Origin of the sequence: Bradyrhizobium sp. UFLA01-814, assembly GCF_046718885.1 — a bacterium.
In the GTDB taxonomy this organism is placed as follows: domain Bacteria; phylum Pseudomonadota; class Alphaproteobacteria; order Rhizobiales; family Xanthobacteraceae; genus Bradyrhizobium; species Bradyrhizobium elkanii.
The window spans coordinates 1-44,321 of record NZ_JAQOSR010000064.1; the positions used below are offsets into that span (position 1 = coordinate 1).

The following is a 44,321-nucleotide window of genomic DNA, read 5'->3' on the forward strand; positions in this document are numbered from 1 at the left end:
CCATGGTCGTCGGCAGCGTCAGATGTGTATAAGAGACAGGTCCAGATGCTGGACCAGACCGCGCTGGTCTCGCACTGGAAGGCCAAGGGCCTCGATTTCTCCAAGCTGTTCGTGCGGCAGAAGGAGGAGAAGGGCCAGACGATCTATCACTCGGAAAGCCAGAACCACCATCTGGAAGCCGTGCTCGACCGCCGGCTGATCGGGAAGGCGCAGGCCGCGCTCGATCGCGGCGCCCCGGTCAAGATCGAGGAAGAGATCAACAACACCGACCGTTCCGCCGGCGCGATGCTGTCGGGCGCGGTGGCCAAGATCTACGGCCATGCCGGCCTGCCGCTCGACACCATCCATGTCGGCCTGAAGGGCACGGCGGGACAGGCGTTCGGCGCCTGGCTCGCCAAGGGCGTCACCTTCGACCTCGAGGGTGAAGGCAACGACTATGTCGGCAAGGGCCTCTCGGGCGGCTGCATCATCGTCAAGCCGCCGAAGATCTCCGGCATCGTGCCGGAGGAGTCGATCATCGTCGGCAACACCGTGATGTACGGCGCGATCGCGGGCGAGTGCTACTTCCGCGGCATCGCCGGCGAGCGCTTCGCGGTGCGCAACTCCGGCGCAGTCGCGGTCGTCGAAGGCGCCGGCGATCATTGCTGCGAATACATGACCGGCGGCATCGTCGTGGTGCTCGGCAAGACCGGGCGCAACTTCGCGGCCGGCATGTCCGGCGGCATCGCCTATGTGCTGGACGAGACCGGCGACTTCGACAAGCTCTGCAATCTTTCGATGGTCGAGCTCGAGCCGGTGCTGTCGGAGGAGATGATCAACGCCGACACCTACCACCACTCCGGCGATCTCGAGGCGCATGGTCGGGTCGACGTGTTCCAGAACCTGCTCGAGTCCGACGTGGAGCGGCTGCACGTCCTGATCACGCGTCACGCCAAGCTGACGGGTTCGAAGAAGGCGGCGGAGATCCTCGCGGACTGGAAGAGCTGGCTGCTGAAATTCCGCAAGGTGATGCCGGTCGAGTACCGCCGCGCGCTGAAGGAAATGAAGGCGAACGCCGACGCCGAGCCGAAGATCGCGATCGGCGCGTAAGCCTGAAAGACCCTCATGGTGAGGAGGCGCGCAGCGCCGTCTCGAACCATGAGGCCGCCACACGGGCCTCCATCCTTCGAGACGCGGCGCACGCGCCGCTCCTCAGGATGAGGGTCAAACAGAACAGACGAACACATGATGCAGGGGCATCGGGTTTCAATGGGCAAGATCACAGGTTTTCTCGAGATCGAGCGGCATGACCGCAAGTACGAGCCGGTCGCCGATCGACTCAAGAACTTCAGGGAATTCGTCATTCCGCTGAGCGAGAAGGACACGCGCGACCAGGCTGCGCGCTGCATGAATTGCGGCATCCCCTATTGCCACGGCACCGGCTCGACCGCGCCGGGCACGCCGGGCTGCCCGGTCAACAACCAGATCCCCGATTTCAACGACCTCGTCTATCAGGGCAACTGGGAAGAGGCCTCGCGCAACCTGCACTCGACCAACAATTTCCCCGAATTCACCGGCCGCATCTGCCCGGCGCCGTGCGAGGCGTCCTGCACGCTCAACATCGACGACAACCCGGTCACCATCAAGACCATCGAATGCGCGATCGTCGACCGCGCCTGGGACAATGGCTGGCTGAAGCCGGAGATCGCAGCCGTTAAGACCGGCAAGAAGGTCGCCGTGATCGGCTCGGGTCCCGCCGGCATGGCCGCCGCGCAGCAGCTCGCGCGCGCCGGCCACGAGGTGCATGTCTACGAGAAGTTCGCCAAGGCCGGCGGCCTGCTGCGCTATGGCATTCCCGACTTCAAGATGGAGAAGGGCATCATCGACCGCCGCGTGGCACAGATGGAAGCCGAGGGCGTGACCTTCCACTACGGCAAGGCCGTCGGCGGCTCGACGCCAGGTGCGATCGACCCGCAGGAGCTCGCCAAGCAGTATGACGCCGTGGCGCTGACCGGCGGCGCGGAAGCCCCGCGCGACCTGCCGATCCCCGGCCGCGAGCTTTCCGGCATCCACTTCGCGATGGACTTCCTGCCGCAGCAGAACCGCCGCGTCTCCGGCGAGCCGCTGAACGGCGCCGCCGACATCCTTGCCGGCGGCAAGCATGTCGTCGTGATCGGCGGTGGCGACACCGGCTCGGACTGCATCGGCACCTCGTTCCGGCAAGGCGCAAAGTCGGTGACCCAGCTCGAGATCATGCCGGCGCCGCCCGAGCACGAGAACAAGGGCGTGACCTGGCCGAACTGGCCGCTGAAGATGCGCACGTCCTCGAGCCAGGCCGAAGGCGCGGTGCGCGAATTCGCCGTGCTGACGACGAAGTTCGAAGGCGTCGACGGCAAGGTGACGAAACTGCATTGCGTCAAGGTCGACGACAAGTTCAAGCCGCTGCCCGGCACCGAGTTCACGCTCGACGCCGAGCTCGTGCTGCTGGCGATGGGCTTCGTCCATCCGGTGCACGAGGGCCTGCTCAAGACGCTGGGCGTCGAGCTCGACCAGCGCGGCAACGTCCGCGCCTCCCTGCACGACTACCAGACCTCGCGCGCGAAGATCTTCTCCGCCGGCGACATGCGCCGCGGCCAGTCGCTCGTGGTCTGGGCAATCCGCGAAGGCCGCCAGTGCGCGCGCTCGATCGACACCTTCCTGATGGGGAAGACGGATCTGCCGGGGTAATCGCCCCGGCCGTTTCGCCGAACTGCATCTAACAAAGTCAGCTGTCATCGCCCGCGAAAGCGGGCGATCCAGTATTCCAGAGACGCCAGAGATCGAACGGAGAAGCCGCAGCGTACTGGATGCCCGCATGCGCGGGCATGACGAGCTATCGCAGCGGAACGTGAATGCCTCGTCGGCTCAGTTCTGCACCCGCACGCCCAGCATCACGACCGTGGACGCCGAGCTCTGCCCGGCCAAATTCGAATCCAGCCAGTCGCGGCGCACGGTGCCCTTGATCCAGAGGCTGCGGGTCATCTTGTAGATCAGGTCGGCGGACACCGAGTAGATCGTGTCGTTGCGGTTGTCGCCCTGGTAATCGAGCGTGCCGTAGGTGAACTTGCCGATGCCGGTCAGCCAGCGGCGGAAGTCGTGGTCGACCTCGACGGTGTAGGTGCGCGACAGCACGCCCGAGGTGCCGGGCAGCGTGGTCTCGCCGATCTGGGTGTCGGAATAGAATTTTGCGGTGGTCAGCGGCGTCGCGGTCCAGGTCAGCGAGGCGGTGGTGAGCAGGCCTTCGAGACGGTTGAGCCGCGTGTCGGCGTAATCGCGCATCGCGTAGCCGATCGAGACCTCGCCGAACAGCAGCCGCGTGAACTCGAACGAGGTGCCTGCCTTGACGTAGCCGCCCGAGGAGTTGCGCGCGTAACCATTGCGGTCGAGATAGAGATCGTGGAAGCGGCTGTCGCCCTGCACTTCGACGAACGGCTTCACCGCCGGATTGAGCTCGTAGCTCACCCGGCCGACGCCACCATATTGCGTGAAGTTGCGATCGTCGTTCGACGACGAGGTGCCGTCGGTGAGCTTCGACCATTGGTAATCGGTGCGGTCGACGGTGGCGCCGAGCGAGACCTGCATGCGGTTGAAATTCTGGTCGATACCGAAGGTGCCGCCGACGGTGGTGTAGATCGGATATCTGGCGAGGCCGGCCTGCACGTTCGGGCTGCCGGGATTGTCGGTCGAGACCAGCAGGCGGGCCTGCCCCAGGAGATGCGTGTCTCTTGAGACGTCGAGCCGGCCGTCGATATGACCAATGAAGTTCGGACGGTCGATGTCGAGCGGCGCCGACAGCGGCGTGCCGTCGGCATTCGGCGTCAGCCCGGAGCCATAGCCGGTGAAGGAGCCGCGCAAATCCGCGACGACGGCGTGACGCTCCCAGTCGGAGACCGCGAGGAATTCCGGCGCGACCATGTAAAACGCCTTGCCCTGCGGCGAGTAGAGCCGGCCCGGATTGGTGTCGTAGCCCGCCATCACCTCGACCGCGGTCTTGACCATGAACGAGCCGGCGTAGTCGCCGACCGCGCCGAACGGATCGTCGTCGATCTTGAGCCGCTTGCGCGGCGGCTGGCCGACGATGGTGCCGGCCATCGACGGCGGCAGCGGCGTCTTGTTGGCGGTCTCCGAGGGCGGGATCGACAGCCGCAGCTGCCCCGTGGCGTTCAACGGCGCCGGCGTCGGCTGCGGCGAGCCGGGTCCGGCCGGCGGCTTCGGCTTGGCCTGGCCCGGGTAGTATTTCGGCTTCTGGCGTTTGCGGTTGAGCGAGTCATAGCCCGACGTCGAGGCGCCGTTCGCTGCGGGGAGCCCGTAGGTCGGGACCTGCCCGATCCGCGTCGTCGTTGTCGATGTCGATGTCGATGAAGACGAGGAGGAACGGCGATCGCGATCGGCGTCGGGCAGCTTCAGGCCGTTCAGCGGATCCATGGCGTCGGCCGTGGTCCGGCGCAGCGGCGAATCCTGGGTGATCACCTGGCTCTGGCGATTAGGGCTAAAGAGATCGGGCGTCACGGTCTGAGCCTCGGCGAGCCCGGCGGTCACGGTCAACGCCAGAACAGTCACGGCAGGACATGGCAAAACCGCGCGGACAACGCATCCACGCCGGTCTGGGCCGCTTGCTGGCCGCCGCAACACGATGGAAATACTCCAACGAATTCATATACTTGTCGGACGCACTCCACCGGGCGGCGGAAAACGTCGTTAATGGAGTTAAAACAATTATGGTTAATGAGCCGTTGAGGATCGGCCGCCGCGCGTCGCATCGCGGAATCGAACGTGCTAAGGGAGACGCCCGGGTGCAAAACCCTCCCCCTGGAATCCGAAATGGCCAAACCGAAACCGCTGATGACCAAATCATCCGGCCCCGATGACGGCGCCGTTCAATCGGCGCTCCGCACCCTCGATGCCGAAGCAAGCGGCGTCGCAGCCCTTTCCGCAGCACTGAAGTCCGACCTCGGCGCGCCGTTCGCGGCCGCGGCGGAGCTGATCGGCAACGCCAAAGGACGGCTGATCGTCACCGGGCTCGGCAAGTCCGGCCATATCGGGCGCAAGATCGCCGCGACTTTTGCCTCGACCGGCACGCCGGCGTTCTTCGTGCACGCCGCCGAAGCGAGCCATGGCGACCTCGGCATGATCACGATCGATGACGTGATCCTGGCGCTGTCATGGTCCGGCGAGCAGCCGGAGATGCGCAACCTGATCGCCTATGCCGCGCGCTTCGGCATTCCGCTGATCGCGATGACGGCCGACAAGGATTCGACGCTGAGCAAGGCCGCCGACGTGCAGCTGACGCTGCCGAAGGCCCGCGAGGCCTGCCCGCACAATCTGGCGCCGACCACGTCCTCGCTGATGATGCTGGCGCTCGGCGATGCGCTGGCGATCGCGCTGCTCGAGGGCCGCGGCTTCACCTCGACCGATTTCAGCGTGCTGCATCCGGGCGGCAAGCTCGGCGCGCTCCTGAAATATGCCCGCGACCTCATGCATGGCGGCGACGCGGTGCCGCTCAAGCCGCTCGGCACCAAGATGTCCGATGCGCTGGTCGAGATGACCTCGAAGGGCTTTGGCTGCGTCGGCATCGTCGACCGCCACGGCCATCTCGTCGGCATCGTCACCGACGGCGATCTGCGCCGGCAGCTGCGCCGCCCCGACCTTTTGATGGTGTCGGTCGAGGAGGTCATGACCAAAACGCCGAAGACGATCAGCCGCGACACGCTGGCCGGCGAAGCGCTGGAGCTGCTCAACGCCTCGAAGATCACGACCCTGATCGTGACCGACGCAAAGAAGCCGGTCGGCATCATCCATCTGCACGACCTGCTGCGGGCGGGCGTGGCTTAATTTCGCTCTGTCATTCCGGGGCGCGCCTCTTGGCGCGAGCCCGGAATGACAGCGGTTACTTCGGAAATCTTGCCGCGGTCGCCTCCAGCGGCAGGGCCAGCGCGTTGGCGAGGTAGGAGACCGTGCGGTAGAAGCCGCACAGCAGGATGATCTCCAGGATCTGGTCCTCATCGTAATGCGCCGACAGCGCCGCGAATTCCTCGTCGCTCAATGTCGCCCGCGCATGCAGCGCGTCGACCGCCGCGATCATCGCCTGTTCGGCCGGCGACCAGCAGTCGGCATCGGCCGCACCGCGCACGGTGGCGTGGACCTGCTGCTCCGTCAGTTCGGCGGCCGCGCCGAACGCCGCGACATGGACGCCCCATTCATATTCGCATTCATTGAGCGCGCAGGTGCGGTCGATCACGATCTCCCGCTCCCGCAAGGAGAGCGGTCCGCGATCCAGCAGGCCGCCGCCGCGAAACTTCTCCCAGGCGCGCGGATGGCCGGCCATCACGCGGAACAGCACCAGCGGCGGCTTGCCGCGCATGATGCGGTCGAAATGCTGTTGAACGTCCGCCGGATAGGGCGGATCGAGCGGCGCGAGGCGTGACATGGCCAGATCCCGTTGCTACATTTAATGTAGCAATACGCTACAATATCTGTAGCGACCCGCAAGAGGGATTCGAAAGGAATTCGCGACATGTCGAAGCAGGGCCCAGTGACAAGATCCGCCGTCCGCGGCTCGCGGACCGGCCGCCCGATCATGGCGCTGCTCGATCTCTTGGGACGGCGCTGGACCTTGCGCATCATCTGGGAGCTGCGGGAGGGCGCGCTGACCTCGCGCGCGCTGCGCACCGCGTGCGACGAGGCCTCGCCGACCATCCTGCAGACGCGATTGACCGAGCTGCGCGAGGCCGGCTTCGTCGAGCTGACGGAGGATGGTTACGGCCTCACCGCGCTCGGGCGGGAGCTGTTCCAGACCTTCACGCCGCTCCATCGTTTCGCCGAGCGCTGGAGCAAGCGGGGCGGCAGCAAGACCTCGGCGACCGTTAGTGTGTAGCCCGCATGAGCGGAGCGATATGCGGGACCGGTCTCCCCGGGTATCGCGGAGCCTGTCATCGGGCGCGCATTCGCGCGACCCGTTGGCTCACCCGGGCTACGGATTACTCGTCCGAAGCAGCATTCGACGCTCGGGCCAAGTCGTCGTCGATGGCTCAGGTCAAACTAAGCGATCGCCACCGTCAAGCTCGCGCCGTCGGCGCGGACCACCTTCACCCGGCTGCCGGCCGGCGCATCGGGGCCGGCGACGCGCCACACCGTGTCATCGATCCGCACCGTGCCAGATCCGTCGATGATCGGCTTCTCCAGCGTGAATTCGCGGCCGACCAGGGCTTCGTTGCGGCGGTTGAGGAACGGGTTGGTCTTGCTCGCCGCCGTCGCGCCCTTGGCAAAATGCCGCCATGCCGGCACCGCCAACGCGGCGAACACCGCGAACATCAGGAGCTGCATCTGCCAGGACGGCGTGAAAACGAACGACAGCAGGCCCACAAGGAGCGCCGCGAGCCCGAGCCAGAACAGGAACACCCCGGGCGCCGCGAGCTCCAGCGCCATCAGGATGAAGCCGAAGATCAGCCAGTTCCAGGTACCCAATGTCGAAAACATCTCGGCCATGACAGGTCCTCTACCATTGCGGGCGCGACGCCGTCACGCCCTCACCGCTGCGGCGGCACCGGCGGTGGCACCGGTGGGCCGGCCGGCGGGACCGAGCCGCCGCGCCGTGCTGCGGCCGTAGCGGACGCCGCACTCTCGCCGAAGGTAGCCCGGGCGATCTCGCCGATGCCGGCCAGCGAGCCCAGCACGCTCGAGGTCTCGATCGGCAGCATCAGGACCTTCTGGTTCGGCGATTCCGCGAGCTGGCCGAACGCCTTGATGTACTTGTCGGCGATGAAATAGTTCAGCGCGGCAACGTCGCCCTTGGCGATCGATTCCGACACCATCTGGGTCGCCTTGGCCTCGGCCTCGGCGAGCCGCTCGCGCGCCTCGGCGTCGCGGAAGGCGGCCTCGCGGCGGCCCTCGGCCTGCAGGATCTGACCCTGCTTGGCGCCCTCGGCGCGCAGGATCTCGGATTGCCGCTGGCCCTCGGCCTGCAAGATGTCGGCGCGCTTGACGCGCTCGGCCTTCATCTGCCGGCCCATCGCCTCGACGAGGTCGGCCGGCGGCACGATGTCCTTGATCTCGATGCGGTTGACCTTGACGCCCCAGGGCGACACCGCGGCGTCGACCACGCGCAGCAGCCGCTCGTTGATCTCGTCGCGATGCGACAGCACCTGGTCGAGATCCATCGAGCCCATCACCGAGCGGATGTTGGTCATGGTCAGGACGGTGATCGCCTGGTTGAGATTGGCGACCTCGTAGCTCGCCTTCGCGGCATCGAACACCTGGTAGAACGCGACGCCGTCCACCGTCACGGTGGCGTTGTCCTTGGTGATCACCTCCTGCTCGGGAATGTCGATCACCTGCTCCATCATATTGATCTTGCGACCGATGCGATCGAAGTAGGGCACGATCAGATTGAGGCCGGGCGATAGCGTGCGGGTGTATTTGCCGAACCGCTCGATGGTCCAGTCATAACCCTGCGGAACGGTCTTGATCCCGGCGAACAGCGTAACGATGACGAGAAGAACAAACGCGATCGCGAAAACGTCGAAGCCAGTCATAAATTCCTCCAGGGCCGGCGAGACCGTCGCCAGTCACGGTCGTGCATTGGTCGGCAGGACCGCTCCGCCGGTTCAGCCGGCTGTTGTTCTCCCTAGCACATAGGAAGCTGCTGTCGGATGACCAGATGTCAACGAATGCCCGTGCCCGATGTCACGGATCGTTAACAATCAGATCCAGCCTCGCTTGATCCAGCCTTATTAGATCCAGCCCTGAAGCTCGCGCAGCACGAGCTGGCGGATCACGTCCATGCCGCCGTCGCTGTCGTTGAGGCAGGGGATCGCCGCGAACTGCTCGCCGCCATTGTGCCGGAAGATCTCGGCATTCTCCTGCGCGATCTCCTCCAGCGTCTCCAGGCAATCAGCGGAGAAGCCGGGCGTCACCACGGCAATGCGCCGCACACCGTCCTTGGCCAGCTTCTCGACCGTCTTGTCGGTATAGGGCTGCAGCCACTCGGCATTGCCGAAGCGCGACTGGAAGGTGAGGATCAGCCCGTTGGCATCGAGCCCGAGCCGCTTGCGCAGCGCATCGGTCGTGGCGATGCATTGCGCCTGATACGGATCGCCCTTGTCGACATATTCCTTCGGCATGCCGTGGAACGAGGCGAGGATGATCTCGGGCTGGAACGGCAAGGTCGCAAGATGCGCATTGATCGAGACCGCGAGCGCCTCGATGTAGTCGGGATCGTCGTAGTAAGGCGGCGTCACCCGCAGGATCGGCTGCGCGCGCATGCCGGCCAGCACGCGAAACGCCTCGTCGCAGACGGTCGCCGACGTCGCGGCGGAATATTGCGGATAGAGCGGCACCACCAGGAGCCGGCCGCAGCCCTGCGCCGCCAGCGCCTCGATGCGCTCCTTGATCGAAGGGTTGCCGTAGCGCATCGCCCAGTCGACCACGACGTGGTCGTGATCGGCGATCGCCTCCGCCAGCTTGTCGGCCTGCGAGCGCGTGATGGTCTTCAGCGGCGACTCGTTCTTCTCGGTGTTCCAGATCTTCAGATAGTCGCGCGCCTTGCGGGCCGGACGGACGCGCAGGATGATGCCGTTGAGGATCAGCTTCCAGAGCAGGCCCTGATCCTCGATCACCCGCGGATCGGACAGGAATTCCTTGAGATAGACCCGCACGCCGGCGGCATCCGCCGTATCGGGCGTGCCGAGATTGACCAGGAGCACGCCGACGCGTTCCGGCTTCGGCGCGCCGGCAGGCTTCGCGCTCTCGAAGGGGATCACCGTGCTCATGATGGCCTTGCGCTAGATATCCTTCGCTTGGGAGCTTTGGGCTTCGCGCGTTGCTCCAACCTTGTCAAGCCGAGTGCGGGTTGGCTACGTTCCCGTGCGGAATAAGGGGGAACCATGACGATCGCCGAATGGTGCGTCTTCGGGACGCTGATGCTCTCGCTGCTGACGATCGTATCGGTGAAGTGGACCGGCTTCCGCAGCTTCGACAATGCCAGGCCGCGCGATCCCGACTTCTACGACGACCCGATCCGCTCGCGGGCGCTCGGCGCCCACCAGAACGGCATCGAGGCCTTCCCGTTCTTCGCCTTCGCCGTACTGCTCGCCGAATTCCGCGTCGGCCCGCTGCGGCTGATCGACGAGCTCGCCGTGCTGTTCCTGATCGTGCGGATCGCCTACGTCTTCACCTATATCGGCAACCGCCCGACGCTGCGCTCGATCCTCTGGAGCATTGGCTTCGCGATCAACATCGCGATCTTCCTGCTGCCGGCGATCAGGGGCTATCTGACGAGTTGAGCCGCGAATCCGCTCACCTCCCCGTCATCCCCGCGCAAAGGCTTCGCCTTTGTCGCCGGAGGAGCGCGCCCTTGCGCGCGTCTCGAAGGATGCACGGCCCGGCTGGTGGCCGTCGATCCTTCGAGACGCCTGCTGCGCAGGCTCCTCAGGATGACGGATTACCTGGAGTGGGGCTCTACAAACACGTCGCCCGCTCGGCCGCGACGTAGCCGAACAGCAGGCCGAGCCCGAACAGCAGCACGAGGCCCGCGGCGGCGAACTCCAGGCCGCGCATGATGACCATGCCGCCGCCGTCGCGCGCCCCGCTCAGCCGCTCCGCCACGCCGCGCGCCGACACCGCGACCAGCGCGATCGCCGCCACCGTGATGGCGGTGCCGAGCCCCATCACGACGGTCGCGGCAATGCCGGCCCAGAACAGGCCCTGCGCCAGCGCGAACACCAGCACCAGGATCGCGCCCGAGCAGGGCCGGATCCCGACGGTCAAGATCGCGCCGAGCCCCCGCCGCCAGCCGCCAGGACCGGCGAGCTCGGCCGGCGTCGGGCCGTGCGAATGGCCGCAATGCTCGTCATGGACGTGTTGCGCGTCATGACCGTGATCGTGGCCGTGATGATGATGGCCATGATCGTCATGCGCGTGACGATGATGGTGATCATGGCCATGGTCGTGGTGATCGTGGTCATGATGGTCGTGATCGTGCTGATGCGCGCCGGCGATCGCCAGCGCCGGGCGCGGCATCTGCAGCGCGCGGAAGAAGCCGCCGCCCTTGACCCAGACCAGCCGGGCGCCGAACGCCGCGATCAGCGCGTAGCTTGCGATCTCGATCGCCTTCTCCGCCCCACACATGGTCTTCGCGGTCGCGTTGAGCAGCCACACGCAGATGCCCACGATGAGAACGGCGACCACCGACTGCATCAGCGCCGAGGCGAACGACAACACGATGCCGCGCCGCGCGGTCTCGCGATTGGCGACCATGTAGGAGGAAATCACCGCCTTCCCGTGGCCGGGGCCGGCGGCATGGAAAATCCCGTAGGCAAAGGAGATCGCGAGCAGCGTCCAGACCGCCGAGCCGTCGGATTTCGCGGCGCGGATGGTCTGCGATATCTCGCGGTAAAACTCCGACTGCTTCGCCAGCAGCCAGCCGACCAGGCCGCCCTGCGGCTCCGCCGCACGCGGTGCGCCGAACGGATTTTGCGCCAGCAGCGCATGAACAGCGCCATCGAGCAGCGCAAATGCCGCCAGCACGGCAGCGGACACGGCGAGGCCGCGCGTCATGCGCGAGACGATCGGCGTCATGGGCACTCCACCAAGACCTTGTTGGCGAACATCATGCCGAAATTGCCGTTGCCACCGTCGAGAAAGGTCTGCTCGCCGAGTTTCTGCGCGGCGGCGGTGCCGTCACTGTTCGGCCGTTCGAACTGCATCTTGCAGTCCGCCGCGGCGCCGACCAGCTTGACCGGCTCCTTCTCGGCATACTGGAAGTCGATGAAATAGGTCGGGTCGAACACTTCGAGCGAGAGCTGCCTGGCCTTGAACGGCGTCTTCATCGGCAAGGTGAAGTGCAGCGTCAGCGCCGAATCCTTGTATTCGAGGAAGTAGTCGACCGGTTCGGTGAACTTCTGCTTCTTGCCGTCGGCCTTGGCGAAGGTGAAGTAGGCGTATTCCTTCAGCGACTCGACATTGGTTTGCGCCAGCGGCGCCAGCTCCTCGCGGCTGTAGGCGCCCTTCACCTTGGTCTCGATACCCTGCAGCGCATAGGTCGAGAACATGTCGTCAAAGGTCCAGGCGTGGCGGACCCCCGTGATGGTGCCGTCGGGCGCGTAGATCAGCTCGCTCTTGGCGACGATCCAGACATGCGGATGGGCCTCGGCGGCCGCCGTGCCGAGCACGACGGACACCGCAAGCACGAGCCCAGCGATCAGGCGCTTCAACGACGGCCGCACCTTCAGGCCGCCTCAGGCGTCTCGAGCAGGCCGCGACGGCGCAAAAGCGCGTCCGGCTCGGGCTCGCGGCCGCGGAAGGCGACATAGGCCTCCTCGGGATCGCGCGAGCCGCCCGACGAATAGATGTCGTCATGCAGCCGCTTGGCGGTCGCGGGATCGAAGATGTCGCCGGCCTCCTCGAAGGCGCCGAAGGCGTCGGCGTCCATCACCTCCGACCACATGTAGCTGTAATAGCCGGAGGCATAGTGGTCGCCGGAGAAGATATGGCCGAACTGGGTCGGCCGGTGCCGCAGCGAGATTTCGGCGAGCATGCCGATCTTCTCCAGCTCCTTCTGTTCGAAGGCGCGGACGTCCCAGCTCGCCGCCGCCGGCTGGGTGTGGAATTCGAGGTCGACCAGCGCGGAGGAGACGAACTCCACGGTGGCAAAGCCCTGGTTGAACTTGCGCGCGGCGAGGAAGCGCTTGAGCAGGTCGTCCGGCAGCGCCTCCCCGGTCTGGTAGTGGCGGGCGAAGCGCTGCAGCACCTCGGGCCGCTCCTGCCAGTGCTCGTAGAGCTGCGAGGGCAGCTCGACGAAGTCGGTGAACACGCTGGTTCCGGACAGCGATGGATAGGTCACGTTGGACAGCATGCCGTGCAGGCCATGGCCGAACTCGTGGAACAGGGTCCGCGCATCGTCGGGCGACAGCAGCGACGGCGCGCCGTCGGCGCCCTTGGCGAAGTTGCAGACATTGATCACCAGCGGCGCGACGGCGCCGTCGAGCTTCTGCTGGTCGCGCAGCGAGGTCATCCAGGCGCCGGAACGTTTTGACGGCCGCGCGAAGTAGTCGCCGTAGAACAGCGCCTTGTGCTGGCCGTCGCGGCCCTTGACCTCCCAGACCCGGACATCTGGATGCCAGACCGGGACGTCCTTGCGTTCCTCGAAGGTGACTCCGAACAGGCGGGTGGCGCAGTCGAACGCGGCCTCGATCATGTGGTCGAGCACCAGATAGGGCTTGATCGCGGAATCGTCGAAATTGGCGCGGCGCTGGCGCAGCTTCTCGGCGTAGTAGCGCCAGTCCCAGGACGCCAAGGTGAAATTGCCGCCCTCCTCCGCGATCAGCGCCTGCAGCGCGTCGCGGTCGGCGAGCGCCCGCGCCCGCGCCGGCTTCCAGACCCGCTCCAAGAGGCCGCGCACGGCCTCCGGCGTCTTCGCCATGGAATCCTCGAGGCGGTAGGCGGCGTAGGTCGGGAAGCCCAGGATCTTGGCGGTCTCCTCGCGGAGTCTCAGGATCTCCACGATGGTCGCGTTGTTGTCGTTGGCGTTGCCATTGTCGCCGCGCGCCGTGAAGGCCTTGTAGACCTTCTCGCGCAGATCACGCCGCGACGAGCTTTGCAGGAACGGCTCGACCGAGGAGCGCGACAGCGTCACGATCGCCTTGCCTGGCATGCCGCGCTCTTCCGCCGCAGCCTTGGCAGCCGCCACAAATGTGTCGGAGAGACCGGCGCGGTCGTCCTCGCCGAGCTCCATGGACCACTCCTGCTCGTCGCCGAGCAGATGGTGGCTGAACGAGGTGCCGAGATGGGCGAGGCGCTCGTTGATCTCGGCCATGCGGGCCTTTGCCGCATCGTCGAGGCCGGCGCCGGAGCGGCGGAAGCGGGTGTAGGTGCGTTCCAGCAGCCGCATCTGCTCGCCGGTCAGGCCGAGCGAGGCGCGCTTCTCGTGCAGCATGGCGATGCGGCCAAACAGCACAGCGTTCATCATGATCGGATTCCAGTGCCGCGCCATTCGGGGCGACACTTCCTTGTCGATCTCCAAGATCGCCGGGCTCGAATGCGCCGAGACCAGATCGTAGAACACCGCCGAGACCTTCGACAGCAGCTTGCCGGAGCGCTCCAGCGCCGTGATGGTGTTGTCGAAGTCGGGCAGCGCCGGATCGTGGGTGATCGCAGTCACTTCCGCCGAATGATCGGCGAAGGCCTGCTCGAAAGCGGGCAGGAAATGCTCCGGCTTGATCTCGGCGAAGGGCGGCGTCTCGAGCGGCGTCTGCCATGCCTTCAGGAGGGGGTTGGCCAAAGTCTCGACCTTGGCGTCTGCGCTGGTTCCTGACATCGAATGTCCCGTTTTTCGCCTTGAAAATGCTGCCCAATCTATATCACGCGATACGGCATTTTTGGGCCTTTTGCGCTTGATAGATGGGCACTTTTCGGAGAGATTGCGCCCCCTGAACAGGACCTATTCCATGACCATGCAGCCCTCCACCTCAGGCAACCGCACCATCGTCTGGCCGAGCGTCATCACCGTGATCTCGGCGGCGATCCTGATCGGCGCGGAAGTGTTCGGCGCGGCGTTCGCCGGCGGCTGGGCGCTCGCGATCCTGCTCGGACTCGACGATGTCGCCGCGCACATCCTGCAGGCGGTGCTGTTCGGCATCGGCGTCTTGATCATGATCGCCTTCATCCGCGCCGCGCAGCGCGTCGAGCCGTTCACGCGTCGCGCGTGAGCTTGAGCGATTCAAGAAAGCGCTGCGGCACAGGGCTAAAACGCACACACGCTTCGTTAGTCATTCTTAACAGCCGTTCATCTTCAGCGCCTCCGACGCGTGCTGCGCGCGACATCGCAAGCACGCGTTAGGGAAATTTGCCGCTATCGCAAAAAAATTCTTGCGCCGCGAAGTCAAAAGACTTATTTCCTGCCTTGCCCAATTTCGCACGTGCCTGTGGTCGTGTGTCAGTCGGTAGGTATCCGGACAAGAGGCCGGACAGCCGCCAAGGGGTGGAAGAACCGAGGGTCGCTTACGTCCATCAGGACACGAGGCGGCCAGCATCTCTCTCCAGGGATGCCGTTGAAGGTCTCACCACTCTTTGCAACCGTGACTGGCAGCCGGAGGCGAACCGGCGCACCCCGCTCTCAACGGGGGACGCGACTTAAAGCAACGACGGATCGGGCTTTTTTGGTCTCTACCGGCGGTCCAACGCCGGCCCGGGCTACTGAAAAGGCTTGTCCTTCATTGCCAGGTGAGCGGGCGGGAAACTCTCCCAACCAATCCACGGCAGCACAGTCTGGTTTGAGTCTCTTGGCCTCAACGCGCCTCCATCGCGCGATGTGGCCGAAGCGCTCTTACCCGACGTCACGTTGATGCGGATCCCGTCGCTGGGGCCGTTGGAGAGTGCCATGACTGAACGTATCCAGGAATTCCTGCGCAACCGCCGCCAGGATGGTCTCGACACCGAGCCGTGCCTCGTCGTCGACCTCGAAGTCGTGCGCGACAACTACCAGACCTTCGCGAAGGCGCTGCCGGACAGCCGCGTGTTCTACGCGGTGAAGGCTAATCCTGCGCCCGAAGTGCTCTCGCTGCTGGCCTCGCTCGGCTCCTGCTTCGACACCGCGACCGTCGCGGAGATCGAGATGGCGCTGGCCGCCGGTGCGACGCCGGACCGCATCTCCTATGGCAACACGATCAAGAAGGAGCGCGACATCGCGCGTGCCTTCGCGCTCGGCATTCGCCTGTTCGCGGTCGACTGCGCCGCCGAGGTCGAGAAGGTCGCCCGCGCCGCCCCCGGCGCCAAGGTGTTCTGCCGCATCCTCTATGACTGCGCCGGCGCCGAGTGGCCGCTGTCGCGCAAGTTCGGCTGCGACCCGGAGATGGCGGTCGAAGTGCTCGACCTCGCCAAGCGCCTGGGTCTGGAGCCGTGCGGCATCTCGTTCCATGTCGGCTCGCAGCAGCGCAAGGTGAAGGCGTGGGATCGCGCGCTCGCGATGGCGTCGACCGTGTTCCGTGACTGCGCCGAGCGCGGGATCAACCTCACCATGGTCAATATGGGTGGAGGCTTCCCGACCAAGTACCTCAAGGACGTTCCGCCGGTCCTGCAATATGGCCGGTCGATCTTCCGCGCGCTGCGCAAGCATTTCGGCAACCAGATCCCGGAGACGATCATCGAGCCGGGCCGCGGCATGGTCGGCAATGCCGGAATCATCGAGACCGAAGTCGTTCTGATCTCGAAGAAGAGCGACGAGGACGAGGTGCGCTGGGTCTATCTCGACATCGGCAAGTTCGGCGGTCTCGCCGAGACGATGGACGAATCGATCCGCTACGCCATCCGCACCCCGCATGACGGGGCGGACATGACGCCGTGCGTGCTCGCGGGCCCGACCTGCGACAGCGCCGACGTGCTGTACGAGAAGCTGCCGTATCCGCTTCCGGTGACGCTCGAGATCGGCGACAAGCTGCTGATCGAAGGCACCGGCGCCTATACGTCGACCTACTCGTCGGTGGCGTTCAACGGCATTCCGCCGCTGAAGACCTACCACATCTGACCCGCCTCCTTTTCGAGGCTCGATAAACCGGGAGCCGGCCCCGCCGGCTCCTCCCCGATCATTTTTGACTTTCCTGAACGACGCTTGCCGCGGCGTACGACATGCCGTTGCAAGCGGGGACTGACGTGCCATGACTGCAAAACGGAACACCCCCGTTGCCCTCATCCGAGATGCCGCCCCGTTCGCGATCCGTGCGGAGCGTGGCTCGGACGTCGTCGCGCGCGAAGCGCTGCTGGATGCCTGCTTTGGCTGCAATCGCCATACGCGCACCTGCCAGCGCCTGCGCGACGGACGCGCGCCCGCCGAAGGCCTGAGCCTTGCGGCCGTGCGCCAGGACGGCCGGCTGGTTGGAACCGTGCGGTTGTGGCACGTCAGCGCGGGGGGCCGCAGCGCGCTGATGCTGGGGCCGCTGGCAGTCGACGACGACTGCCGCAGCCTCGGCGTCGGCGCCGCGCTGATGCAGCGCGCGCTGGCGGTCGCGAAGGCGCGCGACCACGGCGCCGTGATCCTGCTTGGCGATGCGCCCTACTACGCCCGCTTCGGCTTCACCGCGGCCAAGACCGGCGAGCTGTCGCTGCCTGGCACGTTCGAGCGCGAGCGGCTGCTCGGCCTCGAGCTTGTCGCGGGCGCGCTGGACGGCGCCTGGGGCATGATCACGCCGACCGGCGCGCCGCTGCCCGAGGCCAAGACATCGCGGACGCGATCCCGGACCCGGAAGGCACCGCTCGCCGTGCCGCACGCGGCGTAAGGTGGGCCGTCATGTCGGAGCACCTTCCCATCACCGATGGCGCGCGCCCGCGTTGGCGCGGCCTCGTCACCACGGTCATGCTGATCCTGATCTCGGTGATGATCGTCAGGGATATCCTGGTCCGGCGCTGGACCGGCTCGCCGCCATCGCCGCCCGACACCACGCTGCAGTCCCACTAACGCCGGCCGCGCCAGGCCTGAACCAAGGGGTTGCGCGGGCGGCAAAAATGCCCGTAAACCCCGCGCAAAGCCATTTTTCGTCGAGGTCCAGATGTCCCGCCGCCTGATTTCCACCGGCTCGCCCTTTGAGAAGACCGCCGGCTACAGCCGCGCCGTGATCGACGGCGACTTCGCTTTCGTCGCGGGAACCACCGGCTATGACTACGCCACGATGACCATGCCATCGGATGTCACGAGCCAGTCACGGAACTGCTTCAAGACCATCGAGGCCGCCCTCAAGGAGGGAGGCTTTGCGATGGCCGACATCGTTCGCGCGACCTACTACCTCACCGATGCCCGTGACGTGGATGCCCATTTCGCGGTCTGCGGCGAGGTCCTCGGCGACATCCGCCCGGCCGCAACGATGCTGATCGTCGCGGGGCTCTACAAGCCCGAGATGAAGGTCGAGATCGAAGTCACCGCGAAGCGTCGCAACCCCTGATCCACTCTATCCGCCGCTAGGCACTCTCCTGGAGAAAATGATGAGCCCCGCCTCGCAGATCTACGCGAAGATCACAGGTCCCATTGTCATGATCGGCTTCGGCTCGATCGGCAAAGGCACGCTGCCTTTGATCGAGCGGCATCTCGATTACGACAAGTCGCGCGTCACCGTGATCGACCCCAAGGACGAGGGCCGCAAGGCGCATTGCGAGAAGCACAACGTCAAATTCATCCAGAAGGCCGTGACCAAGGACAATTATCGCGACCTGCTGAGCCCGCTGCTCACTGAAGGCGGCGGCCAGGGCTTTTGCGTCAATCTGTCGGTCGATACCGGCTCGACCGACATCATGGAGCTCTGCAACGAACTCGGCGCTCTCTACATCGACACCGTCAACGAGCCTTGGCTCGGCTTTTATTTCGATTCGTCGAAGGGCCCGGAAGCGCGCTCCAACTACGCGCTTCGCGAAGTGACGCTGGCCGCCAAGAAGGCGCGCCCCGCGGGCTCGACGACGGCCGTCTCCTGCTGTGGCGCCAATCCCGGCATGGTCTCGTTCTTCGTCAAGCAGGCGCTGCTCAATGTCGCTGCCGATCTGAAGCTCAATGCCCCGAAGCCGAAGACCAAGGCCGAATGGGCGGACTTGATGCGGCAGGCCGGCGTGAAGGGCATCCACATCGCCGAACGCGACACCCAGCGCTCCAAGTCGCCGAAAGAGCCTGACGTCTTCGTCAACACCTGGTCGGTGGAAGGTTTCCTGTCGGAAGGCGTGCAGCCGTCCGAACTCGGTTGGGGCACCCATGAGAAATGGATGCCCGAGAATGCCCATACCCACGAAGCCGGCTGCGGCGCGGCCATCTATCTGATGCAGCCCGGCGCCAACACGCGCGTGCGCACCTGGTGCCCGACCCGCGGCGCGCAGTATGGCTTCCTCGTCACCCACAACGAGTCGATCTCGATCGCCGATTACTTCACGGTGCGTGACGCAGCGGGCACGGCGATCTATCGGCCGACCTGCCACTATGCCTATCATCCGGCCGACGACGCCGTGCTGTCGCTGCATGAAATGTTCGGCCGCGCAGCGAAGATGCAGGAAAAGCACCACATCCTCGACGAGAACGAAATCGTCGATGGCATCGACGAGCTCGGCGTCCTGCTGTTCGGCCATGACAACAATGCTTACTGGTACGGCTCGCAGCTCTCCATCGAGGAGACCCGCAAGCTCGCGCCCTATCAGAACGCCACTGGCCTGCAGGTGACGTCCGCCGTGCTCGGCGGCATGGTGTGGGCGCTGGAAAACCCGAACGAAGGCATCGTCGAGGCCGACGAGATGGACTTCGATCGTCTCTTGGAAATCCAGCTGCCGTATCTCGGCCCGGTGAAGGGTTTCTACACCGACTGGACCCCGCTGACGGATCGTCCGGGACTGTTCCCGGAAGATATCGACACCAGCGATCCCTGGCAGTTCAAGAATATTCTGGTGCGCTGACCCGAAAGGTCATCCCGGGATGCGCGCTCAGGCGCGCAGACCCGGGATCTCGAGATAGCTGCGCGAGATTCTCCGGTGCGCGAGTGCGCACCGCTGTTCATCGCTGGCGCGATGCCCCGGAATGACTTCGTCATCTCGCCATGTAGTCGAACGCGACCGAGCCGAGGCCGAGCGTCAGGTCCGCCTTGAAATGCAGCGCCGAGATCACCTCGCGCACCGGCAGGCGGGCGACGTCGCACAGCGCGTGCGGAAACAGCCCGAGAGCGGCGGGACCGGTCCAGGCCTCCTTCAGCGTGATGTCTTCCAGATGAAACCGCACCAGCTCGCAGATCCGCGGGCTGCCGTCGACATGCGGGATGATTTTCAGAATGAAGTTCGGCGCTGTCATCGATTTCAGCACGGTGTCGAGGTCGACCTTGCGGTGCTTGTAGCCCATGGTGGCGGAGGCGCAGAGCACCGAGCCGTAATGCAGCGAGCCGACCAGCACGTCGCTCTCGACCTCGATCCTGGGCTTGGCCAGCTTCTTCGGAAATCCCCACAGCTCGCGGCCGCCGGCGATCGGACCTTCATCGTCGAGATACATCGCGTGGGTATAGGCACCCTCCTCGCCCCTGAATCGAACCGGGATCACCTGCCCGGTCTCGGTGTAGTCGCCGAAACCGGTCGAGTCCGGCATGCGGATGAACTCGTACTTCACCACCGGCTCGGCGACCTCGAGCGGCTCCGGCACCACGGCGGCGAGCGCTTCCGGGTCGGTCTTGTAGGTGATGATGAAATATTCGCGGTCAAAGAACCGGTAGGGGCCCGGCGGAAACGACGGGTTGGTGAGCGGCATCGAATAGGCGGTGCGCCGGACGTCCTCGATCTTCATGGCAGGCCCCATCTGTCGTTGGCAAGACGACAGATTATGGAGGGCGCCAGCGGCGGAGGCGAGACCGTATAATCGGCAGAGTCCGTCAAATCCGCGTCACAATGCGGGCCGCGGCGCGCTTACTTTTTCTCGATCGGCGGCGCGGTCTTCTCCGCGGGCGCGGGCGGCAGCATTGGCTTGGCGCCGGACTTCTGTGCCTCATCGTCGGGACGCGCGGGCTGCGGCGCCGGCGTGGTCGGCCGCTCGCCGCCCGGCTTCGACTCGGCCGGCGGCGCCGTCTGCTGCGGCTCGGGCGTCGGCGTCGGTTGCAGCGGCTGGGTCGCCTGCGCGATCTCTTGCGGCGGGGCGGCATTGATCGCGTGCAGCGAAAGCACCGCGATCGCAACGCCCGCCGCCACCAGCGTCGAGGCGATCAGCATGTCGATTCGCAACCTGCTCCGATCCACGGCCATCTCGTTCACCTGCGCCTTGTCCGCGGGGTCAACGATCCCGCCACGGCATGGTTCCGAAGCGGTGCCTGCGGGAACCTCGGCTCAATCCGTGGTGCTGACCTCCCAGGTCGCGTGCCGCACGCCGGGCTGATGCTGCAGGTCGACCACCACGGCATTCAGCTCGTTGGGTTCGACCGCGGTCGAGACCAGTGTCGCCACGATCTCGAGGAAGTCGTCGCCGGCCTCGACCACGTCGACATCGGCGACCGGGTAGTTCGCGGCCTCCAGCTTCTCGACCAGGCGATCGCGCATGTCGGGCAATGCCTCGGGGGTGACCGCGAGCTTGAAATAGTAGGTCGCCTCCGAGGCCTTCTCGTTCAGCGGGATGCGGTTGATGGCGTTGACCAGCGGACGCAGCAGCGTGTTGCCGGCGATCACGAACACGGTCAGCGCCGCCGCCTGCGCCACGAGGTCAGCACCGGCGCAGGAGCCGACCGCGGCCGAGGCCCACAGCGTCGCCGCGGTGTTGAGGCCGCGCACGTCCATGCCCTGCTTCATGATGACGCCGGCGCCGAGGAAGCCGATCCCCGACACGACATAGGCGATCACCCGCACCGCGCCGTCGGCGCCGGCCAGATGCATCGCGAGGTCGACGAAGGCGGCAGCGCCGACCGCGACCAGCACATTGGTGCGCAGACCCGCGGTGCGCTGCCGGTACTGCCGTTCGGCGCCGATCAGGGTGCCGAGCACAAAGGCCGTGGTCAGGCTGACCAGCGTGTCGATGAAGTCGGCGAGCTGGAATGTGGTGAGAAACCGCATGGCGCTGCCCCGGCGCGAGCTTCGTCTTTTGACGCGTTTTCTTCGCTCGAAAACGCTTCGTCTGCCGCGATCTCTTACATTTCCACGATGCCCGCGTCACCATCTTCCGTGCCGAAGGCGAGCAGCGTGCCCTTGGCATTCCATCCCAGCGCCGACACCGCCGTGCCGGCGTTCCGGCGCACCAGGATCTCGGCGCCGTCCTCGAGGCGGACCATCAGCACGGTGCCGTCGGCATAGCCGACCGCCATGATGTCGTTCTTCGGATGGCAGGCGACCACGGCGACCCGCGCCGGCATCGGCGCCAGCATCGCCGGCTCCTTGCCCATCGGCCCGTCCTTGCTGGTGAACGGCCAGACGATCACGGTATCGGCGCCCGAGGTCGCGAGCCCCTTGCCGCCGGCGCTCCATGACATCGAGCGGACGCGGCCGGGATAGCCGCTCATCCGCATGTGCCGGTTGTCGGCGAGCCGCCAGCCATGCATTGCAGGTTCGTGCATCGCGGTGACGAGGAATTTGTTGTCCGGGCTGAACATGACGGCGAGATGCGAGCCGGCCCATTCCAGAAACTCCGGATTGGCCGCCATGTTGGGAAACCACAAGGTCACGCCGTTGTAATGTGCGATCGCGAGCCGCAGGCCCTTCGGCGCAAAGGCAAGCCCGCCGACGGTCGACGGCACCTCGAAGGTTTTCTCTTCGCCCTTGGGATTGCGCACGAAGGCGGTCTTGCCCGCCGACCATGCCAGCGTGCCGTCGCCATGCAGCGCGACATTGTCGATCCAGCGCCGCTTGGCGTCGGTCGCAATGACAGAGGTCCCGCCCTTGGCATCGATCGCGATCAGCTTGCCGTCGTCACCGCCGGTGACCAGCCGCTTGCCGTCGGAGGCGGCGCACAGAATGGCGCCGAAATGCGTCTCCGTCCGTGTGATTTCGCCGTCGGCGGTCGCGATCGCAACACCCTCCTCGGCGCCGACGAAGAACGCGCGGTCGCCGAGGAAATAGACCGATCCGACAGCCGCGCCGAGCGGCAGCGGCTTGACGCGGTCGGTGATCGAAACGATGGAAGAAGGGGCCTCGCCCGGATCGAACTCTTTCATCACGTGGTGATGCACTGCTCGAAGCCGTCGCGGATCGCCTGCTCGGGCAGTTCGCGACCGATGAACACGACGCGGCTCTCGCGCTTCTCGCCGTCCTTCCATTTCCGCTGATGGTCGCCCTCCAGCATCATGTGGACGCCCTGGAACACGTAGCGGTCGTCATCGCCGGTGAAGGCGAGAATGCCCTTCGAGCGCAGGATCTTCTGACCCTCGGTGGCGACGAGCTGCTGCAACCAGGGCATGAACTTGGTCGGGTCGAGCGGCTTCTCCGAGCGCAGCGACAGCGACTGCATGTCCTCGTCGTGATAATGCTTCAACCCGCCATGGCCATAGTCGTGATCGTGGTGGTGGTGATGATCATGGTCATGGTGATGATGATCGTGATCGTCGCCGGCCTCGAGGAAATCGGGCTCGATCTCCAGGATGCGGTCGAGATCGAACGCGCCGCGCTCCAGCACATCGGTCAGCCCGACCTGGCAACGCTCGGTGCGGTGCAGCTTGGCATAGGGATTGATGCCGCGGATGCGGGCTTCGACCTCGGCGAGCTCGGGCTTGGAGACCAGGTCGGTCTTGTTCAGCACGATGACGTCGGCGAACGCGATCTGGTTCTTGGCCTCCGGCGCGTCCTTGAGCCGGTCGCTCAGCCATTTGGCGTCGGCGACGGTCACGACCGCGTCGAGCCGGGCGTTCTTCTGCACGTCCTCGTCGACGAAGAAGGTCTGCGCGACCGGCGCCGGATCGGCAAGGCCGGTGGTCTCGACGATGATGGCGTCGAACTTGCCCTTGCGCTTCATCAGGCCGTCCATGATGCGGACGAGGTCGCCGCGCACCGTGCAGCACACGCAGCCATTGTTCATCTCGAACACTTCCTCATCGGCGCCAATGATGAGGTCGTTGTCGATGCCGATCTCGCCGAATTCATTGACGATGACGGCGTATTTCTTGCCGTGGTTTTCCGACAGGATGCGGTTCAACAACGTGGTCTTGCCGGCGCCGAGATAGCCCGTCAGCACGGTCACAGGAATTTTTTGCGAAGCTTCAGCCATAATAACTCCGAAGGAACTTGGATCTCGGCACTCAACCCCGGCAAGGAGGCCCCTGCCCTACTCGGCGAGCGCGCTGGTCAGGGCCTTTATATTGTGCCTGACCATATCAATGTAAGTGGGTGCATCGCCCTTTTCGGCCGTCAAACCGTCCGAATACAGGGTGCCGCCGACCCGGGCACCGGTCTCGGCCGCGATCCGCTCGATCAGGCGGGGATCGCTGATATTTTCGAGAAAAACTGCCGGAATTTTCGCAAGCTTGATCTGGGCGATGATCGCGGCGATATCGCGCGCGCTGGGCTCGGAATCGGTGGACACGCTGAGCGGCGAGAAGAACGTGACCCCGTAGGCATCGGCGAAATAACCGAAGGCGCCATGGGTCGAGATCACCTTGCGCCGCGCCTCCGGCACTTTCGCCACCGCCTCATGCACCTCGCGGTCGAGCGCCTCCAGCTTGGCCAGATAGGCGTCGGCATTGGCTTTGAACACGGCAGCTTGGTCGGGCGCCACCGCGATCAGCCCGTCGCGAATATTGACGACGTAGATCTTCGCATTGGCCACGGATTGCCAGGCATGCGGATCGTCATGGCCACCCATTTTCCGTGGCATGATCCCCTTGGTCGCCACCGCGATCGGCGCCTTGCTGCCCGAGGCCTGCAGCAGCCGCGGCATCCAGCCTTCGAAGCCGAGGCCGTTGATGACCACGAGCTTGGCGTCGGCGACCTTCTTGGCGTCTGCCGGCGTCGGCGCGTAGACATGGGCATCGCCGTCGGGCCCGACCAGCGCCGTCACGTCGACATTATTACCGCCGACATTGCGCACCATATCGGCGAGGATCGAGAAGCTCGCGACGACATTGATGCGCTCCGCGGCGCGCGCCGGTCCGCTCGCCAGCAGCAGCGCCAGACCAATCAAACCGAACAATCGCCGCATCGTACTCACGCCTCGAGATGGCGGCCGGGAAACAGCTGCCGCACCAGGCCGCTGACATTGCCGAACAGCAGCGACACAATATAGAGCCCCGCCGCGACCAGGATGATCGCGGGACCGGAAGGAATCCGGGTCTGGTACGACAGCACCAGCCCGGCATAACCCGACACAATCGCGCTCGCGACCGCGATGCAGATCATGGTGGTGATGTCGCGCGACCAGAACCGCGCGATGCCCGCGGGCAGGATCATCAGTCCGACGCCGAGCAGCGTGCCGAGCGCGTGGAAGCCGTTGACGAGGTTGACCACGACGAGTGCGAGGAAGGCGAGATGCGCCGGCGCGCCGGCCCGGCTCACGGTGCGCAAAAATACCGGATCGACGCATTCGATCACCAGCGGGCGATAGATCACTGCGAGCACCAGCAGCGTGAGGGTGGCGTTGAACGCGATCACCAGCAGGGTCTGGTCGTCCATCGCCAGGATGTTGCCGAACAGCACATGCAGCAGGTCGATATTGGTGCCCTTGATCGAAACAATCGTGACGCCGAGCGCGAGCGAGACCAGATAGAAGGTCGCGAGCGAGGCGTCCTCCTTCAATTCGGTGGTGCGGGCGACGAGGCCCGCGAGCAGCGCCACGGCAAAGCCGGCGATCAGGCCGCCGGTCGTCATCGCGAACAGGTTGAGCCCGGACAGCAGGAAGCCGATCGCAGCCCCCGGCAGGATCGCATGCGCCATGGCGTCGCCGACCAGACTCATCCGCCGCAGCATCAGGAACACGCCGATCGGCGCACCGCCGAGCGACAGTGCGATCACCGCCGCCAGCGCGCGGCGCATGAACTCGAATTCGGTGAAGGGCGTGACCAGCGCGTCTGAAAGCATCGGCGTCAAGCGGCCCGCGAGCGTGGATCGGCGGCGCAGGCCGCGGCGCTGTCGTCGAACGCCTCGCACATCCGCATCGCGACCATCAGATTGTCCGCCGTCAGCGCCTCGGCGGTCGGTCCCCATTCCACCGGGCCGCGCGCCAGCAGCAGCGTCTCCGGGAAATTGTTACGCACCATGTCGAGGTCGTGCAGCGCCGCCAGCACGGTGCGCCCCTCGCCGTTCCAGCGCTTCACCAGCGCCAACAAATCGGCTGATGTCTTGGCATCGATGGCGTTGAAGGGTTCGTCGAGCACAATCAGGCGGGCGTCCTGCAACAGCACGCGCGCGAACAGCATGCGCTGGGTCTGGCCGCCCGACAGCGTGCCGATCGGGCGGTTCTCGAAACCGTTGAGGCCGACCGCGGCGAGCGCCGCCAAAATCTTCTCGCGCGCGGCCTTGCCGATGCCGCCGAAGAAGCCGGTCGAACGCCACAGCCCGGTGCCGACGAAGTCGAACACCGAGATCGGGAAGCTGCGGTCGATGTCGGCAGACTGCGGCAGATAGGCGATGTCGCGATGATCCAGCCCGTCGAGATCGATCACGCCCGACAGCGGCTTGAGCACGCCGGCGATGCCGCGCAGCAGGGTCGACTTGCCGGCGCCGTTCGGGCCGATCACGGCGAGCAGCGCACCCGCCTCGACGGCACCATTGAGATGATGCACCGCCGGGTGGCGGTCGTAGCCGAGCGTGACGTCGCGGAAGGTAACAAGAGCAGCCACCGGTCTCACCTCATCGCCAGCCAGACGACCGCCCACAGGCCGGCGCTGACCGCGAGCGCCGCGAGCAGCCGGGCCGGCACGGGCATGCGCAGGATCGACCAGTGCGCGGCCTGCGCCGGATGCGCGTGCGGGCCGTGGCTGTGCCCGTTGGGGGCGTGGCCGTGATGGTGGTGGTCGTGGGTGTGCGTATGCGCCATGCAACGACTGTTATATTATAACATAACGCGAGTCTACAAACGAGGAACTCATGGCCGACCCGCAAAACCGGGGAGATTTGAGCCGCGGCTGGGGGGCAAGTCGTTTGTCTACCAGCTTGTCCATGAGAGCCAGACCCAAAGCTGCCAATTCCGTCACCCTGAGGTGCGAGCAGAGCGAGCCTCGAAGGGCGACGGCCCGGCTGGTGGCCGTGCATCCTTCGAGGCTCGCAAGAGCTCGCACCTCAGGATGACGGGATGTACTGGATCGCTTGGTCGAGCCGGGCGATGACAGCTTTAATGGTGACGCAGCTTCGCATTCTGGCGGCATGTTATCGATTGGCGCGTGCGGAAAATACCGGCGGAAGGCCTTCGGCGACGGAGAGTCAGCCCTTATGCGACCAGCACATAGACCAGCATGGCGGCGGTGATCGCCATCCAGACGAGCGAGAGGCGGAAATACAGCAGATCCCAATTCATGGGCGCGAGCGTACACGCCCGCGCTGACGCCAACCTTTCACCAGGTTAAGGCATCGCGGATTGATTCACTAAGCACGCCAGCGGAATGGATTGGTGGTTGGCACGCCGGAAGACACAGCTCCGGCCCTCAATTCAAGAACATGGCAATCGCCATGAGGATAACCGGGCTTAGCCCCATCAGCACGACAAACACGCTGTAAAGTAGGTTGCCCATAACGCCGCCCTACGTTGGAAGGGGAAGCTATGCCGGGAGGAACTCGGCAAGCCAGTGCAGTTTGTGCCAGCGGTGTTCGAGCTTTAGGAATTACCGAGTTATCTCCGTGGCTTAGCTTAATACCCCCGTAACATTACGGGGGCGACGCAGCTCAGGCAGAGAAAAGGGCGACGAGCGCCACCACCGCCAAAGCGGTAGCGACGCACCCTGCGATCATGACCCAGTCCTGACGCTTCGCCATGCCGGGCACGCTCACCCTGGCCGGCGCAGGTCGTGTTGACCTAGGTCAACCGGCCAAAATCATTCATCGGCCGTCGAGGCATCACGCAACGAAGCGCCCTCACGCCTCGCGCGCGTAACTCTTCAACCGTGCCTGGAGCACCGCGATCACCTGGTCGCGGACCGGATCGCGGGAGCCTTTGAGCCAGGCGGCGGCGAGCGGCAACCGGCCGGCGCTGCTGCCGCGCTTCAGGCGGAGCGGCACAAAGCGGACGCCGGGGATCGCCATCCGCGCGGTCCAGCGCGGCACGATGGCGACGCCGAGCCGCGCTGCGACCATGTTGACGATGGTCTGCTTCTCGTCGGCAATCTCCTGGATGCGCGGCGTCAGCCCGGCCTCGTCGAACAGTTTTGTCGTCAGATCGTGGCTGTGCGGCCGCGAGCGGCGCTCCGGCACGATCAAGGGCTGATCCGCGATGTCGGGCAGCACGATCTGCTTGCGCCGCGCCAGTGCGTGCTTGTGCGACAGCGCCACCACGGCGGTCTCCTGCAGCAGCGGGACAAACTCGATGCGCCGGTCGGGCCGCTCCGGCGGGCGCACGAACGCAAGGTCGAGCGCGCCCGACAAGAGCTTCGGCAGCAGGCGGATGGTCTTCTCCTCGAGCAGTTGCACCGCGACGTCCGGATAGGCGGCGCGAACGTCGCGCAGCAACGGCGGCAAGAGGCCGGCCGCGGCGCTGTCGATCGCGCCGATCCGGAAGCGCCGCGCCTGTGGCTTGCGCAGGCGGCGGCGAAAGCCGTTCTCGATCGCCTCGGCGCGGCCGAGCAGCGCGCGGCCCTCACGCAGCAGCACAGCCCCGTCCTCGGTCAACGACACCGCGCGCGTGGTGCGCGCGAACAGCCGCACCCCGAGATCCTCTTCCAAGAGCTTGATGTGGCGGCCCAGCGCCGACGGCATCATCTGCAGGCGCTGCGCCGCGCGGCCGAAATGCAGTTCCTCGGCAGCCGCGACGAAGCAGCGAAGCTGGTGCAGTTCCAAGACGTCGCTTCCTTATGCCCTGCGTTCGTCATGGCCGGGCTTGTCCCGGCCATCCACGTCTTTCTTTGCCGCCAAGACGTGGATGCCCGGCACAAGGCCGGGCATGACGCCAAGTGAGACCGGGCCCGATTATATCATTTTTTTGTATAAACCGGCGCGGGTTGAAGCGAAAGGGCGCGAGCTTCTAGGCTTTCCATTGGTGATGAATTCAGGTTGAGCTTCGGCCGCGAAGAAACTGCGCCCCCTCTCCCGCTTGCGGGGGAGGTGGAACGGAGACTACAGGCGCCACCTCAACCCCACATTCATCACGACGAAAAAGAACACGAACCCGGGGAAGAAGCCCATGGAAAGCGAGCTTGGCACGCGCGTATTGCGCAAGATCTCACTGCGCATCGTGCCGTTCATCATGCTGCTGTACTTCGTGGCCTTCATCGACCGCGTCAATATCGGCTTCGCCTCGCTGACCATGAACAAGGACATCGGCCTGTCGCCGACCGTCTATGGCTTCGGCGCCGGTATCTTCTTCTGGGGCTACTTCCTGTTCGAGGTGCCCTCCAACATCATCCTGCACAAGATCGGCGCGCGGATCTGGATCGCGCGGGTGATGATCACCTGGGGCCTGGTCTCGGCGGCGATGGCGCTGGTGCAGGGCGCGACCAGCTTCTACGTGCTGCGCTTCCTGCTCGGCGCCGCCGAGGCCGGCTTCTTCCCCGGCATCATCCTCTATCTGTCCTACTGGTTCCCGGCGCGGCAGCGCGCCGCCGTCACCGCGCTGTTCATGGCAGCGGCACCGCTCTCGACCGTGCTCGGTTCGCCGCTCTCAGGTGGGCTGCTGGAGATGGACGGAATGCTCGGCTTCAAGGGCTGGCAATGGCTGTTCGTGCTGGAGGCGGTGCCCGCCGTGCTGCTCGGCGTCGTCGTGCTGGGCTTCCTGACCGACCGCCCGGAGCAGGCCAGATGGCTTGCCGACGACGAGCGCGCCTGGCTGGTCAAGACCATGAAGGCCGAGACCGACGGCAAGGTCTCAACCGCGAGCCACAGCATCTGGCGCGGCCTCGCCGACCCGCGCGTGCTGGCGCTGGCGCTGGTCTATTTCGGCACCTCGGCCGGGCTCTACACACTTGGGGTGTGGGCGCCGCAGATCATCAAGGCGTTCGGCCTGTCGTCGATCCAGGTCGGCTTCCTCAACGCGGTACCGGCGACGGTTGCCGTGATCGCGATGGTGTTGTGGGCGCGGCATTCCGACCGTACCGGCGAGCGCACCTGGCACGTGGTGCTGGCCTGCCTGATAGCCGCGGCGGGACTTGCGCTTGCCGGGCTGTGGACCGGCCTTGCCGCCGTGATCGCGGCGCTGACGCTGGTCAATATCGGCATCTCCTCATCGAAGCCGCCGCTATGGAGCATGCCGACCATGTTCCTGTCGGGCTCGGCCGCCGCGGCCGGAATCGCCACCATCAACTCGATCGGCAATCTCGGCGGCTTCGTCGGGCCGGCGATGATCGGCTGGATCAAGGAACGCACCGGCAGTTTCGAGGGCGGCCTCTATTTCGTCGCCGGCCTCCTGGTGCTCTCGGCCGTGCTCACGCTGCTGCTGTCGCGCGCGCAGAGCGCGCCGGCACAATCCGAACCGCAACCCAATCCCGTGCGAACCCGCTAACCACTCATCCGGAGACAACCCATGCGTACCCATTCCATCGCCGCCATCCCCGCCGACGGCATCGGCCCCGAAGTGATCTCCGCGGGCGTCCGCGTGCTGGAGGCGCTGGCGAAGCGCAGCGGCGACATCAGCTTCAACGTCAAAACCTTCGACTGGGGCTCGGACTATTACAAGAAGCACGGCGTGATGATGCCGGCCGACGGCCTCGCGGAGCTGAAGAACTTCGACGCGATCTATTTCGGCGCGGTCGGCGCGCCCGATGTGCCCGACCACATCACGCTGTGGGGCCTTCGCCTGCCGATCTGCCAGGGCTTTGACCAATACGCCAATGTGCGGCCGACAAAGATCCTGCCCGGCGTCGCCTCGCCGCTGCGCAATGTCGGCGTCGGCGATCTCGACTGGGTGATCGTGCGCGAGAATTCCGAAGGCGAATATGCCGGCATGGGCGGCCGCGCGCACAAGGGCCTGCCGGAGGAGGTCGGCACCGAAGTCGCCGTCTTCACCCGCGTCGGCGTGACGCGGATCATGCGCTATGCGTTCCAGCTGACGCAGTCGCGGCCGCGCAAATTCCTCACCGTGGTGACCAAGTCGAACGCGCAGCGCCACGGCATGGTGATGTGGGACGAGATCGCCGCCGAGGTGGCGAAGGACTTCCCCGACGTCACCTGGGACAAGATGCTGGTCGACGCCATGACGGTGCGGATGACGCTCAATCCGAGGAGCCTCGACACCATCGTCGCGACCAACCTGCACGCCGATATTCTCTCCGACCTCGCCGGCGCGCTCGCCGGCAGCCTCGGCGTCGCGCCGACCGGCAACATCGACCCGCAGCGCCGTTACCCGTCGATGTTCGAGCCGATCCACGGCTCGGCCTTCGACATCACCGGCAAGGGCATCGCCAACCCGGTCGCGACCTTCTGGACCGGTGCGCAGATGCTGGAGCATCTCGGCGAGAAGGACGCCGCGGCGCGCCTGATGACGGCGGTGGAGAAGGTGTGCGCCGCCGGCGTGCTGACGCCCGACGTCGGCGGCAAGGCGACGACCAAGGAAGTCACCGACGCGGTGATCGACGCGATCCATGGGTCGAATGTGTGAGGGGGCGGTCGCTTCGCATCATGCAGTGAGGCGAGCACGCTAGTAGGGCTCCCTCCCCCCTTGCGGGGGAGGGTTGGGGAGAGGGGTACCGCTTGCACCGCACTCAGTTAGAGCGGCGACACCTGCTGCGCGCTGATGCAACAGCATCATCCACTCTGACACCACGCCCGGGGCCACCCCTCTCCCCACCCTCTCCCGCAAGGGGAGAGGGAGCCTGAGAGTGTGCTCACCTCACTAAGCGCCGGCCGAGAGTGCTCACCTCACGAAAACGTCCCCGCCTCCGCGCAATTCGTTAGCCGCGCCGGCACGCCGACGGCGGTGCAGCCGGCGGGCACATCCGTCGTGACAAGCGCGCCGGCGCCGATCCTGGCGAAATCGCCGATCGAGAGATGTCCGATCACCGTGGCGCCAGCGCTGAGCAGCACGCCGTGGCCGATTGTCGGCGCGCGGCGCGGATCATCCTGATGCCGCGCGATGGTGACGTTCTGCAAAATCGTGACCTCGTCGCCGACCGAGGCCAGCGCGCCGATGATGATGCCGGTGCCGTGATCGAGGAACACAGCGGTTCCGATCCGGGCCGACGGGTGAATGCTGATCTGCAACTGGTCCGCCGTCGCGCTTTGCATCATGAGCGCAAGGTCGGGGCGGTCCTCGCGCCACAGCCAGTTCGATACCCGCCAGGCTTGCAGCGCGACGAAGCCCTTGAAGTTGAGCAGCGGCGGCAGGAAGCCCGTGATCGCCGGATCACGGCGCACGATGGCTGTGAGATCGGTGGCCGCGGCGTCGACCAGCGCGGGCTCGGCCGCATAGGCTTCGCGGGCCGCGCGCATAAACTGCGCACGATCCTCTTCCGCGCGGCCGATATGCCGGCCGATCAAAAAGGCGAGCGCACCGCCGAGATCGCCCTGATCGAGGATGAAGGCGGCCGACGCCTCGAGGAAGGGATCAGCCGCGATCGCGACTGCCGCTTCGCGCCGGATCGCAAGCCAGAGGTCGCCAGCCGTCACAGTCACCGATCCCGCCATGGTCTTCACCTCATCGTCCGGATCCCAAACGATAGAGTGGGCGTGACCTCGCCAAAATGCAAACCGCCCGCTTGCTCATCGCAAACGGGCGGCTCAGGGCCATCAGGTTCTATGGGGGCACATCGCCTGAGGGCTCAGTGCTTGCCTCGCACGATCAGCCCTGCGGCGGCTGGTCGGTCGGCGGGGTCGGACGGGTCTTGTGCTGGGCCATGAAGGCGTCGAACTCTTCCTTGTCCTTGGCGTGACGCAGGCGATCGAGGAAGTTCTTGAACTCGACCTGCTCCTCCTCGAGACGGCGCAGCGTATCCTGGCGGTACTCGTCGAAGGCGCGGTTGCCGCTGGAGGGCGGACCGAAGCCGCCGAACGGGAAGCCGCGGCGCTCCATGCGGCTCTTCATCCGCTCCATCTTGTTCTGCCAGCGATCCATGTCGTTGTGACTCCAACAGGCCATCTTTCTGCTCCCGAGTGTGAAAAAGAGAAGGGCGAGGCCGATCGGCCACCAGATCATGAAGCCGAGGATGATCCCGGCGATCTTCAGGGGATGCCACGGCGTCGCGTAGAAGTAGGGACGGTAGGGCTCTTCGACGGGGCCGCGCCAGCGATTGACATCAGCGGTGTAGGCCATTTCCTTCTCCATCACGGCATCACGCCGTTGTGAATGTAAATAACATTTACATAGGTAGCCGATCCCTTGGGAAAGTCAAGCAGCGCGGATGACGCACCCTTCGGATTATTTTTGGCTCTGCCGTTGAACCTTATTTCGGCTTGCCCCACGGACCGGCCGGCTTTTCGTCGGCTGCCGCTGTTCCAAGCCTGCGGTCGGTCGGGAAGCCCAGCCCGCGCAGATAGATCAGCACTTCGGCCTCGAGCAGCTCCTCCGGCGACATCGGCAGCTTGCGCCGCGCGGCATCGCCGCGGCCGAACAGCGAGGCGACACCGTGCGACATCGCCCAGATGTGCAGCGCCATCATCATCGCCGGCGGACGCGGCATGCCGGGCGGCGCCAGTGCCGCGAGCCGTTCGGCGGCGGCGCGGATGATCGCAAAGGCGCGCTCGCTCGCGGCCATCAGGGTCGGATTGGAATCGACCGGCAGGCCGGATTCGAACATCGCCGAATAGAATGCGGGCTCCTCGCGGGCGAAGGCCAGATAGGCCTTGCCGACGCGCTCGAACGCCGTGACAGTGTCGGGGCGGCCGTCGTCCCAGGCCTGCGTCAGCAGCGATTCGAACTGCTCGAAGCCGCGTTGCGCGATGCTGGCGATCAACTCGTCACGGTCGCGGAAGTGGCGGTACGGCGCGGCGGGGCTGACGCCGGCCATCCGCGCGGCATCGGCGAAGGTGAAGCCGGCCGGCCCCTTCTTCGAGATCAGGTCGAGGGCGGCCTGCAGCAACGCCTCTTTGAGATTGCCGTGATGATAGCCGCGCTCGGCGCGGCCTTGGTCCTTGCGCCAGCTCATGTGAACGGCTTTTACATGAGCCGGCGGTAAAGGTCACTAGCGGGCGGCGGCGCATCAATCAAGATTAACGGACCAGTCAGTCAGGGGGCTTCCGCGCAACGCCGTCAGGCGCGCTGCGTGACTAGGCGGGGACGTAGGTCAACCTGATCGTGTTCTCGCCTATCCGGTCGCTTGCCACCAGGCGGAGCGGCGCGCGGGGCCCGACAAAGAATGGCTTGCCGCGCCCGAGCACGATGGGCCGGAGGTACAGTCGATACTCGTCAATCAGGCCAAGCTCGGTCAGACTCCCCGCCAGGTCCGGCCCGGCGACTTCGATCTCCCCGTCGAGCCGGGCCTTCAGCCCGCGCACCGCCGCCTCAAGGTCCCCCTCGACCAGTGTCGCGTTGGGTCCGACGGATTTGAGCGAGCGCGACACGACCCACTTTGGCCGTCTCCGCCACACTGCCGCATAGTCGCGCTCCTCTGCATCCCAATCAGGAAGGTCGTCGTCCCAATAGCGCATCACCTCGTACATGCGGCGGCCATACAACATGCCGGCCACGCCGCGCACCTGCTCGATGAAATGACGAAAGAGCCCGGCGTCCGGCACCATCGCCTGATGATCGACATAGCCGTCGAGTGACTGGTTCAGTCCGAAGACGAGCTTCGCCATGGCGCAAGACCTCCACTCCAGGGCTTTCTGATTTGCTCAGGCCGGCGTGACCTGGACACGAGGTCGACCACTGGCGAGCGGAGGCCCTCTCCGCGAGTTACACAGTGGAGAGGGCCTCCATCCGCCGCGCGCGCGCGACGACCTCCCCCGCGCGCGCGGGAGAGGTTCAGGGAGCCTGCGGCTGGGACTATCGCCCCGGGATCGGCAGCACCGGCATGATTTCCACGGCTTCGCCCGGGAAGATCGAAAAATGCGGATGGTTCTCGAACAACTTTGCCGCCGCTTCATGCGAGGGCGCGCGCACCACCGTGAAGCCGGTCATCAGATTGGCGATGTCGGTGACGCCGCCCTGCCCGACCTTCTTGGTCTTGCCAAGCGGTCCGCCCATCTCGACGATCACGTCATGGTGCTTCTCGACCCAGGCGCCCCAGGCCGCCATGCCCTGCTGCTCCTTGGCGCGCCGTTCGGCCTCGGGCAGCGCGTTCCAGGCGGCCATGCGCGAGCCGGTGCTGCCGCCACCGAGATAGACGGCGAGGAAGGTGTTGGTGCTCATCTTGCGTCTCCATTGTAGTCGTTGCTGGTTGACGATGGTTAGTGATGCGATGCCGCCCTGCGGCAGCATCGCGACTTGGATCATGCGGTGTCAGCGCAGCGCCTTGCCCCAGCCGCCCTGCGGATGCTCGAAGGTCGCGGCGGCCTGCTGCACCTCTTCGGAGAAATCGGCCATCTCCTGCACCTGGCGGATCTCGATCATCTCGTTCGCGGTGGCCGGGCATTTCCTGGCCCATTCGATTGCCTCGGCGCGCGAGGCGACCTCGATCATCCAGAAGCCGCCGATCACTTCCTTGGCCTCGGTGAACGGGCCGTCGATCACGACCGGCACGCCGGTGTCGAACTTGACGCGCGCGCCGGCAGCCGGCGGATGCAGGCCTTCCAGCGTGATCAGCACGCCGGCGTCCTTCAGCGCCTGATTGTACCGCATCATCGCGGCGACCCGTTCGGGGTCGAGCTCGAGCTTGGCCGGCGTGGACTCGTAGCCGAGCGGGATCATCAGCATCATGAAACGCATTGGTCGGATTTCCTTGCCTGTTGAATCACTCGCAATCTTCACCCTCGTCATGCCGGGAAGCCCCACGCGGCGCCGGCCCGGAATCCACGACTTGCGACGGAGATCATGTATTCGGAGCGCATCGCCGGCGCGATATCGCGGAATGACGTCGGGTGTCATTTCCTGCCCACCTGCGCGCGCAGGCGCTCTCCCCGCTCGCGCAGTTCGGGCGTCAGCGCCTCGCCGAAATCCTCCGCGGCAAACACCTGGCGGATTTCGATCTCGGAGCCGACGTCGAACGGCGCGCGCTTCATCCAGTCGATCGCTTCATCGAGCGACCTGGTCTCGATCAGCCAGAAGCCGCAGACGAGATCTCCGGTCAGGCTGAACGGTCCTTGGGTCACGGTGCTCTGCCCGCCGGCATATTTGACCCGCGCGCCCTTGTTGGTCGGGTGCAGGCCCTCGCCGGCCTGCATGACGCCGGCCTTGACCATCTCCTCGTTGAACTTGCCCATCGCGGCGAGCAGTTCGGTGCTCGGCATCACGCCGGCCTCGGTATCCCTGCTCGCCTTCACGATCACCATGAACTTCATCGTCCTGCTCCGTTGTCTTGTTCAGCTGCTTTGCCGGTATCTCCGGTGCTCGTCTCAAGGACGACGCGGGGCTTGCCACGCCGACAGGGTTTGCGAAATTATTTCGGAGGTCATTGCATCGCGCGCCACAGCCCTCAGCGTTCTTGCCTGACGAGTTCTCCGTCCTGGTGCGACGGGCCGAAATAGACGTCGATGCGCGACACCTTGTCGCCGTCGAACACGAAGAACTCGGTGTTGCGAAAGCTCTTGCCGTCACGCGCGACGCAGCGATAGGTGACGAAGGCCTCGACGCCGTCGACCATGATGCGCTCGATCTCGTGGCGGCCGATCCAGCCGGAGTCGCGCCAGCACTCGGCGAAATAGGTCGGCTTGTCGATGTTCTCGCCATAGGGCGTCGAGAAGCGGAAATCCTCCGCGAACGCCGCCTCGACGGTCGCGCGGTCATTGGCGAGGTAGGCGGCGAAAAGGGAGCGGATGATCTCCGCCCTGTTGCCAGCTGCAGCCATGTCGTCTCCACACGTATCGCCCGGGCCTCCGGAGCGGCCAGCGCTCCGGAAACCCGGGCCTCCGGGAGATGACGAGCGAGACGGCGCAAAAGCGACATCACGCTACAGTTTATTTTTGGAACCGGATCGGAGGTCGGCTTGCTTCAGGTTTCCTGCGGGAACATGCCGAAATAGGGCTCGGCCTCCTTCAGGACGCGCGCGAAGGACGGCCGCCCCATCAGCCGCTCGAGATAGGCCGCCAGATGCCGATGGCCGTCTCCGAACGGCTCGACCTTGTTGCCGTAGAATATCGTCGGCGCGGCCGCGCAATCGGCCAACGAGAAGTGCTCGCCCATCATCCAGCCGCCCTGCGCGCGTTGCTGATTCAGGATCAGTTGCTGATCGAGGATCGCATAGGAGGTGCGGAGCTGGGCCCGCGCCTCGGCGACGCCATGGGGGTCCTTGCGATCGGCAGGCCGCAGGCGATCGCCGACCACCTTCTGCATCGGCAGATGGACATAGAGATCGAGAAAGCGGTCGCGCAGCCGGATCTGCAATGCGAGGTCCGGATCCTCGGGGATCAGCCTGACGGCACCGGGATAATGCCGGTCGAGATATTCGATGACGATGCTCGATTCCGGCACCGTCTCGTCCCGCGTCTCGTCGCGGAGCACGGGAAAGCGGCCGATCGGCGACAGCGCGAGCAGCGCCGCGCGCTCGGCGGGATCGCCGAGATTGACCATGTTCGGCTTGAACGGCGTGCCGTTCTCATAGAGCGCAATCAGCGCCTTCCAGCAGAACGAGGACAGCGGGTGGTAATGCAGGGTGAGCGACATCGGAACTCCATCATGGAACCAGTGCCCGGAGGACGAATCGGAGTCCGCCTGGCCGACATCTCGTGCCACGACTATTTTGCGATCGCGGTGAGCAGATACTCGAACCTCGACGCGCCTTCGTCGAGGACGCGAATCAGAGAGCGAGATCGATCGGCGAAGCGGCCGGTAATATCAGACTTCGTAATAGGCCTATCAGCGCTGCTGAAGTGAACGCGTTGCGATCATCCGCATCAGACCAAAGTCGTCCTCGATTTTCGCCCGTAAGATTACGGTGAACATCGCATGCAGACTACGGATGATAACGTGCATACTGAAAAAATACGCCGCAAGTTGAAAGAGATGCGCGGGTGCATCGGCGCATTATGCAGATCGTGCCAGGCGCGCGTGGGCAACAGGCTTTACCGATGCTAAACGGCTCGCTGCAACCTTTCCGTGAGTTGCCGCGATCCGCTTTTCCCCATCCCTTTCATTTGGACCTTCACGGAGCCCTGATGTTCAGTTTCAGCAACAAGGCCAAGATCGAGAATGCGCTGGCGCAGACTGCCGCGATCGGCAAGTCGCAGGCGGTGATCGAGTTCAAGCTCGACGGCACCATCGTCGACGCCAACGAGAACTTCCTGAATGCGATGGGCTACACGCTCGACGAGATCAAGGGCAAGCACCACAGCATGTTCGTCGATCCGGCCATTCGCGACAGCCAGGACTATCGCGCGTTCTGGGCCAACCTGAACCGCGGCGAGTTTCAGGCCGCGCAATACAGGCGCATCGGCAAGGGCGGCCGCGAGATCTGGATCCAGGCCTCCTACAACCCGATCCTGGACAAAAGTGGCAAGCCGGTCGGCGTGATCAAGTTCGCCACCGACATCACGGCGCAGAAGATTCACAGCATGGAGGAGGCCGGCAAGATCGCCGCGATCGGCCGGGCGCAGGCGGTGATCGAGTTCAACATGGACGGCACTATCGTCAATGCCAACGAGAATTTTCTAAGCGCGCTCGGCTACTCGCTCGCCGAGATCCAGGGCAAGCACCACAGCATGTTCGTGCCGCCGGCCGACCGCGACAGCGCGGCCTATCGCGACTTCTGGGCACAGCTGAACCGGGGCACGTTCGAGGCCGGCGAATTCAAGCGGCTCGGCAAGGGCGGCAAGGAAATCTGGATCCTCGCCACCTATAACCCGATCCTCGACGACCGCGGCAAGCCGTTCAAGGTCGTCAAGTTCGCCACCGACGTCACCCAGCAGAAGGTGAAAACCGCCGACAATGACGGCCAGATCGATGCGATCGGCAAGTCGCAGGCGGTGATCGAGTTCAACATGGATGGCACGATCCGCACCGCGAACCCGAACTTCCTCGCCGCGATGGGGTATTCGCTTGCCGATATCCAGGGCAAGCATCACAGCATGTTTGTCGAGCCCACTGAGGCGAGCGCGGCCGGCTACCGCGAGTTCTGGGGGGCGCTGAACCGCGGCGAATTTCAGGCCGCCGAATACAAGCGCATCGCCAAGGGCGGCCGCGAGATCTGGATCCAAGCCTCCTACAACCCGATCCTCGATCTCAACGGCAAGCCCTACAAGGTGGTGAAGTACGCCACCGATATCACCGCGCAGGCGATCGGCCGCAAGAAGGCCGACAGCGCGCGCGGCCTGATCGAGGCGGTCGCCGCCGGCAGCGAGGAGATGAGCGCCTCGATCCGCGAGATCTCGGAAACCATGACCAAGTCGAAGCAGAACGCCGCGGTCGCCACCGGCCGGGTCGAGGCTGCGGACGGACAGGCGCAGAAGCTCAATGCCGCAGCTCAGGCGATGAGCGGCATCGTCGAGATGATCTCGAGCATCACCGGGCAGATCAACCTGCTGGCGCTCAACGCCACGATCGAGTCGGCGCGTGCGGGCGAAGCCGGCCGCGGCTTCGCGGTGGTTGCCTCCGAGGTGAAGAGCCTCGCCAATCAGGCCAAGCAGGCGACCGACACGATCTCCTCGGAAATCGACGCGCTGAACTCGATCGCCGCCGAAGTGGTGAGCTCGCTGTCCGAGATCAAGGCGGCGATCGCCGGCGTCAACGAATACATCACCTCCACCGCCGCCGCGGTCGAGGAGCAGAGCATCGTCACGCAGGACATGTCCACCAACATGCAGCGCGCCTCTGCCGAACTCGCAGCGTAAGCCACGGTGCGATCCTCGAAGGATGGGCGGCCCGGGCTGGGGGCCGTGCATCCTTCGAGACGCGCCTTCTTCCCATGCTGGAAGAGTATAGAACGGCCGTCGCACCCATGTCATTGCGAGCGAAGCGAAGCAATCCACCTCGCCACACGGGAAGAATGGATTGCTTCGTCGCTATCGCTCCTCGCAATGACGGCCGAGCCAGTTGAGCGCCTCTCAGGTTGACATCACCAGGTAAAGGTCGCAGACGGTCGGGACTTCCTGCCCGAACCGATGGACCATCCGATGAATTCCGCTTCCCCCAAAGTCGCACTCGTGACCGGCGCCGCGCGTGGCATCGGGCTTGCCGCGGCGAAACGCTTTCTCGCCGACGGCTGGCGCGTCGCGCTGCTCGACATCGAGGGCGAATTGCTGCGCGCGGCGGTCGCGGCGCTGAAGCAGCCCGACGACACGCTGGCGCTCACCTGCGACGTATCGGATGCCGCTGGCGTGGCAGCCGCGATCTCTGCGATCACGGACCGGTTCGGCCGGCTCGACGCGCTGGTCAACAATGCCGGTATTGCCGTGTTCACGCCGGTGCTGGAGACCTCGGACGCCGACTGGAGCCGGATCATGGCGGTCAACCTCACCGGCCCGTTCCTGTGCACCAAGGCGGCCGCGCCGTTAATGCGCGAGCATGGCGGCGGTGCGATCGTCAACATCACTTCGATCTCGGCGGTGCGTGCCTCGACGCTGCGCTCGGCCTACGGCACCAGCAAGGCCGGGCTTGCGCATCTCACCAAGCAGCTCGCGGTCGAGCTCGCCTCGCTCGGCATCCGCGTCAACGGCGTCGCGCCCGGGCCGGTCGAGACCGCGATGGCCAAGGCCGTCCACACGCCGGAGATCCGCGCCGACTATCACGACGCCATCCCGCTCAACCGCTATGGGCTGGAGGAGGAGCTGGCGGAAGCGATCTTCTTCCTGTGCTCGGATCGCGCCAGCTACATCACCGGACAGATCCTCGCCGTCGACGGCGGCTTCGACGCCGCCGGCATCGGCCTGCCGACCCTGCGCGGCGCGCGGCGGAACGGGTAACGGTTGATCGGATGAACTAATGTCACCACCGCGACGGGACTGCGCTCCCTCGCCCCGTTCTTACGGGGAGAGGGTTGGGGTGAGGGGCCCTCTCCCCGCGCTCTGTACCAGTTAGTCTCGCGGAGACTCCCCCTCACCCGGAACGCATCTGTCGATGCGTTCCGACCTCTCCCCGCACGCGGGGCGAGGTAAAGCAGAGTCACCGCGCTATCAGCGCCCGTTCACCGCGACCACGCGCCAGGCATCGGGCAATCGGTCGATCCGCGTCAATGACAGCGGATCGATGACGAAGCGCAGCGCGAGCTCCGGCGCGAGCTCGAGCGCGATCGCCAGGATTGCGCGGATGGTGCCGGAATGCACGACCAGCACGACGTCGCCGGCCGGCAGGCGCGCGAGCCCTGCCCGCGCTCGCACGATCTGATCGGCAAAGCTTTCGCCGCCCGGCGGCCGGTTGTTGCCCGGCGATTGCCAGAACGCGCGATAGGCCGCGCCGAGCTCGGCTTCGATCTCGCTGTGGCGCCGGCCGGTCCAGTCGCCAAAATCCTGCTCGCGAAAGGCGTGGTCCTCCGCTGCCGTCAGGCCGAGCTTTGCGGCGGTCTCGCGGGTGCGCCGCGCCGGACTGCACACCGCGAGAGCGTGAGCCGGCAGCCGCGCCTGCAACGACGCGAATGCCGCGGCATCGCTGAGGTCCGCGGGCGCATCCGGGGCATGGATCACGCCGCGCGGGCCGTCGACCGGCGCGTGGCGGATCAGCCAAAGACGCGTTTCACTGTCCATCGACGCCCTAACCTAACCGCGCCGCAAGCAGCACCAGGATCGCGGTCTCCGCGACCTGCTCGGCGCCGCCGAGCACATCGCCGGTCTGGCCGCCGATTTGCCGCTTTGCCACGAGCACCATGATCAGTGCGCTCGCACCGGCCACGATCGCCGCCAGCAGCGCGCTGCCGAACGGCAAGGCGAGGACTGCGATCAGCAGCGCCAGGCCAGCCGCGACCACGGCAATTGTCCCATCGGGCCTACCGGCATTGGCGGCGAGCCCGTCCTTGCGCGCATAGGGCAGGCTGATCGCGATCCATGGCAGCACGCCGCGGCCCAGCGCGTGCGCAGATATCAGGCTCTGCACAACGAGACCATTCGGAATTGCCGCGAGAGCCGCGAGCTTGGCGGCAAAGCTCACCACCAGCGCCAGCGCGCCATAGGTGCCGAGCCGGCTGTCGCGCATGATCTCGAGCTTGGCCGCGACATCGCGGCCGCCGCCGAACCCGTCGGCAACATCGGCGAGCCCGTCCTCATGCAGCGCGCCGGTGAGCAGCGCACCGCCGCCGAGCGCGAGCGCGGCGGTGGCCAGATCCGGCACACCGATCGCCCGCAGCAGCAGGCAAAACAGGCCGATCGCCGCCCCGATGGCGGCCCCGACCAGGGGAAACAGCCGCTGCGCCCGGGCAAAGCTCTCCGGCCGCGCGCCGTCCGGATGCGGCATCGGCAAGCGGGTCAGGAAGGCGGTGGCGGTCCTGAGTTCGTCGAGCCATTGATTCATGGTGAAGGCCTGGAAATTGGGCTAAAGCGCGACGAGATCGGGCTCGATCTCATCGCGCTTTAGCTTCCTGTTAGGGCATGATCTCCGCGCAAATGCTACGCATTTGTCGCGAGGAAAACCGCTTCACACTTTTCCGGATCATGCATTAGCTTGCGGCCCGCTCGACGAGGGAATCGCATGCAGTTCAGTACTCTAGACGACATCCGCGGCTTTTGTCGCGACCTGCCGCAGGGCGACGAGGCCAGTGCCGCGGCCGCCACGCAGCGTCAGCAGAACCTGACCAAGCCGCCGGGAAGCCTCGGCCGCCTGGAAGAGGTTGCGATCTGGCTGGCGCGCTGGCAGCGGCGCGAGATGCCCCGGCTCGATCACGTCACCATCGCCGTGTTCGCCGGCAATCACGGCATCGCCGAGCGCGGCGTTTCAGCCTATCCCTCCGAGGTCACCGCGCAGATGGTGGCGAACTTCGCCGCCGGCGGCGCTGCGATCAACCAGATCGCCAAGCTTGCCGGTGCCGAGCTGCGCGTCGAGCCGCTCGAGCTGGCGCGCCCGACCCGCGACTTCACGACCGGGCCGGCGATGGACGCCGCCGATTTCCTGGTCGCGCTCGATACCGGCTGGCGCACGGTGCCCGAGCAATGCGATTTGCTCGTGGTCGGCGAGATGGGCATCGCCAACACCACGGTCGCCGCGACGCTGTGCGCCGCGTTGATGGGCGGGCGCGGCGTACGCTGGGCCGGCCGCGGCACCGGCGTCGACGATGCCGGGCTGATACGCAAGCGCACCACGATCGATGCGGCGCTCAAGCTGCATCGCGGCGTGATCGACGATCCGCTCGTCACCGCGATGTCGCTCGGCGGACGCGAGCTCGCGGCGATCGCGGGCGCCGTGCTGGCGGCGCGCGCACGCTGCATTCCGGTGCTGCTTGACGGCTTCGTGGCGACAGCCGCGGTGCTGCCGCTGGCGCGGCTTCAACCCGACAGCCTCGCGCATTGCCGCGCCGGACATGTGTCGGCCGAACTCGGCCACCGCGAATTGCTGCGCGAGCTCGAACTCGCCCCCTTGCTCGATCTTAACATGCGGCTCGGCGAAGGCTCCGGCGCGGGGGTTGCGATCCTTTTGTTGCGCGCGGCGCTCGCCTGTCATGGCGGCATGGCGACCTTTGCCGAGGCCGGCGTCTCCGGCGCGGGCTGAGGCTCTCGGGAGAGCCGGAAGGTTCCCTCAAAAAGCCGGTGCATAGCGTCGGCACGGGCCGCAATCTTCGCGTGCGCAGCATGACCTCTACGCGCTTAAGGCCTAACCTTCGCGGCGGTGGGACGCCGGCCGGCGTCTCAGCCGTGCTGAACCAGATACCGGGGAGAAATCACCTCATGTCGGGCGTTCTCATCAATCTGATCATTCAAGTCATCAGCGGAGCCGTCGGCGGCAATGTCGCGGCGGGAGCGGCCAAGAACATCGATCTCGGCACGCTCGGTAACACCATCGCAGGCGCCATCGGCGGCGGCGCGGGCGGACAGCTTCTGGGCATGCTGATCCCGCTGCTCGCCAATTCCGGCGCGACGCCTGACATCGGCAGCATCATCGGTCAGGTCGCCGGCGGCGGCGTTGCCGGCGCCGTGCTCACTGCGATCGTGGGGGCGCTCAAGAACCGCGCGGCCTGAGCCACCTGCTGTCGCGACCGGGACATCGGTCTTGACGATGCCCCATTCCGGCGCGAGCCTTGCGGCTTCAGATGCGGCGGCACCTCGATCGCATCGTGGCAGGGATTGCGCGCATGAAAATACTTGTCGCGGCGGCAGCTCTCTGCGCAACGGTTAGCTGCGCGCAAGCCGATGTTCGTATCCTCGCCAGCCCCGGCGGGCAGGTCGGCCCGTTCATCGAACTGTTCGACAAGGTGCGCGAGTCGGGCGAGCGCGTCGTGATCGACGGGCCCTGCCTGTCGGCCTGCACCCTGGTGCTCTCGATGGTGCCGGGCGACCGCATCTGCGTGACGCGGCGCGCCGTGCTCGGCTTCCACGCCGCGCGCTCGATCGACCGGCGCGGCCGCACCTATGCCGAGCCGGAAGCGTCCGTGGCGGTGCTGCAAGCCTATCCGGCACCGGTGCGCGGCTGGATCGTGCGCCGCGGCGGCCTGACCTCGCGCCTGCTATTGCTGCGCGGCCGCGAGCTCGCGGCGATCTATCCGCGGTGCAGGTAGCGGCGTGGATTGCGTCTTTCTTGACCCGCCGACGCTAAAGCGGGATGGGTTTAGGTTGAATCGATTTGGGATTCCCAAATCAGTGTGTTTCTGATTCACCATGCTGGCTGG

The 44,321-nt window shown here is 65.7% G+C and carries 46 protein-coding genes and 1 pseudogene; 18 read left to right on the forward strand and 29 right to left on the reverse strand.

From position 1 onward, the window contains the following. Together PMN64_RS20330 and PMN64_RS20335 are read left to right on the forward strand one after the other, a co-directional pair. A pseudogene (locus PMN64_RS20330) lies at window positions 1–1,089 on the forward strand (glutamate synthase subunit alpha); the annotation flags it as partial. 159 nt (window positions 1,090–1,248) lie between these two features. Next, the gene (locus PMN64_RS20335) at window positions 1,249–2,706 is read left to right on the forward strand and encodes a glutamate synthase subunit beta (protein ID WP_411781904.1); all 1,458 of its coding nucleotides are present in this window, start codon (window positions 1,249–1,251) and stop codon (window positions 2,704–2,706) included. 177 nt (window positions 2,707–2,883) lie between these two features. On the opposite strand, the gene PMN64_RS20340 is transcribed toward PMN64_RS20335, so the two are convergent. After that, entirely contained in the window at window positions 2,884–4,578 is a 1,695-nt protein-coding gene (locus tag PMN64_RS20340) for an outer membrane beta-barrel protein (protein ID WP_411781905.1), read from the reverse strand. Between the two features lie 261 nt (window positions 4,579–4,839). On the opposite strand from PMN64_RS20340, the gene PMN64_RS20345 reads away from it, so the two are divergent. Then, window positions 4,840–5,850: an SIS domain-containing protein gene (locus PMN64_RS20345; RefSeq protein WP_411781906.1), complete on the forward strand. Its 1,011-nt coding sequence runs from the start codon at window positions 4,840–4,842 to the stop codon at window positions 5,848–5,850. A gap of 55 nt (window positions 5,851–5,905) precedes the next feature. Here the strand turns inward: PMN64_RS20345 and PMN64_RS20350 are convergent, their stop codons facing one another. Then, the gene (locus PMN64_RS20350; RefSeq protein ID WP_411781907.1) at window positions 5,906–6,445 is read right to left on the reverse strand and encodes a carboxymuconolactone decarboxylase family protein; all 540 of its coding nucleotides are present in this window, start codon (window positions 6,443–6,445) and stop codon (window positions 5,906–5,908) included. Between the two features lie 87 nt (window positions 6,446–6,532). Here PMN64_RS20350 and PMN64_RS20355 point away from each other — a divergent pair, with 87 nt between their 5' ends. After that, entirely contained in the window at window positions 6,533–6,892 is a 360-nt protein-coding gene (locus tag PMN64_RS20355) for a winged helix-turn-helix transcriptional regulator (RefSeq protein ID WP_411781908.1), read from the forward strand. 164 nt (window positions 6,893–7,056) lie between these two features. On the opposite strand, the gene PMN64_RS20360 is transcribed toward PMN64_RS20355, so the two are convergent. The 3 genes from PMN64_RS20360 to hemH form a co-directional block, all read right to left on the reverse strand. Continuing rightward, a complete protein-coding gene (locus tag PMN64_RS20360; RefSeq protein WP_038384355.1) occupies window positions 7,057–7,503 on the reverse strand; it encodes an NfeD family protein in 447 nt (148 codons plus the stop codon). 41 nt (window positions 7,504–7,544) lie between these two features. Next, complete coding sequence (locus PMN64_RS20365) at window positions 7,545–8,549, reverse strand: SPFH domain-containing protein (RefSeq protein WP_028341353.1); 1,005 nt, start codon at window positions 8,547–8,549, stop codon at window positions 7,545–7,547. Between the two features lie 198 nt (window positions 8,550–8,747). Next, window positions 8,748–9,785 (reverse strand): ferrochelatase, encoded by a 1,038-nt coding sequence (hemH, locus tag PMN64_RS20370; RefSeq protein WP_411781909.1) that lies wholly within the window; start codon window positions 9,783–9,785, stop codon window positions 8,748–8,750. A 114-nt stretch (window positions 9,786–9,899) separates the two neighbouring features. On the opposite strand from hemH, the gene PMN64_RS20375 reads away from it, so the two are divergent. Beyond that, complete coding sequence (locus tag PMN64_RS20375; RefSeq protein WP_016842609.1) at window positions 9,900–10,298, forward strand: MAPEG family protein; 399 nt, start codon at window positions 9,900–9,902, stop codon at window positions 10,296–10,298. 175 nt (window positions 10,299–10,473) lie between these two features. Here the strand turns inward: PMN64_RS20375 and PMN64_RS20380 are convergent, their stop codons facing one another. Genes PMN64_RS20380 through PMN64_RS20390 form a run of 3 tightly spaced genes read right to left on the reverse strand, consistent with a single transcriptional unit; the run spans window position 10,474 to window position 14,329 of the window. After that, entirely contained in the window at window positions 10,474–11,592 is a 1,119-nt protein-coding gene (locus PMN64_RS20380; protein WP_411781911.1) for a nickel/cobalt transporter, read from the reverse strand. After that, entirely contained in the window at window positions 11,589–12,227 is a 639-nt protein-coding gene (locus PMN64_RS20385) for a DUF1007 family protein (protein ID WP_411781912.1), read from the reverse strand. Before PMN64_RS20385 ends, PMN64_RS20380 begins: the two co-directional genes overlap by 4 nt. A 14-nt stretch (window positions 12,228–12,241) precedes the next feature. Beyond that, window positions 12,242–14,329, reverse strand: coding sequence for a M3 family metallopeptidase (locus tag PMN64_RS20390; RefSeq protein ID WP_411781913.1), 2,088 nt, complete (start codon window positions 14,327–14,329; stop codon window positions 12,242–12,244). Window positions 14,330–14,459: 130 nt separating this feature from the next. Between PMN64_RS20390 and PMN64_RS20395 the strand changes: the two genes are divergently transcribed. The 6 genes from PMN64_RS20395 (at window position 14,460) to PMN64_RS20420 (ending at window position 19,425) form a co-directional block, all read left to right on the forward strand. Next, window positions 14,460–14,720 carry a hypothetical protein gene (locus tag PMN64_RS20395; protein ID WP_028341358.1) on the forward strand — a complete coding sequence of 87 codons (261 nt, stop codon included), beginning with the start codon at window positions 14,460–14,462 and terminating at the stop codon, window positions 14,718–14,720. A 671-nt stretch (window positions 14,721–15,391) separates the two neighbouring features. Further along, window positions 15,392–16,534: a type III PLP-dependent enzyme gene (locus PMN64_RS20400; RefSeq protein WP_016842601.1), complete on the forward strand. Its 1,143-nt coding sequence runs from the start codon at window positions 15,392–15,394 to the stop codon at window positions 16,532–16,534. A 130-nt stretch (window positions 16,535–16,664) separates the two neighbouring features. After that, window positions 16,665–17,282, forward strand: coding sequence for a GNAT family N-acetyltransferase (locus tag PMN64_RS20405; RefSeq protein WP_411781914.1), 618 nt, complete (start codon window positions 16,665–16,667; stop codon window positions 17,280–17,282). An 11-nt stretch (window positions 17,283–17,293) separates the two neighbouring features. Then, a complete protein-coding gene (locus PMN64_RS20410) occupies window positions 17,294–17,461 on the forward strand; it encodes a hypothetical protein (RefSeq protein WP_411781915.1) in 168 nt (55 codons plus the stop codon). A gap of 91 nt (window positions 17,462–17,552) precedes the next feature. Next, window positions 17,553–17,942 carry a RidA family protein gene (locus PMN64_RS20415; RefSeq protein WP_028332860.1) on the forward strand — a complete coding sequence of 130 codons (390 nt, stop codon included), beginning with the start codon at window positions 17,553–17,555 and terminating at the stop codon, window positions 17,940–17,942. Window positions 17,943–17,982: 40 nt separating this feature from the next. Next, window positions 17,983–19,425 (forward strand): homospermidine synthase, encoded by a 1,443-nt coding sequence (locus PMN64_RS20420; protein WP_304500217.1) that lies wholly within the window; start codon window positions 17,983–17,985, stop codon window positions 19,423–19,425. A gap of 130 nt (window positions 19,426–19,555) precedes the next feature. Here PMN64_RS20420 and PMN64_RS20425 read toward each other — a convergent pair whose 3' ends face one another. The 10 genes from PMN64_RS20425 to PMN64_RS20470 all read right to left on the reverse strand — a co-directional run bounded on the left by PMN64_RS20425 (window position 19,556) and on the right by PMN64_RS20470 (window position 28,398). Next, on the reverse strand, window positions 19,556–20,296 hold the full coding sequence (locus PMN64_RS20425; protein ID WP_304498602.1) for an acetoacetate decarboxylase: 741 nt from the start codon (window positions 20,294–20,296) through the stop codon (window positions 19,556–19,558). 119 nt (window positions 20,297–20,415) lie between these two features. Continuing rightward, window positions 20,416–20,748, reverse strand: a complete 333-nt coding sequence (locus PMN64_RS20430; RefSeq protein WP_411781916.1) for a hypothetical protein — start codon at window positions 20,746–20,748, stop codon at window positions 20,416–20,418. 81 nt (window positions 20,749–20,829) lie between these two features. Beyond that, the gene (locus PMN64_RS20435; protein WP_018269700.1) at window positions 20,830–21,546 is read right to left on the reverse strand and encodes an MgtC/SapB family protein; all 717 of its coding nucleotides are present in this window, start codon (window positions 21,544–21,546) and stop codon (window positions 20,830–20,832) included. Between the two features lie 74 nt (window positions 21,547–21,620). Continuing rightward, the gene (locus PMN64_RS20440) at window positions 21,621–22,640 is read right to left on the reverse strand and encodes a WD40 repeat domain-containing protein (protein ID WP_411781917.1); all 1,020 of its coding nucleotides are present in this window, start codon (window positions 22,638–22,640) and stop codon (window positions 21,621–21,623) included. Next, window positions 22,640–23,686 (reverse strand): CobW family GTP-binding protein, encoded by a 1,047-nt coding sequence (locus PMN64_RS20445; RefSeq protein WP_411781918.1) that lies wholly within the window; start codon window positions 23,684–23,686, stop codon window positions 22,640–22,642. Before PMN64_RS20445 ends, PMN64_RS20440 begins: the two co-directional genes overlap by 1 nt. Window positions 23,687–23,743: 57 nt before the next feature. Beyond that, window positions 23,744–24,616, reverse strand: a complete 873-nt coding sequence (locus PMN64_RS20450; protein WP_411781919.1) for a metal ABC transporter substrate-binding protein — start codon at window positions 24,614–24,616, stop codon at window positions 23,744–23,746. 5 nt (window positions 24,617–24,621) lie between these two features. Continuing rightward, a complete protein-coding gene (locus tag PMN64_RS20455) occupies window positions 24,622–25,491 on the reverse strand; it encodes a metal ABC transporter permease (protein ID WP_028341367.1) in 870 nt (289 codons plus the stop codon). Between the two features lie 5 nt (window positions 25,492–25,496). Then, window positions 25,497–26,252, reverse strand: a complete 756-nt coding sequence (locus tag PMN64_RS20460; protein WP_028341368.1) for a metal ABC transporter ATP-binding protein — start codon at window positions 26,250–26,252, stop codon at window positions 25,497–25,499. Window positions 26,253–26,257: 5 nt separating this feature from the next. Next, complete coding sequence (locus tag PMN64_RS20465) at window positions 26,258–26,449, reverse strand: hypothetical protein (RefSeq protein WP_304498597.1); 192 nt, start codon at window positions 26,447–26,449, stop codon at window positions 26,258–26,260. Window positions 26,450–27,480: 1,031 nt separating this feature from the next. Further along, entirely contained in the window at window positions 27,481–28,398 is a 918-nt protein-coding gene (locus PMN64_RS20470; RefSeq protein ID WP_304498596.1) for a LysR family transcriptional regulator, read from the reverse strand. Between the two features lie 343 nt (window positions 28,399–28,741). Between PMN64_RS20470 and PMN64_RS20475 the strand changes: the two genes are divergently transcribed. Both PMN64_RS20475 and PMN64_RS20480 read left to right on the forward strand, forming a co-directional pair. Beyond that, on the forward strand, window positions 28,742–30,055 hold the full coding sequence (locus PMN64_RS20475) for an MFS transporter (protein ID WP_411781920.1): 1,314 nt from the start codon (window positions 28,742–28,744) through the stop codon (window positions 30,053–30,055). 21 nt (window positions 30,056–30,076) lie between these two features. Next, entirely contained in the window at window positions 30,077–31,150 is a 1,074-nt protein-coding gene (locus tag PMN64_RS20480) for a tartrate dehydrogenase (RefSeq protein WP_411781921.1), read from the forward strand. A 260-nt stretch (window positions 31,151–31,410) separates the two neighbouring features. Here PMN64_RS20480 and PMN64_RS20485 read toward each other — a convergent pair whose 3' ends face one another. From PMN64_RS20485 to PMN64_RS20525, 9 genes are all read right to left on the reverse strand, one after another. Continuing rightward, window positions 31,411–32,175: a serine O-acetyltransferase gene (locus PMN64_RS20485; protein ID WP_411781922.1), complete on the reverse strand. Its 765-nt coding sequence runs from the start codon at window positions 32,173–32,175 to the stop codon at window positions 31,411–31,413. Window positions 32,176–32,329: 154 nt separating this feature from the next. Further along, window positions 32,330–32,800 (reverse strand): DUF2852 domain-containing protein, encoded by a 471-nt coding sequence (locus PMN64_RS20490; RefSeq protein ID WP_411781923.1) that lies wholly within the window; start codon window positions 32,798–32,800, stop codon window positions 32,330–32,332. A gap of 130 nt (window positions 32,801–32,930) precedes the next feature. Continuing rightward, window positions 32,931–33,632 carry a TetR/AcrR family transcriptional regulator gene (locus PMN64_RS20495; RefSeq protein WP_411781924.1) on the reverse strand — a complete coding sequence of 234 codons (702 nt, stop codon included), beginning with the start codon at window positions 33,630–33,632 and terminating at the stop codon, window positions 32,931–32,933. Between the two features lie 121 nt (window positions 33,633–33,753). Then, entirely contained in the window at window positions 33,754–34,284 is a 531-nt protein-coding gene (locus tag PMN64_RS20500) for a dihydrofolate reductase family protein (protein ID WP_411781925.1), read from the reverse strand. A 187-nt stretch (window positions 34,285–34,471) separates the two neighbouring features. After that, on the reverse strand, window positions 34,472–34,837 hold the full coding sequence (locus PMN64_RS20505) for a YciI family protein (RefSeq protein WP_028341377.1): 366 nt from the start codon (window positions 34,835–34,837) through the stop codon (window positions 34,472–34,474). Between the two features lie 90 nt (window positions 34,838–34,927). After that, window positions 34,928–35,353, reverse strand: coding sequence for a YciI family protein (locus PMN64_RS20510; RefSeq protein ID WP_411781926.1), 426 nt, complete (start codon window positions 35,351–35,353; stop codon window positions 34,928–34,930). A gap of 155 nt (window positions 35,354–35,508) precedes the next feature. Next, window positions 35,509–35,925: a YciI family protein gene (locus PMN64_RS20515; protein ID WP_411781927.1), complete on the reverse strand. Its 417-nt coding sequence runs from the start codon at window positions 35,923–35,925 to the stop codon at window positions 35,509–35,511. 134 nt (window positions 35,926–36,059) lie between these two features. Then, window positions 36,060–36,431 carry a nuclear transport factor 2 family protein gene (locus tag PMN64_RS20520; protein ID WP_411781928.1) on the reverse strand — a complete coding sequence of 124 codons (372 nt, stop codon included), beginning with the start codon at window positions 36,429–36,431 and terminating at the stop codon, window positions 36,060–36,062. 143 nt (window positions 36,432–36,574) lie between these two features. After that, on the reverse strand, window positions 36,575–37,246 hold the full coding sequence (locus tag PMN64_RS20525; protein WP_411781929.1) for a glutathione S-transferase family protein: 672 nt from the start codon (window positions 37,244–37,246) through the stop codon (window positions 36,575–36,577). A 491-nt stretch (window positions 37,247–37,737) separates the two neighbouring features. On the opposite strand from PMN64_RS20525, the gene PMN64_RS20530 reads away from it, so the two are divergent. Together PMN64_RS20530 and PMN64_RS20535 are read left to right on the forward strand one after the other, a co-directional pair. Continuing rightward, on the forward strand, window positions 37,738–39,408 hold the full coding sequence (locus tag PMN64_RS20530) for a methyl-accepting chemotaxis protein (protein ID WP_411781930.1): 1,671 nt from the start codon (window positions 37,738–37,740) through the stop codon (window positions 39,406–39,408). A gap of 282 nt (window positions 39,409–39,690) precedes the next feature. Beyond that, on the forward strand, window positions 39,691–40,479 hold the full coding sequence (locus PMN64_RS20535; RefSeq protein WP_028341382.1) for an SDR family NAD(P)-dependent oxidoreductase: 789 nt from the start codon (window positions 39,691–39,693) through the stop codon (window positions 40,477–40,479). A 210-nt stretch (window positions 40,480–40,689) separates the two neighbouring features. Here the strand turns inward: PMN64_RS20535 and PMN64_RS20540 are convergent, their stop codons facing one another. Both PMN64_RS20540 and cobS read right to left on the reverse strand, forming a co-directional pair. Beyond that, window positions 40,690–41,256, reverse strand: a complete 567-nt coding sequence (locus PMN64_RS20540) for a histidine phosphatase family protein (RefSeq protein ID WP_411781931.1) — start codon at window positions 41,254–41,256, stop codon at window positions 40,690–40,692. 7 nt (window positions 41,257–41,263) lie between these two features. Further along, complete coding sequence (gene cobS / locus PMN64_RS20545; RefSeq protein ID WP_411781932.1) at window positions 41,264–42,016, reverse strand: adenosylcobinamide-GDP ribazoletransferase; 753 nt, start codon at window positions 42,014–42,016, stop codon at window positions 41,264–41,266. A gap of 177 nt (window positions 42,017–42,193) precedes the next feature. On the opposite strand from cobS, the gene cobT reads away from it, so the two are divergent. The 3 genes from cobT to PMN64_RS20560 all read left to right on the forward strand — a co-directional run bounded on the left by cobT (window position 42,194) and on the right by PMN64_RS20560 (window position 44,210). After that, window positions 42,194–43,207 (forward strand): nicotinate-nucleotide--dimethylbenzimidazole phosphoribosyltransferase, encoded by a 1,014-nt coding sequence (gene cobT, locus PMN64_RS20550; RefSeq protein WP_411781933.1) that lies wholly within the window; start codon window positions 42,194–42,196, stop codon window positions 43,205–43,207. Between the two features lie 176 nt (window positions 43,208–43,383). Beyond that, the gene (locus PMN64_RS20555; protein WP_016842535.1) at window positions 43,384–43,674 is read left to right on the forward strand and encodes a hypothetical protein; all 291 of its coding nucleotides are present in this window, start codon (window positions 43,384–43,386) and stop codon (window positions 43,672–43,674) included. Window positions 43,675–43,787: 113 nt separating this feature from the next. Then, on the forward strand, window positions 43,788–44,210 hold the full coding sequence (locus PMN64_RS20560) for a hypothetical protein (protein WP_069275915.1): 423 nt from the start codon (window positions 43,788–43,790) through the stop codon (window positions 44,208–44,210). Window positions 44,211–44,321 lie beyond the last annotated feature (111 nt).

Bases quoted from the DNA above. Each gene is read 5' to 3' on its own strand.
- PMN64_RS20335 (WP_411781904.1), top strand. From the start codon at position 1,249: ATGGGCAAGATCACAGGTTTTCTCGAGATCGAGCGGCATGACCGCAAG.
- PMN64_RS20345 (WP_411781906.1), top strand. From the start codon at position 4,840: ATGGCCAAACCGAAACCGCTGATGACCAAATCATCCGGCCCCGATGAC.
- PMN64_RS20350 (WP_411781907.1), bottom strand. From the start codon at position 6,445: ATGTCACGCCTCGCGCCGCTCGATCCGCCCTATCCGGCGGACGTTCAA.
- PMN64_RS20355 (WP_411781908.1), top strand. From the start codon at position 6,533: ATGTCGAAGCAGGGCCCAGTGACAAGATCCGCCGTCCGCGGCTCGCGG.
- PMN64_RS20360 (WP_038384355.1), bottom strand. From the start codon at position 7,503: ATGGCCGAGATGTTTTCGACATTGGGTACCTGGAACTGGCTGATCTTC.
- PMN64_RS20365 (WP_028341353.1), bottom strand. From the start codon at position 8,549: ATGACTGGCTTCGACGTTTTCGCGATCGCGTTTGTTCTTCTCGTCATC.
- hemH (WP_411781909.1), bottom strand. From the start codon at position 9,785: ATGAGCACGGTGATCCCCTTCGAGAGCGCGAAGCCTGCCGGCGCGCCG.
- PMN64_RS20375 (WP_016842609.1), top strand. From the start codon at position 9,900: ATGACGATCGCCGAATGGTGCGTCTTCGGGACGCTGATGCTCTCGCTG.
- PMN64_RS20380 (WP_411781911.1), bottom strand. From the start codon at position 11,592: ATGACGCCGATCGTCTCGCGCATGACGCGCGGCCTCGCCGTGTCCGCT.
- PMN64_RS20390 (WP_411781913.1), bottom strand. From the start codon at position 14,329: ATGTCAGGAACCAGCGCAGACGCCAAGGTCGAGACTTTGGCCAACCCC.
- PMN64_RS20395 (WP_028341358.1), top strand. From the start codon at position 14,460: ATGACCATGCAGCCCTCCACCTCAGGCAACCGCACCATCGTCTGGCCG.
- PMN64_RS20400 (WP_016842601.1), top strand. From the start codon at position 15,392: ATGACTGAACGTATCCAGGAATTCCTGCGCAACCGCCGCCAGGATGGT.
- PMN64_RS20405 (WP_411781914.1), top strand. From the start codon at position 16,665: ATGACTGCAAAACGGAACACCCCCGTTGCCCTCATCCGAGATGCCGCC.
- PMN64_RS20410 (WP_411781915.1), top strand. From the start codon at position 17,294: ATGTCGGAGCACCTTCCCATCACCGATGGCGCGCGCCCGCGTTGGCGC.
- PMN64_RS20415 (WP_028332860.1), top strand. From the start codon at position 17,553: ATGTCCCGCCGCCTGATTTCCACCGGCTCGCCCTTTGAGAAGACCGCC.
- PMN64_RS20420 (WP_304500217.1), top strand. From the start codon at position 17,983: ATGAGCCCCGCCTCGCAGATCTACGCGAAGATCACAGGTCCCATTGTC.
- PMN64_RS20425 (WP_304498602.1), bottom strand. From the start codon at position 20,296: ATGAAGATCGAGGACGTCCGGCGCACCGCCTATTCGATGCCGCTCACC.
- PMN64_RS20430 (WP_411781916.1), bottom strand. From the start codon at position 20,748: ATGGCCGTGGATCGGAGCAGGTTGCGAATCGACATGCTGATCGCCTCG.
- PMN64_RS20435 (WP_018269700.1), bottom strand. From the start codon at position 21,546: ATGCGGTTTCTCACCACATTCCAGCTCGCCGACTTCATCGACACGCTG.
- PMN64_RS20440 (WP_411781917.1), bottom strand. From the start codon at position 22,640: ATGAAAGAGTTCGATCCGGGCGAGGCCCCTTCTTCCATCGTTTCGATC.
- PMN64_RS20445 (WP_411781918.1), bottom strand. From the start codon at position 23,686: ATGGCTGAAGCTTCGCAAAAAATTCCTGTGACCGTGCTGACGGGCTAT.
- PMN64_RS20450 (WP_411781919.1), bottom strand. From the start codon at position 24,616: ATGCGGCGATTGTTCGGTTTGATTGGTCTGGCGCTGCTGCTGGCGAGC.
- PMN64_RS20455 (WP_028341367.1), bottom strand. From the start codon at position 25,491: ATGCTTTCAGACGCGCTGGTCACGCCCTTCACCGAATTCGAGTTCATG.
- PMN64_RS20465 (WP_304498597.1), bottom strand. From the start codon at position 26,449: ATGGCGCATACGCACACCCACGACCACCACCATCACGGCCACGCCCCC.
- PMN64_RS20475 (WP_411781920.1), top strand. From the start codon at position 28,742: ATGGAAAGCGAGCTTGGCACGCGCGTATTGCGCAAGATCTCACTGCGC.
- PMN64_RS20480 (WP_411781921.1), top strand. From the start codon at position 30,077: ATGCGTACCCATTCCATCGCCGCCATCCCCGCCGACGGCATCGGCCCC.
- PMN64_RS20485 (WP_411781922.1), bottom strand. From the start codon at position 32,175: ATGGCGGGATCGGTGACTGTGACGGCTGGCGACCTCTGGCTTGCGATC.
- PMN64_RS20490 (WP_411781923.1), bottom strand. From the start codon at position 32,800: ATGGCCTACACCGCTGATGTCAATCGCTGGCGCGGCCCCGTCGAAGAG.
- PMN64_RS20495 (WP_411781924.1), bottom strand. From the start codon at position 33,632: ATGAGCTGGCGCAAGGACCAAGGCCGCGCCGAGCGCGGCTATCATCAC.
- PMN64_RS20500 (WP_411781925.1), bottom strand. From the start codon at position 34,284: ATGGCGAAGCTCGTCTTCGGACTGAACCAGTCACTCGACGGCTATGTC.
- PMN64_RS20505 (WP_028341377.1), bottom strand. From the start codon at position 34,837: ATGAGCACCAACACCTTCCTCGCCGTCTATCTCGGTGGCGGCAGCACC.
- PMN64_RS20510 (WP_411781926.1), bottom strand. From the start codon at position 35,353: ATGCGTTTCATGATGCTGATGATCCCGCTCGGCTACGAGTCCACGCCG.
- PMN64_RS20515 (WP_411781927.1), bottom strand. From the start codon at position 35,925: ATGAAGTTCATGGTGATCGTGAAGGCGAGCAGGGATACCGAGGCCGGC.
- PMN64_RS20520 (WP_411781928.1), bottom strand. From the start codon at position 36,431: ATGGCTGCAGCTGGCAACAGGGCGGAGATCATCCGCTCCCTTTTCGCC.
- PMN64_RS20525 (WP_411781929.1), bottom strand. From the start codon at position 37,246: ATGTCGCTCACCCTGCATTACCACCCGCTGTCCTCGTTCTGCTGGAAG.
- PMN64_RS20530 (WP_411781930.1), top strand. From the start codon at position 37,738: ATGTTCAGTTTCAGCAACAAGGCCAAGATCGAGAATGCGCTGGCGCAG.
- PMN64_RS20535 (WP_028341382.1), top strand. From the start codon at position 39,691: ATGAATTCCGCTTCCCCCAAAGTCGCACTCGTGACCGGCGCCGCGCGT.
- PMN64_RS20540 (WP_411781931.1), bottom strand. From the start codon at position 41,256: ATGGACAGTGAAACGCGTCTTTGGCTGATCCGCCACGCGCCGGTCGAC.
- cobS (WP_411781932.1), bottom strand. From the start codon at position 42,016: ATGAATCAATGGCTCGACGAACTCAGGACCGCCACCGCCTTCCTGACC.
- cobT (WP_411781933.1), top strand. From the start codon at position 42,194: ATGCAGTTCAGTACTCTAGACGACATCCGCGGCTTTTGTCGCGACCTG.
- PMN64_RS20555 (WP_016842535.1), top strand. From the start codon at position 43,384: ATGTCGGGCGTTCTCATCAATCTGATCATTCAAGTCATCAGCGGAGCC.
- PMN64_RS20560 (WP_069275915.1), top strand. From the start codon at position 43,788: ATGAAAATACTTGTCGCGGCGGCAGCTCTCTGCGCAACGGTTAGCTGC.